This is a genomic window from Corynebacterium sp. HMSC074C11 (assembly GCF_001809455.1).
GTDB lineage: Bacteria > Actinomycetota > Actinomycetes > Mycobacteriales > Mycobacteriaceae > Corynebacterium > Corynebacterium amycolatum.
This window is the reverse complement of the sequence record NZ_KV797727.1, coordinates 140573-196028: the sequence shown is the minus strand read 5'-3', so window position 1 is coordinate 196028 and position 55456 is coordinate 140573. Positions and strand designations below refer to the sequence as shown.

Here is a 55456-nt window from a genome sequence, read left to right as displayed (position 1 = left end):
TGAGACCGAGGCGCTCCAACAAGTTGTCGGCGTTGGATTCCGCGCGCTTGGTGGGCACACCGTGTAGGCGAGCAAAGTAAATCAGCTGCTTGCGGACCTCATCCTTTGGGTAGAGGCCGCGTTCTTCTGGCATGTAGCCAATCGTGCGGCGCAGCGAGTCATTCATCGGGGTATCGCCGATGCGTACCTCGCCTTTATCGGTGGCCAGCACGCCCAGGGCAATGCGCATAGTGGTGGTCTTGCCGGCACCGTTAGAGCCGACGAAGCCGTAGATTTCTCCAGGGTGAACTTGGAAGCTCATGCCACGGAGAACCTGCAGGTCTCCGTAGGACTTCTCAAGCCCGTCAATAATGAGGCTGTTCATGGTGATCCTTAGATTGAGGAGTGAAGGGCAGAGGAGGGATATGAGTTTTTGAGCCCGTACTAGTCGTCGCGCAGATTCCAGGCGTAGACGACGGTGGGCAGCGTGGAAATGTAGAGGAAAGCGATAATTCCGAAGATTCCGAAGCTGTACGGAATGTAGTGTCCCCAGTCAGGTTGCGCGTTCAGGACATAGGTGCCCACCAGAACGAGAGCGAGGAAGGTCACCAAGCCGAAGTAGGTGAAGCAGCGATATGTCAGCCCCCGCAGGTTCAGAATCTGTTCCTGCTGGTATTCGTCCAGTAGCGAGGTCGGTGCGCTGTCAACCATGTCGACTGTGATGTTGAGGCTGGTCCAGACGACGACCATAATGAGGGAAATCACTGGCCAGAGCAGAGAAAGCCATCCCGGGAAAATATCGGTCAGGCTACCGAGAAGCGCGATGCCGCTCAGCAGCATCAGCACAAGGCACACCTCGAATGCGATGACCAGCTTCCGCCGCGCCGCCTGGTTGCGCCACTTGGGCAACCAGCTCGACATCTGCTCGACACGCTTTGTGTACTTCGCTTCGCGCCGGGCTTCTAGCTTTTCGAAAAAGTTCGGTGTTGCGTCTTCAGTCCGAATAGCTGGCATCGTTAGCTTTCCTTTCGGTATAGGGCAGAGGACATGGGCTTGAATTCCTCGCGAGAAAACACCGCCTCAACGGGGAGATCGAACACCGCGCAGATGCGAAATGCCAGATCCAAGCTGGGGTAGTGGTCACCTCGCTCCAACGCGCCAATCGTTTGAGGATTGACCTCTACTTGTTTGGCTAGTTCGGCTCGGCTGAGTCCGTGTTCTGCCCGCAGCACTGAAATTCTGTTGAATATCGGTTCTTTGGGTTTAATCTTTGGGGACACACTCCAAAGTGTTATATAAACACAACGCTACGTCAACTGTTTGCAACAAAATGAAGCGCACTCACCTTTCTAAACCGCAGGTCAGCGGGGTAGAAAAAATCTAAAAAATTTTCAGTCCGTACACTCGGTTGGCATGACCACACTCAATCTGAAGTACGATGCAGCGACAACCGGAATTGCCAACGTGGAAATGGTCGATGGCAACGCCATCCCGATTCTGGGGTTCGGTACCTACAAGCTTGACGATGAGCAGGCGCGCGAATCCGTGCGCTACGCCCTGGAAATCGGCTACCGCCACATCGACACCGCATCGCTCTATCGCAATGAGCGAGGGGTTGGGCAGGGTATTGCTGATGCGGTCGCTGCGAACGTCGTAAAGCGTGAAGATATCTTCGTGACCACGAAGGTCTGGAACGATGCGCAGGGGTCGGCGGCGACGCGCGAGTCCGTGCGGGCATCTTTAGAACGGCTCAGCCTTGACTACGTTGACCTGGTGCTTGTGCACTGGCCGGTGGAGAAGCAGGGGACGTTTGGGCAGTGTTTCGATACGCTGCTGGAGCTCAAGCGTGAGGGGCTGATTCACTCGGTTGGTGTGGCGAACTTTTACCCAGAGGTGCTCGACCAGCTCTCGGAGACTCCGGTGGTCAACCAGATTGAGCTGCATCCGCAGTTCCCGCAGAATGAGCAGGTTGAAGACGATCGTCGTCGCGGTATTGTCACGCAGGCGTGGTCGCCGTTGGGGCGCGCGAAGTACTTTGAGGGCTCGCCGATTGCTGAAATCGCAGATCGCCTGGGTAAAACTCCCGCCCAAGTTGCTATCCGCTGGCACCTTCAGCGTGGCATCGTGGCCATCCCGAAGTCGGGCACGCCGTCGCGCATCAAGGAGAACTTTCAGGTCACCGACTTTGAACTCACCGACGAGGACATGGAAACGATTGCGTCGATGGCGCGTGCCGACGGGCGCCTGAGTGGCGACCCGCGGGTATTCGGCAACGAATAAGCGAATTTAGATTTGCTTATAGCCCCATCACTATTGGTGTTTCGCGGGTAGCCTAAATGCTATGACGAACCCAGCATCTGAAATCCGCGTCGAAGCCGACGGCGCAATTGTCACTATCACCATCGACCGAGATCATAAGCGCAACTCCCTGACTGCCGACGTGTGTCGTGACATCGCCGATGCGGTGGAAGCTGCCGCTGAGGTTCCAGAGCAGCGCGTTATCCTGCTGCGCGGCGAAGGCCGCGCTTTCTGTGCGGGCGCCGACCTGAGTGGCCAGCACCATGAAGATTCCTTCCACGAACAGCTCCGTCGAATGCTGCGCACAATCGAGGCCAGCCGTCTGGTGGTTATAGCGGATGTGCAGGGGCCGGCTGTCGGCGCTGGGATGCAGCTGGCGATGGCGGCCGATTTGCGCGTCGTGGGTGAGCGCGGCTGGTTTATGATTCCGCCGGTCAAGCTCGGTATCGCTGTCGATGCCTGGACAATTCGCCGCGTACGCGTACTCGTCGGCGGTGCCCGCGCCCGCACTATTTTGTTGGCGGCCGAGCGCATGGATCAGGAAGCCGCCCGCGGTTGTGGTCTGGCTTCCTACCTCGGTGGTCCGGACACGGCGGAGGAGGTAGCGCTCCGTATCGCCACCTACGCGCCACTGTCACTGGCCTACCACAAGGCAGTGCTCAACGACGATGAGACACATAGCCCGTTGAAGGACTACCAGCAGGAGCTCTACGACACAGTTTGGGCTTCCGAGGATGCTGCGGAGGCATCGAAGGCGCGAGCTGAAAAGCGCGAACCGAATTTCATTGGCAAATAGGTCGAATAGGTTCAGCAACTAGGCGAATAGGGTAGGCAGTCATGGGCTCGTGGAAAACTCCCGACAGCGGTCTTACTCAACAGCAGGTCCAGCAACGCATCGAGTTGGGGCACGTCAACGAGCTGCCACCAACATCCGGGCGCAGTGTGTGGGACATCATCCGTGCCAATGTGTTTACCCGGATTAACGGTATTCTCGCTGTGTTATTTGCAGTCGTGCTCTATACCGGCTCAATCGTCAACGGTGCCTTTGGTCTGCTGATTATCGCCAATTCTATCGTCGGCATCATCCAAGAACTGCGTGCTAAGCGCACACTGGACAAGCTCTCCATTGTCGGACGTGCAAAGCCCATGGTCATTCGCGACGGAGAGCCGGCTCGCGAGATCGACCGCGAGTCCGTCGTCCTCGACGATCTCATCGAGGTCGGCCCCGGCGACCAAATCGTCGTTGACGGTATTCTCCGCTACGCCTCTGACGTGGCCGTCGATGAATCCTCTCTCACCGGTGAATCCGATGCCGTCGATAAGAGCGTTGGGGACATGGTCTACTCGGGTTCCTCGGTCGTGGTGGGGTCAGCGCGATATCAGGCCACCAAAGTGGGCAAGGAGGCTTACGCCGCCAAGCTCGCAGCTGAGGCCAACAAGTTCACGCTTGCTGATTCCCAGCTCTTCCGCGGCATCAACAAGATTCTGACCTACATTTCCTGGATTCTCATTCCCGTCGGCGCTCTGGCAATCTATACGCAGCTCTTTGTCGCCGGCGATGATCTCAATGATGCGCTACTGGGGATGGTCGCCACGCTGGTGCCCATGGTTCCTGAGGGGCTTGTTCTCATGACCACCATCGCATTTGCCCTCGGCGTGGTGCGCTTGGGGCGACATCGAGTGCTGGTTAATGAGTTGCCCGCCATCGAAGGTCTCGCGCGCGTTGACACCGTGTGCGTCGACAAAACCGGCACACTCACCGAAAACGCGATGCAGCTGGTGGAAGTCGATATCGTATCGGGTGACGGTACTTCCCGCGATGAGCTCGACTCTGTGCTCATCAATCTTTGCAAGCTCGACGATCGCCCCAACGCAACGGCTCGCGCACTGCTCAATGGGCTTGCGGACGCAGGGGACGTCGTAAAGCATGAGCAGACCGAAACCCGCCCCTTCACTTCAGCGAATAAGTGGTCGGCGCTGACGTATCACGGCGGTGCGACGTGGGTTTTCGGCGCGCCCGATGTGCTTGTCGACGACTCCGCGGTCGGCATGCAGAAAGCTCGGCAGCTTATGGAGGAAGGACTTCGTGTGCTCCTGCTCGCGCGGACCTCAGTTGGGGCAGATGGCCTGCCCGGCGGTGCGCTGCGGAAGAGTGGCGAGGTGGAGTTGGAGCCGGTCGCACTTGTCGTGCTAGGGCAGAAGGTGCGTTCAGATGCGGCGGACACGGTGGCCTACTTCTATGAAGAAGGTGTTGAGGTCAAGGTCATTTCTGGTGACAATGACCGCTCTGTGGGGGCTGTTGCACGTGAGCTGAAAATGGAGGGCGCTGACAATCCTGTCGATGCCTCTGAGCTTCCGGCGAGCCGCGATGAGAATAGCGAAGCCAAGCCCACCGAGATCCGCAACGAGTTCGCAGACATTGTGGAGTCGCGGCAGATCTTCGGCCGTGTCACGGCGGAGAATAAGCGCGATATGGTTCATGCGCTGCAGTCGCGGGGGCATCATGTGGCGATGACCGGTGATGGTGTCAATGATGTGCTGGCGCTGAAAGCGGCGAACCTGGGCGTGGCTATGGGGGATGGGGCGCCGGCGACACGTTCGGTTGCGCAGTTGGTGCTGTTGGATAATCGCTTCGCCATGATGCCGATGATTGTGGCGGAGGGGCGTCGCGTCATTGGCAATATCGAGCGTGTGGCCAACCTCTTTTTGACGAAGACCATCTACTCGGTGGTGCTGGCGCTGGCTGTGGGGCTGTGGGGGATGGATTATCCATTCGAGCCGATTCACGTGACGATTACGGGTTGGTTCACAATTGGAATCCCGGCGTTCGTGCTGTCGTTGGCTCCTAACTTGGAGCGTGCGCGCGATGGTTTCGTGCGGCGCGTGTTGCGCTTAGCGATACCGGCGGGCATCACGGTGGGGTTGTTGACCTTCATGTTTTGGTTGTGGGCAAACCCGGGAGTCGACGCCAGCGATGAGGCACGAGGGGAGGCGTCTACTGCGACCCTCATTGTGCTGATTGTTTCGGCATTTTGGGTTTTGGTGGTCGTGGCTAGGCCATACACCTGGTGGAAGGTTCTGTTGCTGGCGGTATCGGCAGGAGCCTACCTGTTCATCTTCTCGGTTCGTTCAGTGGCCACAGTGCTTAATCTGTACTGGGTAGGGCGGGAGCTGTTGATTCCCGCGCTGATCGTGGGGGCCATCGGCGCGGTCATTATCGAAGCGCTGTGGTGGTGGCGTCAGAGTAAGCCATTGCCGGAAGAAGCGGAGAACACGAGTACAACGGCGTAAATGGGGGTAGTAAAAACGGCGCCTAAGTATGCAGGTAATGGCGTTTTTGGGGGTGCCTTAAGGCTCGCTGAGAAGTAGTTAGCCGCATTTAACTTCTTTGCTAACTGTGTTCCAGGTAACTTTGTTTCCACACATAATGAAAAATGTGGTGCATGGCACACCCTCGGGGTGGCTGTGCTGGACCTCATTACGAACACCTGCATAACTTCCTGGAAAGGATTAGCCCGTGTCCGCAACTCCCTTGCCGGCAGACCGGCATAAGCCACAGGCGGCCGAGTACCGCTACGTGCAAAACTCAGCGCAGTTCCAAGAGCTCCGCTCTACATTCCGTTCTTTCGCCATCCCGATGACCGTCGCAGGTCTGGTGTGGTACATCGCATTCGTTCTGTTTGCGACGTTCGCGCCAGACCTCATGGCGACTCCCGTACTGGGCAATATCAACCTGGGCATCGTCCTTGGTCTGCTCCAGTTCGTGACCACCTTCGCCATCACCTGGGTGTACATCAACTTCGCCAACAAGAAGCTTGAGCCGATGCAGGCAGAGCTGCGCGAGGCACTGGAAAGCGGAGAAATCGCTGAAATCGTCGCAAAGAAGGAGGCATAGACATGCTGACCAGTTTCTTTGCTGCAGATGACACTGCAGCAGCAGGTAACCCGATTCTCAACATCGCGGTCTTCGTCGCCTTCATTGTTGCGACCATGTTCATCGTTACTCGAGTGGGCAAGGGCGGAAACAAGGGAGCATCGGACTTCTACACCGGTGGTGCACAGTTCTCCGGTACCCAAAACGGTCTTGCCATTGCAGGTGACTACCTCTCGGCGGCTTCCTTCCTCGGTATCGTCGGCGCCATCGCGCTGACTGGTTACGATGGATTCCTTTACTCCATCGGCTTCTTCGTAGCCTGGCTGGTCGCGCTGCTGTTGGTTGCAGAGCCGCTGCGTAACGTCGGTAAGTTCACCATGGCCGACGTGCTGTCCTTCCGTCTTAAGCAGCGCCCGGTACGTACTGCGGCTGCTATCTCGACCCTCGCGGTGACCCTGTTCTACCTCATCGCGCAGATGGCCGGTGCAGGTTCCCTGGTCGCCGTGCTGCTCAACATTCACGACTCCACTCAGCAGTCCATCGTTGTCGCGGTCGTCGGCATCATCATGGTTGCTTACGTTCTCATCGGTGGTATGAAGGGCACGACTTACGTGCAGATGATTAAGGCCGTCCTGCTGGTCGGTGCTGTCATCATCATGACCCTGATCATCCTGGTTGGCGTTAAGGGTAACTTCTCCCAGCTCCTGCAGGACGCAGTGGACATGCACGCGAGCTCGGATCACATCGCCGAGAAGGGCTACGAAGCCTCCGCCATTCTTGAGCCGGGTCTGAAGTACGGCGGCTCCTTCGTTCAGCAGCTGGACTTCGTCTCTCTGGGCCTGGCACTGGTCCTCGGTGTTGCTGGTCTGCCGCACGTGCTCATGCGCTTCTACACGGTGCCGACTGCAAAGGAAGCTCGTAAGTCCGTGACCTGGGCAATCATCCTCATCGGTGGTTTCTACCTGTTGACCCTGGTACTCGGTTACGGCGCCGCCGCACTTGTTGGTCCGGACCGAATCAACGCCGCCCCGGGCGGAGCCAACGCTGCAGCTCCGCTGCTGGCCTTCGAAATCGGTGGCTCCATCTTCATGGCAGTGATTTCCGCAGTGGCGTTCGCTACCGTGCTGGCCGTGGTCGCTGGTCTGGCAATTACCGCTTCCGCGTCTGTCGGCCAGGACCTCTACCAGGCCGTGATCCGCAAGGGACAGGCCACGGAAGCCGAGCAGGTTCGTGTCTCCCGCATTACCGTAATCGTGCTGGGCGTTGTCGCCATTATCCTCGGCATCCTGGCCATGGGGCAGAACGTCGCCTTCTTGGTGTCGCTGGCCTTCGCAGTGGCAGCATCCGCAAACGTACCAACCATCCTGATGTCCCTGTTCTGGAAGCGCTTCAACACCGCAGGCGCAGTTGCCTCCATGTACACCGGTGTCATCGCCTCGCTGGTTCTGATTATCTTCTCCCCGGCAGTTTCCGGCAGCGAGTCCTCGATGATTCCGTCGGTTGACTTCTCCTGGTTCCCGCTGACCTCGCCGGGCCTGCTCGCAATCCCGCTGGCGTTCCTGGCTGGCATCATCGCCACCTACATGGGCAAGCCGGATAACTTCGATGACCTGGCAGCTGAGATGGAAGTTCGCTCCCTGACCGGTGTTGGCACCGAGGCTGCGGTTGATCACTAATAACCACTGAGTCCTTGGCTGGCAACGCTGCCCGAACAGCTCAGCTAATCGCAATTAACTGAATAGACAAATGCAAGGGCTCCGTTATCGTCACTGGTAGCGGGGCCTTTGTGGTGGCCGCGGGGTCGTCGTCAAGCGTGTGCGAATCAGTGCATGATAGTTAATGGATGGGCCTGTTGCCCTGGCTCCGCAGGGGCTCGCGGAAGCGAGCACGGAGTCTTAGATATAAGGTGGGAAGGTAACAATCTGGTTTGCCCCACCGCAATAATTGGAGTGTGTATGACTGACAATTCTGGCGCTTCTGAGAACAACAATTCTTTCCGTAGCGCCCTGCATGATGAGCACGTAAGCCTTGGCGCAGAAATGCGCAATGTTGGTGGCTACGAAGTGCCGTTCCGCTACTCTTCGGAAATTGCAGAGCACAACGCAGTGCGTGAGGCCGTTGGTGTTTTCGACCTGTCGCTGATGGGTATCATCCGCGTCACTGGTGAGGATGCGGCGGCGTTCCTTGCACACTCCCTGATTTCGGCAATCAAGCCGCTGGCGTTGGGTCGTGCCAAGTACACCATGATTGTGCAGGAAGACGGCGGCATTATTGATGACCTCATCATTTACCGCCTCGGTAGTCACGAATTCATGCTGGTGCAGAATGCCGCAGCCGCTGAAGATGTGTACTCGACGCTGCGCGAGCGCGTTGGTGGCTACAACGTCGAGGTTGAGCGCATGAATGACAAGAATGTGCTCCTGGCCATTCAAGGGCCGAAGGCTGCGAAGCTTCTGCGCCGTCTGTTGCCACAGGATCTGCACGCGACTCTCGATGGCATGAACTACTACTCTTGCACTCTGCTCGAGGTCGCAGGTGTGGAAATGATTGTCGCCCGAACCGGCTACACCGGTGAGGACGGCTTCGAGATCTTCCCGCCGGCTGACCGCGCCGTCGAGGTCTGGCGTGCAATCATTGCAGCAGGTGGCAAGGTGGAAAACCCGGAGGATCCGGCTGACAACGGCGCTGACCTCGGCCTGCTGCCGTGTGGTCTGGCCTGCCGCGACACCCTGCGTCTTGAGGCCGGTATGCCGCTCTATGGATACGAGCTGACTCGAGACCGCACTCCGCTGGAGGCCGGCCTGAAGTCCATCATGGGGCCGACCAAGGGGCAGTTTATTGGTCGCAACGCACTGATTAATCGTCCGCAGTCGAAGGAGCTACTGGTTGGTCTGCGTTTCTCCGGTGATGAAGCTCCGAAGCGTGGCACCAAGCTCATTGATGCGGAAGGTAACGAGGTTGGCGTGCTGACTTCCGCCAAGGTGTCGCCGACTTTGGGTCACCCCATCGGTTTTGCATACGTTCAGCGTTGGCAGTCCTCCACTGGCACGGAGCTGACCGTTGAAGGCGCCGACATTACCGCCACCGTCGTTCCGACGCCGTTCTACAATCGCCGTCACCGCAAGTAGGGGAGCCCGGGTGCTCCGCCGCATTGTGGCGGGCTCAGATCTGTTCAGGCTCGTCTCTTCGTATCTGTTGGGTAAATAAAAAAATCCGCTGCAGAATTTTTGCAGCGGATTTTGGTGTTTTAGGGCGAGCTAGCGCACCTCACCTAACTAAGTCCCGAGCCGACGAACCTCGCCGTCCGAGACGAACCTAGCGGAACAGGCCGGTGAGCCCTTGATTATCTTCGCTTGGCTGCTCGTCTTGCTCCGATTCCGATTCCGTCGGCTCGCCGGAGGTAGTCGGAGTCGTTGAAGTATCGGGCGGCGTGGAAGAATCAGAGGTCGTCGAGCTCTCCGTCTCACTAGTCTCCGTTGTGCTCTCGCTCGGAGTCGTCGGCTCAGGTTCCTGAGGCTGTGGCTCAGAGGTCGTCGAAGTAGTGGAGATCCACATTTGCTGCGATGTCGGGTTCGCGGGGGTTTGCTGCAGCACCGTCCACACCTCCTGCTCGCCGACTTGTGCGCATTCAAGATTCTGGCCGTTGGCGCTCATTCGTATTTCGCCGGTCTGGTTCGGGCACAGCTGCCCGATGCGCGGCGTACCGCCTTCTCGAACCTTTGGTCCCGTCGTCGTCGGCGAGCTTGTCGACGACGCCGTGGTAAGCGAGCTTGACGACGAGGTTTGCGTAGCGGCAACCTCCTCGCCTTCGTTGTTGGCGCAGCTGGTGGCCGCGGCTGCGAAGGTGAGGAAGCAGCAGGCCAGCGCCAGGTGCCGGCGGTGATTGCGCCGGCTAGTAGTGAGTTGAGGGTGCTGTACGGCTGACAGCTGAGTTCGCGTATTCACATCCATCTCACTTTCTGGGCTTCTCGGGCCTGCGTTGCGTGGTTTAATTCTCGGCTTTCTGGGGCGGCGTCTCCTGAAAAACCACTGGGGGCGCCAGCTGTAGGTTTACTTGCCGAGTTACTGGCATGGAAGGAGCTGGCATCCAATAGATAGGTTGATTCAACCGGCAACTATACAGTCGACTTTTCGATTTGCATACTAGATGCTTCTAACCGTGGCAGATTGGGTGCGGCCAGAATCGAGAATTCGTCTGCGAAGCTATAAGTGATTTTTGATAGCATGTGCCCGATGAAACAGCGCATCTCGAATCGATTCTCCGTAAAGAGTAATGCGGATCTGTTCGCTCGGCGCAGTGGTGCGTGGATGCTGGATTCGTTCCTTGTAGGAATCTTTGTTGCCATCATTGTGGCACTTGGCAAACTTGCGTGGGAAGCAGCCACGGCGAGCTGGGCGCTGCCGAGCCCGCCAGAGTTCAGAATTTTGTATGGTGCCATTTTCCCAGTTGTCTTTTTCATTGTGCGCGTGGTTGCAGAGGCACGCGGTGAACAGACGTTTGGGAAAAGCTCATTTTTGCTACACGTTGAGCCAGCGTGGAAAGTAGACTCTGGGGCGACTCCGTTCGAAGCCGCTCAGCCAGAGGGAACATCGGAGCTCGAGTCAGGAGACGATTCTTGGCGCGGAGGTTGGCAGGCGGCGATACGTAATTGCTACCTATTGTTGATGATTTTCTTGCTTACGGATTTGGAGCCAATCGTTAGACTGTTTTTTGGTGTCCTGATGATTTGGGTTGCTGTTTGCCGCTGGCACCCATTCGACTGGTTGGCAGGAAAACGCGTCGTTGTTGAAAAAAGGGCGTAGCGAGCGCTAGCGTTCGAGCAAGCGTCAGGCCCTGGCTTGTTCCTCTTCGGCCTCAACCTCAGCGTTGAATTCTCGTTTAGAGGACTGCCACTGGTCTTCAGTCATGCCGATACGCCAATAGCCAGAGATTGAAACGTCCTTCTTCGGGACCTCAGATTCAACGAAGAGGAAGCGACGCAGTTCCTTAATCATCTCGGCGACACCGTGGATGAACCAGCTAGTTTTCTTACCCTCTGGAATACCCGCCTCGCGCACCGTGCGGGATAGCTCTGTGCCGTGGGTTGCGCCGTTGCGGAGAACCCAATGGATTTTCACGCCTTTTCGGCGCGAATTTGCGCAATATCGAACGGCCAGGAGTAATCAGCTTCCTTTGGCACAAACAGTAACTTGATGTAATGGTCGGTAAACTCCAGCTCCTTGCCCACAAATGCAGGCGAGTTCATGCTCAAACGAACAAGGTCTGGAGAGATCTGGCGACGTCCAATAACTGTTGCCTCGTGTGCCTTACGGGGCTTACGCTTCGGTGCTGCTTTAGCTAGGTCAGCCATAGTTGTCACTGTCCTTCAACAAGTTTTTGGGCTGTTATGTACTGCCGGAAGTCTACACGCCATACGATTAGGTAAGCCTAACACAAGTGTTGCTGGAAACTGTTGGGTGATGCGTTCTCAGGAGAGGGGGCGTAGTGGCCGGGCGTCAGAAAAACAAAGACCCCTCGCGCCCTATAAGTAAAAGGTCACGAGGGTATTTGTGCCCCAGAGAGGAATCGAACCTCCGACACCGGCTTTAGGAGAGCCGTGCTCTATCCACTGAGCTACTAGGGCAGTCATCTTCCGGGGAAGTAGCGACAAAATCCTATCAACAGCTCCCGGAAAAATTACCTCATAACCTTAACGCATCTGCGAGCTCTAGTGGCAATTGGGTCCTCGGCCAGACGCGCAAACATGCAGGAAGTTTGCCATTACCCCCAAGTGTTTTTGCGCCCGGCGGTGCCGTCGAAAATCCGGCTAACATGGTTTATAACGAGCGACTTTCTTGCGCTTGCGGTCGCAACAGCGCTACTTATTTTCCGGTCGCTGTTTTGGAGGAGGATGACAAAATGATTAAGCCAACTTTCACGGATGTCAACGGTGTCAAGATTAAGTGCTCCATGACCACGGACTCAGACAAGCCGCACCTTCTGGTTTCGCGCATGGAAGATGATGGCTCTTTGACTCCGATTCTGGAGATGAACGTGTACGACTCCAAGTACATGGCCAACGCTTGCGAGATCTACCTGAAGCAGGCCGCTTCGGCTAACCTTCAGGGTTCGATGGCTGGCCTGTCTCCGGATGAGATGGCTGAACAGTTCGGTTACGAGGGAGATCCGACCAATCACTAGTCGAAACGACGCCGCCCGCACTCAGGCTGAGAGCCCTGTATACAGCGGGTATGTCGATGTAGACGTCATCGGAATCGGCGCCGGTAGTCCGAGCCACATTACGCTCGAGGCTATCGGCGCTCTTGCCGATGTTGACGTAGTTTTTGCTCTCGACAAGGGCGATGCCAAAGCGGACTTGTTGGCCGCGCGACAGGCAATCGTCGATAAGCATGCGCCGCACGTCGAACTCGTCGCCGTTCCCGACCCGCCACGTGACCGCACGCCCGACAACTATGGCGCAGTCGTCCGTGACTGGCACCAACGCCGCGCAGAGCTGCTTGCCGACGCCTTCGTCGCTCACCTCGGACGAGAGGGCAAGCGCCGCGGTGCGTTCTTGGTCTGGGGGGACCCCTCCTTGTACGACTCAACGTTGCGGATTTTGCAGCGCGTCCGCGACCTTGGGGTGGACGTGCGCTCGCGAGTTATCCCCAGTGTGACAGCGATTTCCGCGCTGACCGCAGCGCATGGAGAGTGCCTGAACCAGATTGGTAAGCCGGTGTTGATTACCACTGGTCGGCGCCTGGGGGAGCGCGCGCCTGGTACGGATGCGGTGGTAATGCTCGATGGTGGGGCAGCCTGGCTCGAGCACGCGGACCCGGAGGAAGAGATTCTCTGGGGTGCATTCCTGGGAACGGAGCTGGAGACGCTCCGCCGTGGTCGTGTTGGCGATGTCGGCGAAGAGATTGCGGAGCTGAAAAAGGAGCTACGTGCGGAGCACGGTTGGATTATGGATATCTACCTGCTGCGCTCCGGCGCCTAGGACTGAGCAGTCGCAGCCGCGCTAGTTCGGCTAGCTGACTTTCTTACCCAAGAAGCCCTCTGCCCATCGGTGGAGGGCTTTTTCGGCGGCTTCGACGCCGTCGGCGACGGTTACCTTGGTGAGGACCTGATCGTCGTTAGGCAACACGCGTGTGGGGTCGCCTGCAGGGCGAACGGTGATGCTGACATGGTCGGCGTCGATGACCTCGACCGTCGCTAATGCGAGCATCTCGACGTTCGTCTGCTCGGCAACTGCAAAGCGGTAGGCGGTGTCGTTTTCCCACTCGGTGGTGGAGTTGCGAAGGAACTCGGCGACGGAGTCAGGGGCTAATTCTGTAAGTAATTGGGTTGCGACCGGGGCGTCATCGACGCGGGAATCGTGGCGCAGGGGGCGGCAGTAGAAGCGGCCGGCATTTACTTCCATGGGTTCCATACCGTCCACTCTAGACGTCCTGAACAGTGTTTAAGGGCGTCGGGGGAGGGGCTGAAAAGAATCGAGCGGGGCTGGCTGCGAATCCCATCGCAACCAGCCCCGCTTAGAGCTTTAGAACTACTTCAGTTCCATCAGGACATCGCCCTTGCCGACACCCGAGCCAGCCTCGGTAGCCAGACCAGTGACAACGCCGTCCTTGTGAGCCTTGACTGGGTTTTCCATCTTCATGGCCTCAAGGACAACCACGGTGTCACCCTCGGAGACTTCCTGGCCCTCTTCGACGTTGACCTTAATGACGGTGCCCTGCATCGGAGCAACCACAGCGTCACCGGAAGCAGCCTTCTTGGAACCGCCAGCGCGCTTCTTCTTGCTCTTCTTCTTGGCACCAGCGTTGCCGCCACCCAGGGCCAGGTCGCCTGGCAGGGCTACCTCGACGCGGCGGCCGTCAATCTCGACAACAACCTTCTGAGCCGGGACGGTGTCGGTGTCAGCGTCAGAGTCACCGTCGTACGGAGCGATTGGGTTGTCCCATTCCTCTTCAATCCACTTGGTGTAGACGTCGAACTTCTCGCCGTCGCCGACGAAGGCTGGGTTTTCAACAATGTGGCGGTGGAACGGAATGACCGTTGCCAGACCCTCAACCTGGTACTCGGACAGGGCGCGAGCGGAGCGGCGCAGAGCCTCTTCACGGTTCTCGCCCCAGACGATCAGCTTGGCCAGCATGGAGTCGAACTGGCCGCCGATGACATCGCCCTGCTTGATGCCGGTGTCCATGCGGACACCCGGGCCGGACGGTTCGATGTACTTGGTGATGGTGCCCGGAGCCGGCATGAAGTTGCTGCCGGCGTCCTCGCCATTGATGCGGAACTCGAAAGCGTGACCGTGCATCTCCGGGTCTTCCTTGATGGACAGTTCCTTGCCTTCGGCAATGCGGAACTGCTCACGGACCAGATCGAGGCCGGTAATTTCCTCGGTGACCGGGTGCTCCACCTGCAGGCGGGTGTTGACCTCGAGGAAGTTGATCAGGCCGTCAGCGCCGACCAGGTACTCAACGGTGCCAGCACCGTAGTAGCCAGCCTCGCGGCAGATGTCCTTAGCGGACTGGCGCAGGCGCTCATCCTGCTCCGGGGTCAGGAACGGAGCAGGTGCTTCCTCGACGAGCTTCTGGAAACGACGCTGTAGAGAGCAGTCACGGGTGGAGGCGACAACGACGTTGCCGTGCTTATCAGCGAGAACCTGGCACTCGACGTGGCGTGCCTTGTCCAGGTAGCGCTCTACGAAGCACTCACCGCGACCGAAGGCGGCAACGGCCTCGCGAGTAGCGGACTCGTAGAGGTCAGCGACCTCTTCCATCTCGTGTGCGACCTTCATGCCGCGGCCACCGCCACCGAAAGCAGCCTTAATGGCGATTGGCAGACCGTGCTCCTTAGCGAACGCGACGACCTCGTCTGCATCCTTAACCGGTTCCTTGGTGCCTGGAGCCATCGGAGCGTCAGCCTTCAGCGCAATGTGGCGAGCGGTGACCTTGTCGCCCAGGGCGCGGATGGACTCTGGCGACGGGCCGATCCAGATCAGGCCAGCGTTCTCAACGGCCTCTGCGAAGTCGCCGTTCTCCGACAGGAAGCCGTAGCCCGGGTGGATGGCATTAGCGCCGGACTTCTTTGCGGCATCCAGAATCTTATCGAAGACTAGGTAAGACTCAGCGGAAGTGGTGCCACCGAGAGCAAAAGCCTCATCCGCCATAGTCACGAATGGAGCGTCCGCATCCGGCTCAGCGTAAACGGCGACGGAAGGAATGCCTGCGTCTTTCGCAGCGCGAATAACGCGAACGGCAATCTCGCCACGGTTGGCGACGAGAACCTTCGTGATTTTTTCAGTGGTCTGCTCGGACACGAAATCCTCCATTTTTCGTGGGCACCCCGAGAATTGGCCCTCGGGGCAAGGTTGCGACAGTCATTTGTAGGAATCACAAGCAGCACTGCAATTAACTGAGCGGTGAACCGCAATGCGGTTAACCACGCGGTAGCTAACAGCGTGTGACCCAATGCCTCCATTGTGTCACAGGTGCGGTAAGCAACCTCTTTTTGCTCGCTACATAAGGGGGTAGGGATTGTGACCTTGAGCAGCGTTCAAGTGGGTGTGGGGGCAGCTGAAGTGGCTATTTTCCGCCCAAAAATCTAAGTTTGCGGCTAAAATTACCACCTAAGAGTGCAACTGCCGCCCCCTTGATTGGGGGCGGCAGGGGGAATTAATTCTCCGCTGTAGTGCCAGTCGCTGACGCCGGGAAAACGGTGGGGAGAAGTGCCCACCGGTTGCGTCAATCGTCTACAGGCTTCCCGGCTCCGAACCGTGGGCGATGGGCATGCCAATCATGTTTCCCCACTCAACCCACGAGCCGTCGTAGTTGCGAACATTCTCGTGGCCGAGCAGGTGGTGCAGTACAAACCAGGTGTGCGCGGAGCGCTCGCCGATGCGGCAGTAGACAATCGCCTCATCTTCGAATTGGACGTGCGCGTAAATCTGCTCAAGCTCTTCGCGGTCGAGGAAACGCGAGTTCGGGTGAACGGACTGATTCCATGGAATGTTTACCGCGGTTGGAATGTGGCCACCTCGCAGGACGCCTTCCTGTGGGTAATCGACCATATGGGTTCGCGCACCGGCATATTCCTCCGGAGTGCGTACGTCGATAATCGGAGCCTTTTCAATGAGCTCACGTGTATCGCTGAAGTAGGCGCGCAGTGTCCTGTCGTCGCGCTCGACGACAGGGTAGTCAGTGCGTGGGTAGTTAGGGACCTCGAAGCTGGTGTCTCGTTCTTCAGTCATCCAGGCGTCGCGGCCACCGTTGAGAAGGCGCACGTCGGGATGTCCAAAAAGCTCGAAGACCCAGAGTGTGTAGGCGGCCCACCAGTTGGACTTGTCACCGTAGATTACGACGGTGTCGTCGCGCGAGATACCCTTCTCGCGCATGAGCTCGGCAAAGCCTTCGGCGTCGATATAGTCGCGGCGCACGGGGTCGTTGAGGTCGTGATGCCAGTCAATGCGAACCGCGCCCGGAATGTGTCCAATGTCGTAGAGCAGTGAGTCCTCGTCGGATTCAACAACGCGCAGACCGGGAGAGCCCAGTCGGGCAGCAAGCCAGGAGCTAGAGACGAGGCGCTCAGGGTGGGCGTACTGCTGGAACTGGGGGTGCGGGTCGTGCGGAACAGCCATCGGATACTCCCTTGGCGCAAGTTGGGTGGGTGGGACTTTCTGACGTTTATCGTCAATTGCATATCTAGTTTACGGGTCGCGTGGCGAACGGCGGAATAGTCCCCGGTGTGAGCGCTTTCCAACGGCAACAATTGCGTCCGCGGCCACCCCCTGGGATACGCCTCACAGTTGGGGGTAAAAGGAGTGTTTTCAGCGCGCTTGGAGTCCAGGTAGTGCCCTAAAATTTAGCTGAGAGTTAGCGCAAAAACTGTGTTGATTCGTATCACTGGAAAATGGGCTGAAATGGGCTATCTGCCTGGGTATTCGCTGCGTTACGGAGACAATTGAGTGCCGGAAGTCCATGTCTTTTCTTAAAAGGAGTGCCTGTGCACAAGAACATTGTTGTATTCGAGATCGAGGGCGGCTCGGACAAGTACTTCGACGGACACCGCAAGGACACCATGCCAATCGTCAACGCTATCCGCGAAGCCGGTTGGTCCGCTGAGGTCGTCTACTACCGACCAGAGTGGAAGGACGACCTGTACGACTACGTCTCTCAGAACTTCGACGGCTACATCTCCCGCGTTAACCCGGGCAACATCCCGGGTGGTGAGAGGGGCTACTTCGAGCTTCTGACCAGCCTCTCGGTCGCTGGTTTGGTCGGTATGTCCACCCCGGGCGAGATGATGGCTTACGGCGCAAAGGACGCACTGGTCAAGCTCAAGGATACTGACCTGGTTCCGTCTGACACCGCTGCTTACTACGACGTCGAGGCATTCCACAGCACTTTCCCGACCTCCCTGTCCTACGGCGAGCGCGTCCTCAAGCAGAACCGTGGCTCCACCGGGTCCGGCATCTGGCGTGTGCGCATCGCTGACGAAGAGGTTGCTAAGAACGTTGAGCCGGGCACCCCGCTGCCGCTGGACACCAAGCTGAAGTGCACCGAGGCCGTGGACAACCACACCGAGACTCGCGAGCTTGGCGAGTTCATGGATTTCTGTGACCAGTACATCATCGGCGATAACGGCATGCTCGTGGACATGCGCTTCATGCCGCGCATCACCGAAGGCGAAATTCGCATTCTGCTGGTCGGTCCGCACCCGGTCTTCGTGGTTCACAAGAAGCCGGCCGAGGGCGGCGACGCTTTCTCCGCAACCTTGTTCTCTGGCGCGAAGTACACCTACAACAAGCCGGAAGAATGGCAGGACCTCATCGATATGTTTGCTGAGGCTCGCCCCGTCATTGCTGAGAACCTCGGTGGTGACAATATCCCGTTGATCTGGACAGCTGATTTCATGCTGGCAGACGGCGAGGACGGCGAGGACACTTACGTTCTCGGCGAGATCAACTGTTCCTGTGTTGGCTTCACCTCCGAGCTGGATATGGGTATCCAGGAGCTCGTTGCTCAGGAGGCCATCAAGCGCGTTGAGGCTGCTAACAAGTAGTCTCCACAGCTAAGAAAGCCGCACCAATTTGGTGCGGTTTTTGCTTTACGACGTCCTTGCGATGCCTACCTATTCCAGAACTGGGAGACCGAATAGCCGTAGCGATACAGAGCTCGGCGCACGACAGGTAGCGACAGTCCGATCACACTGGATGAGTCGCCATTGATGCCATCGACAAACCAGCCGCCTAGAGCCTCCAATGTAAACGCGCCAGCGCACTTCAGTGGCTCGCCCGTCGCAGCGTAGGCGTGGATGTCCTCTTCTGGGACTTCAGCGAAATCGAGGGAAGTAATCGCCACCTCAAGGTGCTCGCCCTTTGGTGTCACGACACAGTGACCAGTAATCAGCTCAGCCGTCCGGCCGCTCTGTTGGTGCCAGCGCTCAATGGTCTTTTCTTCCGTGTGGGGCTTGCCCTGCAACTTTCCGTCGAGAAGCAGCATTGAATCCCCGCCAATGACAATGTCATTGGGGTAGGCCGGAGAGACAGCGTGTGCCTTGGCCTGTGCGAGTTCCTCGACGATGCGTACCGGCGATGCGTCCGGAAGGGCTGTAATCACGGCATCCTCGTCGACGTTGGGCGCTACTGTGATGGGCTCGATGCCTGCAGAGCGCAGAATGTGCAGTCGCGAAGGGGAAGTGGAAGCCAAGACGATTCGGGGGCTGCTCATAGTTAGTGATTTTAGTGAGGGCGGAATCGTAAAGCCTAATTTTTGTGACAAACATGCGTGGCTGGTGGGGCGCTATCAGAATCGTGGGGATCCATTGCTGGAGCTGTGGTGGGGGCTGCCATCGGTCTGGCGTTTGTGTATTTCCTGTTCAAGGTGGTGTGGCCAGCAGCTCGTAACCGCGATCAGCGTCGTCTGGACCGGGAGCTCGATGATGAGTTTGATGGCGAGTCGCTGGGTGAGTAGCGCCAGTAACAGGCAGTAGCCAAGACCAAGGCAGTAACAAAAACCAAAGCGCCACCGTCGGAAAACCCGATGATGGCGCTTCGTGCTAGCGAATCGACGCAGTTAGCGTGCGGTAACGACTACGCGGTAAACGGTAGCTGTACTAGTAGAAATGGACGTTGCGGAACGTACCCGGTACGTGCTGGTGCGGCTGGTGGAACCCCTCTTCCAGCCGGCCCCAGTCGTTACGCGGGCCGCGGTCCTCTGGGGCACCGCCAGCTGCTGCCATACCCGCGAACAAAAGCGCGAGCGTGGCAGTTTCAGCGTCAGACGGGTTGCCCTTGAGGACGGACATGAACGGTGCAGCCGGGACCGCAGCGGTGTCCTTGTCTTCGGTTGCTGGGGTGTTTTTGGAATCGGTCACAGCGGAATGTTCCCATGCTTCTTGGCGGGTACGTTAACAACCTTGCGATTCAACAGACGCAGACCCTCAATGATCTGGCCGCGGGTCTCGCTCGGCGGGATAACGGCGTCGATGAAGCCACGCTCAGCAGCCATGTACGGGTTGACCAGGGTGGCCTCGTACTCTGCCTCGTACTCCTTCTGCAGTGCGACGACGTCCTTGCCTTCGGCCGCAGCAGCCTTGAGCTCCTTGCGGTAGATGAAGCCGACAGCGCCGGAAGCACCCATGACCGCAATCTGAGCGGTCGGCCATGCCAGGTTGATGTCAGCGCCCATGTCCTTGGAGCCCATCACACAGTAAGCTCCGCCGTAAGCCTTACGGGTGATGACGGTAATCTTCGGAACGGTGGCCTCAGCGTACGCGTACAGTAGCTTGGCGCCACGGCGGATGATGCCGTCGAACTCTTGGTTGGTGCCCGGCAGGAAGCCTGGAACGTCAACCAGCATGATGATCGGAATGTTGAAGGCATCACAGGTGCGGACGAAGCGAGCCGCCTTCTCGGATGCCTTGATGTCGAGGCAGCCAGCGAACTGAATCGGCTGGTTGGCAACGAAACCTACCGAGCGGCCCTCCACGCGACCGAAGCCGATGACCACGTTCTGTGCGTAGTCCTCCTGAATCTCCAGGAAGTCCTCGTCGTCGACCAGGCGGGTGATGACGTCCTTGATGTCGTACGGCTGGTTCGGGGAGTCCGGAATCAGCGTGTCGAGCTCGAGGTCAGTCTCAGTGATGTTGTCAGCGATGGAGCCCTCGAATGGCTCAGCCTCCATGCGAGGAGCCTCAGCGCGGTTGTTGGACGGCAGGTAGCTGACCAATTCCTGAACGAATGTCAGAGCGTCTTCGTCATCAGCAGCGGTGTAGTGCGAAGTACCGGAGGTGCTCATGTGAGTGCCAGCGCCACCCAGCTCGTCCTGTGTGACCTCTTCGCCAGTGACGGTCTTAATAACGTCCGGGCCGGTGATGAACATCTTGGAAGTGCCATCGACCATGACAATGAAGTCGGTCAGAGCCGGGGAGTAGACGTGGCCACCAGCGCAGGCACCCATGATCAGGGAAATCTGTGGGATAACGCCAGAAGCCTGGGTGTTCCGGAAGAAGATCTGGGAGTAGAGGCCGAGGGAAACAACGCCCTCCTGGATGCGGGCGCCAGCGCCTTCGTTGATGCCGATAATTGGGACACCGGTCTTGATGGCCAGATCCATGATTTTGACAATCTTTTCACCGTAGACCTCACCGAGTGCGCCACCGAAGATGGCGCCGTCCTGCGAGAAGACACAGACCTGGCGGCCATCGATGGTGCCGTAACCAGTTACAACACCGTCGGTGACAGGGCGCTTGGCGTCGAGGCCGAAGTTCTTGGAGCGGTGACGCGCGAGTGCGTCCACCTCCACGAATGAGCCCTCGTCCAAGAGAAACTCGATGCGCTCACGAGCGGTCATCTTGCCCTTGTCGTGGACGCGGTCAATACCGGCCTGGCCCATTGGGGCCTGGGTCTCTGCGAGACGGGCTCGCAGATCGGCCAGTTTTCCAGCAGTAGTGGTCAAATCCGGGGTTTCACCGGTTGATGTATTTGCGGCAGTCGTCATGCCAACTAGTTTACGTTTCGAAAACGGGGGGAGGTAGTTGGGGGCAATCGCTGTTAACAAAAGTAGGGGTAATGACTAGCTCGTTGTTCAGCAAAAAGCCTGCTCTTACAGTGGAATATTGCCGTGCTTGCGCGCAGGCCACGGTACTTTCTTTGAAGTTAGAAGGCGCAGATTTTTTATCACCCGAGTTCGTGTCTCGGAGGGGAGGATGACTTCATCAATTAACCCCCGTTCGGCGGCGCGATAAGGCGTGAGCATGTGTTGCTCGTATCCCATTTCCAGTTCAGCAATGAGTTCTTTCACACTCTCGGGAGTGCCAAATCTATCGGCCGCTGGGTCTTTTGCGAGAGCTGCTTCGGTGGCGGTTCGAATCTCGGCACGATGGAGGAAGCGTACTGCGCCAGAGGCGCCCATCACGGCGATCTGTGCCGTCGGCCAAGCCAGATTTACATCCGCGCCGAGCCCCTTTGATCCCATCACGCAATACGCGCCGCCGTAGGCTTTGCGCATGGTGACGGTGATTTTAGGAACGGTTGCTTCTGCATACGCATAGAGCAATTTAGCGCCACGGCGCAGAATTCCCTGGTGTTCTTGATTCGAGCCGGGGAGAAAGCCTGGTACATCCACGAGAAAGACGAGTGGAATGTTGAAACAATCGCAGGTTCGAACGAATCGCGCGGCTTTCTCCGCTGCATCGATATCTAGGCAGCCCGCAAATTCCATGGGCTGATTAGCGACAAACCCAACGGATTGACCGTTGAGACGGCCAAGGCCAATTACGACATTGGCTGCCCGGTTTTCCTGGATTTCCAGGAACTCCGCATCGTCGCAAAGCGCGTAGATGACTTCATGCACGTCGTACGGCGTGGAAGGGCTGTCGGGAATGAGACTGTCGAGGGTGCGATCGGTGTCGGTGATCTCGTCACTGGCATTGGAATCCCAACTGGGCGCGGGGGAGGTTGTGTTGTTGGGGAGGTAGTCGAGCAAATCGCAGACCCAGTCGAGTCCATCCTGCTCGCTAGTGGCGGTGTAATGGGAGTTTCCGGCGAGCTCCATATGGGTGTCGGCGCCGCCAAGCTCGTGCTGGCCGATCTTTTCGCCAGTGACCGTTTCAATTACGTCAGGGCCGGTGACAAACATGCGGGAGTTTTCCTCCACCATGACAACGAAGTCCGTCAGCGCTGGGGAGTAGGCATTTCCACCTGCGCAGGCACCAAAAATGACTGAAATCTGCGGAATGACGCCGCTGGCACGAACGTTGTGGTGGAACGTCTGGGCAATAAAGTCCAGTGAGACTGCGCCATCTTGGATGCGGGCGCCGGCACCTTCGTACATGCCAATAACGGGACGGCCGGTAGTGATGGCAAGGTCCTGAATCTTGACCATCTTTTCGCCGTAGACCTCTCCGAGTGCACCACCGAAGATTGTGCCGTCCTGAGAGAAGATGCAGACCTCACGGCCGTCTATGGTTCCCCAGCCGGTGATAATTCCGTCAGTCACGGGGCGTTTGGCTTCCATTCCAAATGCGGTAGTGCGGTGGCGGGCTAGCGCATCGAATTCGACAAAAGACCCTTCGTCCAGCAGGTAGTCAATGCGCTCGCGGGCATTCATACGCTCAGTCAGTTTGAGCTTGTCGTAGCCTCGCGACCCCATCGGAGTCAGTGCAGCAGTGCGTCGGCGTAGAAGGTCTTCATTGAGAAAAGCGGTGGTGTGTTGCTCCGCCGTCAAACGTGAGGAAATAGTCATGTTATGGAATGTAGTGTTTGAGAAGGAAAATAGTAAAGCGGGTGAGCTGTGATGATTCTCACGCTGTCGTCCCCTTGAGAAAGGCCTCGACGCGCTGAATCCGGCCATAGCGCTAGACTGCTGTGCATGACCGACCCCCGAATTGTTGCTTCCCGCAAGCCTCTTGATGCCGCGCGTGTGCGCGCAGCCGCGCCGGGCTGGAGTTCCATTGAGGTTGTCGAAACCACTGGTTCGACCAATGCCGATCTTCGGAAACAGGCGGCACTGGGGCAGGTGGCAGATCTCAGTGCGCTCATCGCCTCGGAGCAGACCGCAGGTCGCGGTCGGCTGAGCCGTAGTTGGACAGCTCCGGAAGGTGCATCCATTGCGCTCAGCACACTGCTGCGCCCGCAAGGGCTCGCACCGGAGCAGCTGGGGCTCTTGCCCTTAGTCGCAGGTCTCGCAGTCGTCGATGCTGTTGTAGAGGTCGTGGGTCTGGTGCCTGAGCGCGTATCCCTGAAGTGGCCGAACGATGTCCTCGTTGACGGTCGTAAGCTCTGCGGAATTCTGGTAGAGGCTGCTTCGCTGACCCCACCAGCTCTCATTCCAGGAATCGGCATCAATGTTTCTCTGCAGGAAGACGAGTTGCCTGTGCCACACGCCACTTCGCTATACCTGGCGGGCGCAGACAATCTCGACCGCGACGACATCTCCGCTGGTGTGCTGCGTGCGCTGGGACGTCGTCAAGCACAGTGGCGAAAGGGCGATGCTGAGTTGCTGCGGGACTACGAGGCGGTGTGCGCGACCATCGGCTCGAACGTGCGCGTGGAGTTGCCGGGGGATCGCGTGCTGGTCGGCAAGGCGGTTGGTGTGCGTGCCGACGGCGAATTGATTGTCACCGACGAAGCTGGCACAAGCCACTTTGTTGCGGCCGGTGACGTGTTCCATGTTCGTGCCACTGACGGCGGCTATGCATCCCCGCAGACTGACTCGGACCGGAGGTAGTGCTGTATGGCCTTTCCCGATGATGAGTTGGACACGCGCGAGGCAATTCTGCTGGACACCAATCCAACTTTTGGTCGGCTGGTGTGGCCGCTCTTGGAGCTCATGGTTATCACCGGCGTCTGCTGGTTGCTGATTGGCTTTATCGACGGCCCTGCGATTGCTCCGGGAGACTTACAGGGTGTGCGTCAGCTGCTGCTGTTTGCGTGGCTGGGGCTTATTCTCTGGCGTGTTGTTCGTCCGGTACTAAGTTGGCTGGGGGAGCGGTTTGTGCTGACTGATAGGCGGATTATTTTGCGCCGCGGCATTGTACGTCCGCAGGTGGTCTCGATTGATCTGCGTTCGGTGCGTGCGGTCAATCGCAAAGGCGGAGTGTTGTATCTGCAGACACGCAGTTTCGGCCCGCCGCTGGCTGTGGAAGATATTCCCAGCTCTCGTAAGGTGGCGAAGTTGGTCTCCCGGTTGACTTAGAATTTTGGGTCATAACCTACAATCAGGGGTGTGATTGCTTCGGATACCCCTGAAAACTCCACTAATTCCACTTCTGATTCCGCTGCAGCGCTAACTGTTGCGCAGCACCCCGCGCATGCTGATGGCGTGCCGGTTGTGGCGGTGATTGGTGATGGTCAGCTGGCTCGCATGATGCAGACTGAGGCCATTGAACTGGGACAGTCCATCCGTTTGCTTGCCGGTTCGCCGGATTCTTCCGCAGCGCAGGTGTGTGCGGACGTTATCATCGGCGACTACCACGTCTGGGAGGACGTTGAACGCACTGTCGCTGGTGCGCAGGCCGTGACTTTTGACCATGAGCACGTTCCCACCGATTTTCTCAACAAGCTGACCGAGATGGGCTACTCGGTTCAGCCTCAGCCTTCAGCGTTGCTGTACGCGCAGGATAAGCTGCTGATGCGCCAGCGCCTGGAGGAACTGGGTGCTCCGGTACCTGCGTACGCTGCTATCGAGTCCGTCCAGGATGCCGAGGCCTTCTTCGACCGCGTTGACGGCGCCGTCTGCCTGAAGGCCCGCCGTGGCGGTTACGACGGTCACGGCGTGTGGTTCCCGAAGGACCGCGAGGACCTGCGCACGCTTGTCGACGAACTGTTGGGCAAGGACGTGCCGCTGATGGCCGAACGGAAGGTCGCGCTGGTTCGCGAGCTGTCGGCCATGTGTGCCCGCACACCGTCGGGTGAGGTCAAGGCCTGGCCAGTCCTCGAGTCTGTGCAGCGTGACGGCATCTGTGTTGAGGCAATCTGCCCGGCGCCGGGGCTTTCCGACGAGCTTGCGAGCACGGCCGAAAGACTCAGTGTGACCATCGCTTCCGAGTTGGGAGTAACCGGTGCGCTGGCAGTTGAGCTGTTCGAGACCGTCGATGCCGATGGCAATCCGGAGATCTACGTCAACGAGTTGGCGATGCGCCCGCACAACACTGGCCACTGGTCGCAGGACGGCTGTGAGACCAGCCAGTTTGAGCAGCACCTGCGTGCAGTTGCTGATATGCCACTGGGTTCCACTCGCCCGACTGCGCCGGTGACGGTGATGGTCAATACGCTCGGTGGTGATGAGGCCTCGGATGTGCCGATTGCGCAGCGCTTTGCTGAGGTTTGGCGCCGCTTCCCATCGGTGAAGATTCACTGGTACGGCAAGGATTGGCGCCCAGGACGTAAGCTGGGTCACGTCAATCTGTGTGGTTATGACGCAAGCGCGGAGGGCATTGCCGAGACCCGTCGAATTGCCAACCTAGCTGCTGGTTACGTAGTCGATGGAGTATGGGCAGACGGCTACACGGCATGAAGCTAGCGCCGATTAAAGCTAGTGCCTTTAAAAATTAGATTGCTATCTCAAGGAGACAACATTGGCTGAAGCAAACCAGGTGGCAAGCCCGAAGCTGGCCAACGCAACCGGTCCGTTGGTTGGTCTGATTATGGGGTCGGACTCAGATTGGCCGACCATGGAGCCGGCAGCTGAGGTACTGGCTGAGTTCGGAATTCCGTTTGAGGTAGGCGTGGTCTCTGCGCACCGTACTCCGGAACGCATGATTGATTATGCAAAGTCGGCCGCTGATAAGGGCTTGCGCTGCATTATTGCAGGTGCCGGTGGTGCTGCGCACCTACCGGGCATGGTGGCGTCTGCCACTCCGCTGCCGGTTATCGGCGTGCCCCGTGCACTCGAGAACCTGGAGGGCGTCGACTCGCTGCTGTCGATTGTTCAGATGCCGGGCGGCGTTCCGGTGGCAACCGTCGGCGTGGGCGGCGCTAAGAATGCTGGCCTGCTGGCTGTGCGTATCCTCTCGGCTGGTTACCCGGAGCTCATTGTGGCGATGGAGAACTACCAGGCCAATATGCGCGATGAAGTCCTGGAAAAGGACGAGCGCCTGCGCAAGAAGCTGATGGGTGAGTAGGGCGTCCAGCCAGCCCCCACGCTACCCGCGCATATGAACTGCGGGGTAGTGGAACGTGTCCGGGTCGGCGGTCTCCCAGGCTTCGGCCCAGTTGTGGAAGCGAGTTCCGCTCAGCAGCTCGCCTGGCTGCAGCCAGTTGTAGAGCTCCGCGTAGGTCTCACCGACCTGCTCATTGGTGCGCCGCAGCAGATGGGATGGCCCCAGCTCAGAGAAGCTATTCAGGCCCATCGATGCCAATAGGCTAGCTGCTTCCGCGACCGTGGCATTGTGATAGTTGGCCACACGCTGACCCTTGTCGTCGACATCCAAAGCCTTCCACAGACTCGGATCCTGGGTAGCCACACCCACCGGGCAGGTGTTGGTGTGACATAGCTGAGATTGAATACAGCCGGTGGCCATCATCATGCCACGAGCTGAGTTCACAAAGTCAGCGCCAATACACATGCGCTTAACAATGTCGAAGCCAGTAATGACCTTGCCGGATGCACCGAGCTTGATGCGATCTCGCAGACCGGCACCTACGAGCGCGTTATGGACGAGAATCAGACCGTCGGTAAGCGGCAGGCCAACGCGGTCGGAGTATTCCAGCGGCGCAGCGCCGGTGCCGCCTTCAGCGCCGTCGACGATGATGAAGTCTGGCGTGATGTTCTCTTCCAGCATGGCCTTGCACACGGCGAGGAACTCGAGCTGCGAGCCGACGCATAGCTTGAAACCGACCGGCTTGCCACCGTTGAGCTCGCGCATTGTGCCCATAAAACGAACAAGTTCACGCGGGGTGGAGTAGACACGGTGGTACGGCGGACTCATTACGCCCTTGCCAACTGGCACGTGGCGAGTAGCGGCGATCTCCTCATTGACCTTGTGGCCTGGCAGCATGCCACCGAGTCCCGGCTTTGCCCCCTGGCTAACTTTCAGATAGGTAGCCTTGACCTGCGAAATCTTAGCCTTTTCGCGGAACAGCTCCGGATCGAAGTCGCCATCCTCCGTACGCGCCCCGAAGTAGCCGGAACCCAGCTGCCAGTAGATGTCCGCACCGTACTTCAAGTGGTAAGGGCTGATAGCGCCCTCGCCAGTGTCCTGCACGAAATTGCCCAGTTTCGCGCCCTTATTCATTGCCATGACAGCGTTCGGGGACAGGGAGCCAAAACTCATGGCTGAAATATTGAAGATCGACGCGGAGTACGGCTGGGTGCAGTCCGGACCGCCAATATCTACGCGGGGATCTTCGATGACGTGCTGGCTCGGTGCCATGGAGTGGCGGACGTATTCGTAGCCAGGGGCGTTAATTTTGCGTTCAGTACCGAAGGACTTCTTTGAGGACAGCCCCTTCGCACGCTCGTAGACCACGGTACGAGTATCGCGGTCGAACGGAGCGCCGTCGAAGTTGCGCTCGATAAAGTACTGCTGCATCTCGGGGCGAATGGTCTCGCCCATGTAGCGCAGATGGCCAATGACCGGGAAGTTCCGCAAGATGGAGTGCTTCTTTTGAAGCATGTCATAGATAGCCACAACATCCAGGAAGAGGATGAAAGCCATCAGAATCCACCACCACGGGCTCAGATCCCATACAGCCAGTGCGCCCAAAACATTGATGAGGGCAAGAATCGCGAGAATATATGGTCGGGTAATCACAATTTCCAGATTATCGCGCCTGCCGAGAGCGCCTCTCGTCGGAGGGGATGTGATTAAATCACACGGGCTTTTTCGGCCGTAGAAATAGCAGCGACACGCTCGGTATCGCCGCCGCGCACGACGACGGCAGCACCGCCCTGAACCCAAGCCGACAGCACATTACGCGCCCATCTATCTCCGCTGACCTGTGAAGAATCAGGCACCAGCCAGCCGTCGGAAACGACGCGGGAACCGGGCGTGAGCTGCATCTCGTCCGCGTAATCGCCAGCTGATGAAAGCAGTTCTGCAGCCGACTTCTCCCCAATAACGGGGGTTTGGTCGGAGTCCGGGCCTGCGCCTAGATATGCGTCTGGGTGGAAACGAACTTCCGGACCGAAGTCAATGACTCCCGGTGGAATATCATCACCACATTCCACGACACCGCGGCCAAAGGGATCGTCGGTAAGCACTGCGATATAGGCGTCTGGGAACTTCTCTTCCCACGTGCTGACGTTAGTGACGGTGGTGAAAACAACCAGCGGCTCCTCATCACTAACGGTGACGCCAGCGCGCTCGCAGCCAAGAATGATACAGGCGGACTGCCAGATTAGTGGTAGATCAATCCATGCCTGGTCCCCGGCGACGAGGTCGAACTCATCGTGCAACATGTTGGCAATCTTGCAGGCCCAATTGTCCAGGGTCTGCGCCGACAAATCGGTACGACCGCCAGTAGTTTCGTCATAACAGGTCAAACGAGGCACCGATGGGTCGGCCTCGAGAAGTGTCTTCAGAATCTCCACGTCCCCAAGGGTAACGAGAATTGCGCGATGCCGTCGGCGTGAAGACCTAGCCTCCTAACTCAGCAGCAGGGTGAACAGCAGAACCGTCGGCAAGCAGGCGATTGTCGTAATCACGCCACAATCGCGTGCCTGCTCAAGGTTCCGGCCGAAGCGGGACGCGAATGTGTAGACATTTTGAGCAGTCGGCAAACCGGCGATAATCACGGCTGCCAGCAGCGCATGCCCGCTGAGTCCAAAGACGAAATGGCCGAACAGCAGAGCGAACGCTGGGTGGAGGAAAAGCTTCAGAGTCGACGCCACTACGACGGCGCGACGAGGGGAGTGGCCTGCTTCCATAAACGGCATACCATGCAGGCTGATACCGAAGGCCAGAAGTGCCATAGGCACCGCCGCCTGCCCCAATAGCCCCACCGGATGTGCCACGAACTGAGGTACTTCGATAGCAAACGCATTAATCGCAAGCCCCACCATCGCAGCCAGAAAAATAGGATTTTTCAGCGGAGCCATGATGACATTGCGGGGTCGAAAGCGGCCGCGGTTAGTGAGGATCTCCAGCACCGTCATGGAAGCGGGCGCATAAAAAGCAATCTGAAAAATAAGGGCCGGGACGACGGCGGTAGCGTCGTGAAGCACCGCGACCGCGATGGGCACACCGAGATTAGCGACGTTGTTGTAACTCGACGACATCGCGCCGACCACAGCATCAGCGCTGCGCTGTTTGAACATGGGTGCCACAAAGATTCGGTAGCACGCCGCCGTGGTCAAGGCAGACAGTGCCGCGACACCAAACGCCGAACCGAAGATGTTCGCCGAATCCGCCGTCGCGAGCGTGTGCGCGAGCATGCACGGCATCGCGATCCAGAACACGATCATGTTCAGGGTAAAAGATGCCCGCTTATCGACGATCTCACTGCGCCCAAACAGCCAGCCAACAATGATCAGTACTGCGACGGAACCAAAGCCGGTGAATATTTCGGTGAGAGCGGGCATAAGTGCATATTTTAGACAATAAAAAACGGACCCAATCCAATCCCCTCGGTGGGGAAGGACTGAGTCCGTTTTACGCTGTTATCGCATGTATCGTCATGCGGCCAGCGCGTAAATAAGGCCTTTCGGCGGGTATTCGAATGATCGGCTCCCGCCGACCAGCCATCTTTAGCGGCTGGTGAACGGCAGGAGTGCCATCTCGCGGGCGTTCTTCACAGCGGTAGCGACCTGGCGCTGCTGCTGCGGAGTCAGACCGGTGACGCGGCGAGAACGAATCTTGCCACGGTCAGAGATGAACTGGCGGAGCAGGTTAATGTCCTTGTAATCAACCTTCTCAACGCCTGCGGCCTTGAGTGGGTTCTTCTTCGGGCGGCGGGACTGCTCCATCCGCGCCTTCTTGTTAGAGTGATTGCGCTTCATTGGTGCTCCTCGACTTACCAGCTGGACTTACGGACGCCCGGGAGTTCGCCACGGTGGGCCATCTCACGAACGCGGACACGGGACAGGCCGAACTTGCGGAGGTAGCCACGCGGGCGACCATCTGCAGCGTCACGGTTGCGAACGCGAATCGGGGACGCGTCACGCGGCTGACGGTTCAGCTCGTACTGTGCGTCCATGCGCTCTTCGTCAGTGGAGTGCGGGGACTTGATGATGCGCTTCAGTTCAGCGCGACGTTCTGCATAACGAGCGACGATTTCCTTGCGCTGCTCGTTCTTGGCAATCTTGGACTTCTTAGCCATGAGTTAGCGCTCCTCGCGGAATTCGACGTGCTTGCGGACAACCGGATCGTACTTCTTAATGGTGATACGGTCCGGGGTATTGCGCTTGTTCTTACGGGTCACGTAGGTGTAACCGGTGCCCGCAGTGGACTTCAGCTTGATGATTGGACGAATGTCATTACGTGCCATTTTTAGATCTTCTCCCCACGTGCACGAATCTGAGCAACAACAGCTTCGATACCGTACTTGTCGATGGTCTTCAGACCCTTCGGGGACACATTCAGAGTGATGTGACGCCCCTCAGAGGCGAGGTAGAACTTCTTACGCTGCACGTTGGGGTTCCAACGGCGCGACGTGCGCCGGTGGGAGTGGGACACGGTCTTGCCGAAAGACGGCTTGCGTCCCGTAACCTGGCAAATCGCCGACATAGGGATTCCTTTGCTTCCTTGCCGCCCAATGCCGACATCACTGGTGCGCCACGCCGGATTATTGAGTAACCGAGGATTCCACCTGGCCTTTTCCGGGGCGCTGCCCATTGACACTCGACGCTGAGCGCGTAAACGAATAACTAGACAACAGCGAGAGAACAGTTTACACACGAGTTGCGGGATAACCTAATCGCTGTTCCACTGTGGTTTTCTTGGTGCAAATCTCTAATGTCGTCATAGAGTTCGTGCTTGTTGACGGGCGCCCGCCTGTCGACGGGCGTTAGCGCAGAGTCCTTTTTTTAATTTTTGGGCTCGAGCCTGTAATATTCCATCGAGTGTCACATGCCGGTTTGTAGAAATATTGACCTGGTGCGTGTCATTGTAAGTCGTGTTCGTACCCAACTCAGGCACGATTCTCCCGCTGTTAGCTGGGTGAAAGCGACCTGAAGTTCAATCCTGAGGGAAACGAGAATTAATGAAGAAGGACATCCATCCTGATTACCACCCGGTGGTTTTCAAGGACGCAGGCACGGGTCACTCTTTCCTTACCCGTTCCACCGCCACCTCCGACCGCACTGTCGAGTGGGAAGACGGTAACGAGTACCCGCTGATCGTCGTTGACGTCACCAGCGAGTCGCACCCGTTCTGGACCGGTGCTCAGCGTGTCATGGACACCGCTGGTCGCGTCGAGAAGTTCCAGCGTCGTTACGGTAACCGCATTCGCCGCGCGAAGAAGAACTAAGAATAGGAGGGGAATAAGAAAATGGCAGTACCAAAGCGTCGCATGTCGCGAGCTAACACCCGCGCCCGCCGTTCCCAGTGGAAGAGCAACAACGTCGCTCTCCAGGAAGTCAAGGTAAACGGCCGCGTCTACAACGTTCCTCGTCGCATCGCCAAGGCTGTTCAGCTCGGCCTGGTTGACGTCGAGAAGTTCTAACGCGCATCTTTAAGGATGCTGACATCGTTCCTCGCTGAATCCCAGAGCGCTTTGAGCGTGCAGAGTGCGTTCAGTGCGTAAGGAACGGTTGATAAAGAGCTTTTAACCTCACCCCATCGCTTGTACTTGGCGATGGGGTGAGGTTTTTCAGTTGTATGGCCCAGTTTTTGCGAGCTCTCTCACGAAGAATCTGTGTCACATTTACACTCACCTTATATTTTCAAGGCACAATGGGCAGTATGAAGATTTTGGTAGTTGATGACGATCAAGCGGTACGCGAAGCGTTGCGGCGATCGTTGACTTTTAATGGCTACACGGTCGAGCTCGCTGAGGATGGCGCAGAGGCCTTGGAAAAGATCGCCAAGGATCGTCCGGATTTAGCCATTCTGGATGTCATGATGCCGAAGCTCGACGGCCTCGATGTTTGCCGTCGGCTTCGCAGCGAAGGCGATGATTTGCCGGTCATGATGTTGACTGCACGTGATTCGGTCTCCGAGCGCGTAGCTGGTCTTGATGCCGGCGCAGACGACTACCTGCCTAAGCCTTTCGCATTGGAAGAGCTACTCGCTCGTGTGCGTTCACTCCTTCGTCGTTCTGCTTTGGAAGTGCCTGCGATGGAAGATGCCGCAACTCTGCAGTTTGAGGATCTCTCCCTTGACCCGGAAACTCGTGAGGTCTTCCGCGGTGAACGCCGCATTAGTCTCACTCGTACAGAATTTGCGCTGCTGGAATTGCTGATGAGCAACCCTCGGCGTGTACTCTCCCGTACCGCCATTTTGGAGGACGTCTGGGGGTATGACTTCCCGACGTCCGGAAATGCGCTTGAGGTCTACATTGGCTACCTGCGTCGCAAGACTGAGGCAGAGGGAGAGCCGCGTCTGATTCACACTGTGCGTGGTGTCGGTTATGTGATGCGGGAGACCGCACCGTGATGTTGCGCCGTCGTCGTTTGACCGGCGGTGGCGTGCAATCAGATCAGCGTTCCGCCACCGAGGTCACCCCGGGACAAGGTGCCGGTGAAAAGCAAGAGAAGTCCGCGGATGCTGAGAGGACGGTAGGGGAGTCCCTCGTTGATCTGCCCCGGAGTTCGCGTATCCCTTCACTGCGTTGGCGGCTGACCATTTTGACGGCGCTCATTGTGGCGATGTCTGTGGGGCTGATGACGTTGGCTGCGTTTTTTACTGTGCAGGCAACGCTGTACCGCGAAGTGGATAGTAACCTCCGTAGCCAGGCGGAAAAACTGCTTATGTCCCCGTATGCGTCGGAGTTTGCCATTGGTCCCTCTTTTGAGGCGGACTCAAACAGGATTCTGAACCCCGATTTGGATGCGGTGTACTTTGCCCACGGCAGTGTGGCGGGTAAGGGCGGTGGCTCAATCTCTATTGGTGGTCCGGAACTCGCAGTGTTGCGAGGGAATCGCCAGGAATCGATTCGTACCGATGAGTACAACGGCCGTCGTGTATATGCCGTCCGCGCCGAAGATGGTGCGACGCTGATTCTCTCGCAGGACTTGAACTCGACGCAGTCGGTCTTGAAATCGCTCGGTGCAGTGCTGCTGAGTATTTCTGCAATCGGAATTCTCTTCGCCATCGGATCAGGTATTACGGTGGCAACAACGGGTCTGCGTCCGGTCACTCGGTTGCGCATTGCCGCGGAGCGAGTAACGGAGACCGATGAGCTGCGCCCAATCCCTGTGGAGGGCGACGATGAGCTTGCGCGCTTTACCCGCAGCTTCAATGAGATGTTGGCTGCACTTCAAGCGTCGCGCATTAAGCAGGCGGAGCTGGTTGCAGATGCTGGTCATGAGTTGAAGACCCCGCTGACGTCGTTACGCACAAATATTGAACTGCTGATGATGGCCTCCCGCTCGGGAGCGGCAATCTCGGATGCGGATCGCGCGGATCTGGAAGCTGACGTCATCGCACAGCTGGAAGAGTTGTCGACATTGGTTGGTGACCTCGTCGATTTGGCACGCGAAGATGGGCCGCAACAGGTTATTGAACATGTCGATGTCGATGAAATCATTTCCACGTCGTTAGCGCGTGTTGAACGTCGTCGGCCGGATATCACTTTCGACGTGCAGACCACTCCGTGGTATGTCTACGGGGATCCGGCGGGGCTTGGCCGGGCAGTTTTGAACTTGATGGACAACGCTGCAAAGTGGTCGCCAGAAAATGGCACCGTGCGGGTTCGTCTGACGCCACTCAGCGAGGTTGTCGCTGAATTCACGGTGGCGGACTCGGGGCCGGGTATCCCGAAGGAAGATCGTCACAAGGTCTTCGAGCGGTTCTACCGTTCCATTCAGTCACGGTCTATGCCTGGATCCGGCCTGGGGTTGGCCATTGTGAAGTCAGTCATCGTCCGCCACGGGGGCACGATTACTGCCGATGAATCCGACGATGGCGGTGCTTTGATGCGGGTGACGCTGCCGGGCAGCCCGTACAGCGGGAGAGATGAAGACTCCGATTCAGCTCAAGAGCCTAGCTAGAAACGCATATCCCCACGTCAAAGTCGATGTAATCCCCGCTGCGTGCGGCCTTTTAAGGAAGTGCGTGGCGGGGATTCGGTGTTTCATTCGGGGAATTTTCGGCGAGACTGCAGACTGCTCTCAGCCAATTGTTAGACAGACAGTGCAAGGTATTACGTATGAGCAACTCTTTCAACGATTCCTCGCGAGGAGATGAGCGGGGACACTACTCCTCGCAGTCTCACAACTTCAGCGAGAACCGTGCCATGGGGGATGCTGGTGAGACAAGCCAGTTTTCTGTCAATGAGCGCGGCTGGGAGAATTCCCACTACAACACCATCCCGTCTCAGCCGAACGGCGCTTACGGAGGCGGTTCAGAGTGGGACGTTCCGGCCAATCAGCAGAAGACCAAGGGTGCCCAGGGGGCTAAGGGCATGGGGGCGCTGGCAGTCGCTGCCCTGATGCTGTGCTCGGCCGGTATTGGTGGCGGTGTCGGCGCATGGGTAGTTCACAACTCGCAGTCGTCGGTCCCCGCGGACAACGCGCTGGATAAGCCTGCGGAAACCCGCCAGGTAGCAGCAGCTGAGGGGTCCGTGGAGAAGGTCGCGCAGAAGGTCCTTCCCAGTGTCGTCTCCATCACCACTGCCTCGGAGCGGGGCACGGCGTCGGGGTCAGGCTCCATTCTGTCGTCCGACGGTCTGGTCCTGACGAATAATCACGTCGTCGCAGGCGCGGGCCCGGACGCACAAATGGAAGTCTTGCTGGCCGACGGCACGACGCACCCGGCAACTCTGGTTGCAGGGGATGCAGCTACTGATATCGCCGTTATTCGAATTGAAGGTGTCAACGGGCTGCGCCCAATTTCACTGGGCAATTCCTCGCAGGTCCAGGTTGGCCAGGAAGTGGTGGCCGTTGGCTCGCCACTGGGACTGACCTCCACCGTTACGCAGGGCATTGTCTCCGCTAAGAATCGTCCGGTCACCGCCGCGGGTGAAGACGGTCAGTCCTCGGTCATTGATGCAATCCAGACCGACGCGGCGATTAATCCGGGTAACTCCGGTGGAGCGCTAGTGGATATGGAAGGCAACCTTATCGGTGTGCCCAGCGTGATTGCCTCTAACAGTGCGGGATCGGAGCAAGCGGGCAGCATTGGCCTTGGTTTCGCTATTCCGGTTAATCAGGCTCGTCGCATAGCGGAAGACCTGATTGATTCCGGTAAGGCCCGGATGCCTGTCATTGGTGCCCAGATTGATTCGCGTCCGATTGCACGTGGTGCACTGGTGCGGGAGGTAACGCCAGGCGGCCCAGCTGACAAAGCGGGACTGAAAGACGGTGACCTGATTACCAAGGTTGATGACCGCACACTTGACAACGGCGTTGCACTAATTGCGGCTATCCGCTCGCATCGGATCGGGGATTCTGTCACACTTACAGTTACAGATGAGCGAGGCGGCAACGAGCGAACAGTCGATGTCACCTTGGCAGAAGCCCAGGATTGATAAGCAGCGTGGTGGAGTAGTAGCTCACCATCTGTAAAAGATTTTCGAGTGAAACTTCGAGTGTAGAGCTGTGGGAGAAAGCGAGTTAGAGCAGATGAGTGAAACTGTGAGTACTGAGCCAAGTGACGTTAACCTCGCTGAGATGGAGCGTCTTATCAACGACGACGGCCAGGTCCGAAATGCGTTTGTAGTCCTCGTGGGCGATCATTTCGAGAACCCGGATGCTGCGGCTTCGCTCATGGTTGAGCTGTTGGAAGAAGACGGCTACTCGGTCGATGCTGTGGTCAGTACGGGTGCAGTGAAGCGTGAGATCCGGAAGGCGCTCGATACCGCTGTTGTTGGTGGCGCGGATTTGGTCGTCACGGTGGGAGGCGTTGGCGTTGGGCCTCGTGCGAAGACCCCGGATGCCACTCGCAAAGTTCTCGATGTACGACTGCAGGGCATTGAGCAGGCTATTCGTAACTCCGGTATGGGAGCCGGCGCCTTGGATGCGGGGCTGTCACGCGGGTTGGCTGGTGTGTCCGGTCAGACGGTGATTATCAATCTCGCGGAGTCGCGCGCTGCAGTGCGCGATGGCATGGCGACAATTCTCCCGCTGGTCTCTCATGTGCTTGATGATCTCTGCCGCTGGAGCGTCTAGGAATGGGCGACGCCAATCAGCCCAATCAGCCCGAGCAAGCTGCGCCGCGCAGTGGCAGTCGTAGGCAACGTCGTCGCGCAGGTGCACCGGCGAAAAACTTTGCCCAGTCGCGCAGTGCGAAAACCGCGCGCACAGTGCGCTATCACGATGAATCTCCGGAGGATGCTCGTGGTTTTGATGCGGACTACTGGACAAAACAGCGCCCACCCCATTGGGGATGAGCGCTGTGCAAAGGCGTTAGTTGGCTTCTTGTCGGAAGGTCTCAACTAACAGCTAGAGGCTAGTTCAGTTCCGACTTCGGCTTGCCGTTCTGTTCTGCCAGCAGGTCACGAATCTCGGTCAGCAGGTCAGCCTCGGTGACCTCCGGCTCAGCGGAGGTCTCCAGGCGAGCCTCACGCATCGAGTTGAACTTGTTCATCGGAGCAACGATGACGAAGTAGACAACCGCTGCGACCAGCAGGAAGTTGATTACTGCGGTGATGACAGCTGCAAAGTCAAGGTAGGTCGACGGGTTGCCGCTGATGATTTCGAAGCCAAGGCCAGTAACCTCAGCGCCACCGATGGTGTTCAGCAGCGGCTCGAGCAGGCTTTCGGTGAAAGCAGTGACGATTGCGGTGAACGCAGCACCGATGACAACACCGACCGCCAGGTCGATGACGTTGCCGCGCATGATGAACTCTTTAAAGCCCTTAAGCATAGGAAATTTCCTTCTGTAGAAACGGAACAAACCAAACGAGACCTGTGAGTCATCGCGTAGCTCAATGCAGGCCCATACGATTTCAGAAACAGGGAAGTGCGCTGTCCGGCAGTGTCACTCTTCTTAGTTCTAATCGTAATTTTGAATTGCCGAGCCATTGTATCCCGACACCAAGTTATGGGACAAGTCAACTTTCTACGGAAAACGCTGTTCAGGGCCATGAAATCTTGTAATCAGTGAGACTTTGGTCACTAACCCGAGAGTAACAGTGTGAGCGGGGACGTTAGCGATGTCGCTGCCACCACCTCCGCGGCACCAGTGGGCAGTGCAACCAAAACCACCTCTTCGTCGACGATGTTGACCACCTTTGCCCCGTGTGCAAGCGGCGCTGCCATCCCGCGCTCATCCGCGGTCGACACAATATCCACGCTGTCACCAGTGCGAAGAGCGGACACGATGCCCACATCAGTCAACGTGATGGCAATAATTTTGCTTTCCGACATCCCAGTCAACGACTTGGCTAGTGATGGGCCGACCATTCGCTGCTCTGTAAGTATCTCTCCTGGTGACATGCCGGTGGCCAGGGTGCGTCCCCGCACAGCAGCGATGTCCGTTACGGCCCCGCCAGGAACGAGATCCCGGGGAATGTCCTTGAAAGCCACATCTTGTTCTGCCACCGATGCGCCACCGGCAATGGATTTGGCGCTAATCATGACCCGGATATGGCCGCTGCGAGGTGTCAATGACTCCACCGCCGCCAGTCCGACGGCACATAGGAAAACTGTGACTGCAACTATTCGCCGAATAGTTGCGGGGCGGGGCTTTCGGAATGGACGCGGAAACCGGGACGAGTGTTTTGGGTTCATATTAAGTTAGGCGCGAAAAACCCGGAATCGGTTCCATTAAACCTGTGAAATCCCCGCTGGCGTGATCACATAATCGGCGGGAACGTCGTGCTCATCGTAGGCAAGCTCCGTGCGCAACTCGGTGTCGAAAACCGCAACAGCGATGACAGCAGCTCTCGCCCCATCCGTATCGCCGTCGCGTCGAGCGAAAACCAAGCTGCGATCGTAATAACCAGCGCCACGCCCTAACCGCATCCCAGTTTGGGGGTCGGCCGCAACTGCCGGCAGAATAATGGCGTCGGCAACACCTAGCTCCTTCGGGCCGGCGGCGCTTTCCATCGAAACAGGTTCCAAGAGTCCAAATCGCCCTTTGCTGAAGCCGTCGGTGTAGTAACCCCAGTGCAGCGGCTGTGGCGGACCGGGCGGGCAGACGGGAAGCAGAATTCGTGCTCCGGGAACCGCGTTGGCCAAAGCCTCCACAAAGCCCTGGCCGGGCTCACCATCAGTCGAACTAGAAACGCTTGCACCGGGCTCGTCGCCAGCGGGGACATAAGCGGCGATGACGGGTTTTGTGAGGTCACCGACGGTATTGGATAACCATTCTTGCAACCGCTGTACCAGTGCTTCGTCGTCAAGCATGCGCTCACGCTGCCCCTTGGCGGCGCGTGCGGCGAGTACCTCGTGCCGTGTGCGGGTTTTGAAATCGGACGTGGTTTCGGGAAGCGGAGCCATACCTGCAAACCTACTCTGTCAGGTAGGGGAGCGGCCTCGGTCGTCAGCGCAGGAGAAAATTTCTGATTGACGCGTTGAAAAAAGCGGGGTCAGCCTCCGAGCAAATGGAAGTTATATAGGTATCGTTGCCATTATGGTCTCATCGTCTAAAGAGTCTGGTTCGGACATGACTACTCCGGTTCGAACTGTCATCGTTCCTGCCGCGGGCATGGGTACGCGATTCTTGCCTGCCACCAAGACAGTGCCGAAAGAATTGCTGCCCGTGGTTGATACGCCGGGCATCGAGATGATTGCTGAAGAGGCCGCCGCCACTGGTGCGCAACGCCTGGCTATTGTCACGGCGCCGAGTAAGGATGGCGTGCTGGGGCACTTCGACCCACGCCCGGATCTTGAGCAGACTCTCGCCGAGCGTGGCAAGGACAAAATTGCAGCGAAGGTACGCCGCGCCACCGAGGTCATTCGCGTGGAATCCGTTGTCCAAGATCGACCGCTGGGCCTGGGGCATGCGGTGTTGGTCGCAGAGCCGCTGCTCGAAGACGATGAGGACAGCGTTGCTGTCATGCTTCCCGACGATCTCGTGCTCCCAGTGGGCGTGATGGATCGCATGACGGAAGTGCGCGAGCGCTTTGGCGGCTCGGTGCTATGTGCGCTGGAAATTCCTCACGAAGAGGTCTACAACTACGGTGTCTTCGATATTGAGGACGCCACCCCGGCGGAGTCGGGTGAGCTCGGTGAGAACGCGGCTGATGCTGATGCTTGGGACGATGTGAAGCGAGTCAAGGGCATGGTGGAAAAGCCGGACCCTGCGGATGCTCCATCCAACTTCGTGGCAGTCGGACGTTACTTGCTCGATCGTGCCATCTTCGATGCGCTGCGCCGCATCCCGCGCGGTAAGGGCGGCGAATACCAGCTCACCGATGCAATTGAGCTGCTGATTCAAGAGGGGCATCCGGTTCATGTGGTCGTCCACAAGGGGTTCCGCCATGACCTGGGAAATCCTGGTGGCTTCATTCGCGCTTGCGTAGACTTTGGACTCAGGCATCCGGACTACGGCGAGGGGCTGCGCGAGTATATGCAGCAGCGTCTGGCGCAGGATGAACAGGCTTAAAGCCTTTTTATAGAGGCTGTACTTATCTAGAGGCTTGTACTGAGAAGCTGAATAGCCATAAAGCGCACCGCGGGTTGGTGCCGAGGAAGGTAAAACATGCGTTCTGTGGAAGAACAGTTGGCGGCAATCACCGCGCACGCTGTGATGCCTGATCCTGTGCGCGTTGCTATTTCGGAATCCCTCGGCATGCTGTGCGCTGAAGATGTCATCGCAGAGCAGCCGTTGCCGGGATTCGTGCAGTCAGCAATCGATGGTTATGCAGTGCGCGCTGTCGATATCGTCGGCGAATCTGGTTCTTTACCTCCGGATGCGCGTCAGAGTGATGTTGATTTTCGCGAGGTCGAGCTGCCTGTTGTCGGTGAGGTGACAGCCGGCTCTCACCACCCGATGCGTCTCCAGCCGAAGCAGGCCGTGCGCGTACAAACTGGTGCGCCGCTGCCATCGCTTGCCGACGCTGTCGTGCCCCTAAACTGGACCGACCGCGGTGGCCGTCGAGTTAATGTTCTCCATCCGGTCTACTCCGGTGACTTTGTGCGGAAGGTCGGCGACGACGTGCAGCCGGGTGACGTGGCGGTGTCTTTGGACTCGGTAATTTCGCCGTCGCAGGTTGGATTGTTGGCAGCAGTGGGGCGTTCGAAGGTTTTGGTGCACCCCAAGCCGCGTATGTCCGTGATTTCCATTGGTAATGAGTTGGTCGATGTTGACCGCACGCCAGGCCTCGGTCAGGTCTACGACGTCAACTCCTACGCGTTGGCAGCAGCCGGCCGCGATGCTGGGGCCGAGGTGCACCGAGTGGGTATTGCCACCGGTGAGCCCCGTCGCATCCGGGAAATCATCGAGGGCCAGCTCATTCGCAGTGAGCTCTTGGTCATCACGGGGGCTGTCGGCGGTGCCGCGGGTGAGCAGATTCGCCGTGTGCTGGCTGAATTGGGCGAGGTTGATGTTTCCCGCATCGCTATGCATCCTGGTTCGGTCCAGGGCTTTGGTCTGCTGGGAGATGACAAGATTCCAACGTTCCTGCTGCCGTCGAACCCGGTCGGCGCATTGGTCGTTTTTGAGGTTATGGTTCGTCCCCTCATTCGACTGGCCCTGGGTAAGCGCAATCCTCGCCGCCGCGCTGTCACAGCTCGTGCTGTCGGCCCGATCGAGTCGGCGGAGAAGCGTCGCGGGTATATCCGTGGTCAGCTCATGCGTGACCGTGAGACCGGCGAATACATGGTGCAGCCGCTGGGAGGTTCCGGCGGTGCGCAAGCCCACCTTCTGGCCGGCATGTCGGAAGCCAACAGTCTCATCGTGATTCCGGAAGACGTGCTACACGTGCGTCCTGGAGATGTCGTTGACGTGCTGTTCATGGCGCGCCAAGCCTAACCACACCCCACTACCGCGAGTATCGTTGCTGTGCGTACTTCCCGTCTAATAACCAGTGGCGGCCGAGTCCGCCTGCGTGTGCCAGAGCGAACTGATGCCTCTACATGGCGGGCACTGCGGCTGCGTGATGAGCCCATTTTGCGGCCTGTGGAGCCAACCCTCGACGACGACTGGGATAACGCCCACAAGGTTTCCGTTTTCCGCCGTAACCTTCGCAGTTGGCGTCGTTCAGAGGCGGCGGGGGAAATGTTTGTTTCCACCATTGAGGTAGACGGCCAGTTCGCCGGCATGCTCACGCTCGGAGGCATTACGCCTTTCCCCGTCGCTCACGCCTGGATTGGCTATTGGGTCGGCAGCAGCTTTACATGTGGAGGAGTCGCCACTGCTGCAGTGGCGTTGGCGTCGGATTATGCCAAGAAAGTTGGCGTCCACCGAATTGAAGCGACTGTGTTGGACAGCAATGTCCCGTCGATACGCGTGCTGGAAAACTGTGGGTTCGAGTATGAGGGCGTGGCGCGGGAAGCCTTCCATATGGATGGTGCGTGGCGCGATCATCTGACCTATGCGCGGGTGGGGGAGGACAGTGCAGTGGACCTCATCGTGGCGAGTGGTCGTGCGCAATATGAAGAGGCGGAGAAATACCCACCGCAACGGCGCGCCTGAGTAGTCTGAGCAGCGCACGCCGATAGGGTGATGACAACTCTACTATTGGGCGAGTTCGCTCTAGATACGCTGGCTGCCTTCGTAAATGCCTCTGTGGAAGGGCATGTGGGCGGTGTATTTGGGCCGGGGAGAGACGGCGAAACCCCGGGCGAAGTCGCAAGGAGACGCAGAATATGTCAACTTCTCTGTTGCTGATACTCATCGTTGTACTGTGGCTGTTTGTGCTGGCCCCGCTGGTGGTCAATACGCGCAAGCCGATTCGTCGTACATCCGATGCGCTAGGTAAGACCCGCGTGCTGCATCGTGGTGGCGAGGAGCTGGCCACGACGCGCCGCCGTCCGTCTTTTAAGGAGTCGGACGTGCGCGTGGCCGAAGAAGTCGACGATTCTCTCGAAACCGTTGACGCGCAGGTCGACGATGACTTCGATGTCAGCGACGTGCTTATCGACGACACCGTGGACGAGGCGGCCGACCCGGCCGTCGTCGACGGCGATATCGTCTACGAGCTGGAAGCAGCAGATGCAGAGGAGGAGGCCCCGCAGGCGGATGATTCCGCTACCGAGGAAGCCACTGCTGAGTCTTCTGACCGCTCTGACATGGACGTATCCGATGATGAATCTGCAGACCAGTCGCTACAGGCTGTCGTTGATGACGAGGATGCTGAATCTGACTCCGCCGTCGCCTCCGCCGAAGGTGACGTGGTTCGTGCAGATGAGTCTTCTTCCGATGTGAGCGTTGACGTTCGCCGTCAATTCGTCGACGCCGATGACTTGATGTTCGAAGATGCTGTTGAATCTGACGCTGATTCCGGTGCCGCGGCTGACGCTGAGCACGTTGACGCTGAGGCTCTCTCTGAGACTGAAGAGGAAGCAGACACCGTAGACGAGCAGGCAGAACTCGATGCGACCGTCGAGAACGACAGTGACCACGCTGTCGAGTCCAACGATGACGCAGTCGCTGTCGATGACACCTTGACCGAAGATGATTACGCGTTCGCTGAGAAGCGCCGTGGTCGCGGTGGGTTCGATCCGATTTCGGATGCCCAGTACGCTGAGACTCGCTTTGCTCGCCGCCGCCGTTCTGTTGCTGGGCTGGCAGCGTTTATCGCAGTCACGGTCATCATCGCTGCTTTCGCCGGTGGTTGGACCTGGTGGATTCCACTGGTCGGCGTCGGCTTGATGACCCTGTACCTGGTCAACCTGCGCCGCACCGTGCGTGCAGAGCAGGAACTGCGGGCTCGCCGAATTCGCCGTATGAAGATGGCCCGCCTCGGTGTGCGTAACCGCGAGGATGATGAGCTGGGAATTCCACAGCGACTGCGCCGTCCCGGCGCGGTAGTAGTCGAGCTTGATGATGAGGACCCGGATTTCGCAGATCTGGCCTACACTGACTACCGCTTTGATGACGACGATTACGACGAAATGCCGCAGGCTCGCGTGAGCTAGTCCTGTGAGCTGAGCCGTAGAACAACCTTAAAGTTGTCTGAGCACGTCAGCGCGATTTTTTGTTAGAAACTCGGCCTGTTACGATGTCACTACCTAAGACATGACACACCGGGTGTGTTTGGCGGAAGGCTTCTCCCGAGGGGTTGGGAGAAGCCTTTTTGCATGTTAAAGTCGCTGGCCTTTCGCTGCCGCAGTGCTACCGTGCTTTGACCGTGCCGTCGGGTAGCATGTCCCTCATGGATCGACCGGTAATGCGCGATATCGCGCTCGTGATTCTCCGCCTAATACTCGGAATTATCTTCATCTGCCATGGCTGGGACAAGATTTTTATCACCGGTATTGACAAGACGACCGGTTACTTTGTCGCTGCGAATATCCCGCAGGCGCACTTGACGGTCTGGGTTGTCGCTCTAGTCGAACTGGTCGGAGGCGCGTTGCTGATTCTGGGACTCTTGGCCCCGACGGTGGCGATGGTCTTCATCATTGAAATGATTGGTGCCTGGTGGTCGATGCACCTGGGCAATGGTCTGTTTATCCGTGACAACGGTGCGGAGCTCGTGATGTCACTCATCGGTGGGCTGGTGATGATTTTCGTTTTCGGAGCCGGCCGTTTCAGCTTGGACAGGCAATTCATCAGATAAGACCTCATTAGGTACAACCCCCTTAAGAGTTAAAAGCGGAGGAGATTCCCCGTGGAGTGCGAGGAAATTCGCGCAGCATTGTCAGCTCGCCTCGATGGCGAGCAGGCAAGTATTGCCGATGAAGTCATCGATGCCCATCTTGGGGCCTGCGAGGAGTGCCGAGCTTGGTACGAGCGAGCGGTGCGGCTGAACCGCGCCCTTACGGTTGGGCCTGCCGATGGTATGCCGGAGGTTTCCACGGATGATCTCTCGGAGCGCATTTTGGTCTCCATCGAACCGGAGCGCCGCCGGCGTGAGCGCGCATGGCTGCTCATAGCCGGCACCGCCCGCGGGGTGCTCATTGCGTTGGGACTTTGCTGGGCGGTCTGGGGGATTGCGACGCTGGTAGACGCCTCCGACATGATGACGCTTGGACTTTCCTCGACACAGCCGCAGGACGGTGCAGGAATCGCAACAAGCACGGGAGCGCCTATCGACGGTTCCACTGCCACCGTTGACCCAATGGAGCTCGGAGCACGCCTTGCCATTCAACTCGCGGCAATTCGGCTTGCATTGGCAGTGGGATTGTTCTGGGCTGCTTGGCGGCCGCGCGCTGCCATGGGCATGGCGCCGGTCTACGGTGCCGTCGCCACGTTCAGCATCGGTTTTGGTATTCGTGACATTCTCATCGGTGCCCAGGGAGCATCAGAGATCGCTGGCCTGGCATTGATGTTTGTCTCCGCTTTGACGCTGGCCGTTGTGTGGCTGGGCGGCTATACGCCGACGGCAATCGCACAGGCATGGCGGGCCGCCTCGGGGTTGCCGGTCACAGGCGTGCCACCACAGCGGGACTAGCTCCAAGATGGCAACCAGAACCGCCATTCAAAGTGGTTGAGAGGCAGCGGGTAGCCGGTCAAAATTGGCAGCCAGAACACAAACGCGGTCACCACTAGTGCGGCGTGCGTGCCAACGATTACCAACCCCACCGGCTTACCGCCGGGCCGCCAGTGTGAGAGATCGTCGGCAAGCAGAGCAAAGGCGATGAGTACGAATGGAATCAGCGCGGTGGCGTAGAAAAAGTACATCTGCCGGTCGTAGCCGATGACCCACGGCAGCCACGAGGCGAGGAAACCGATGACGGGCAGCGCGTAGCGGCCGTCGCGGCGGCCGAGCCAACGCCATGTGGCCCACAGGACCACGGGGACCAGCAACCACCAGATGGGCGGGGTGCCAAAGAGCATCATCCAGCCCTTGCACTCCTGGCCGCCACTGCAGGTGGTTTCGGTGGAGTAGTAGAGCATTGGCCGCCAACTGACCAGCCACTCCCAAGGCTTGGACTCCCAAGGGTGTTTGTGGCCATTAGAGGTGGTCAGCTCGGCGTGGAACTTCAGCACGCTGTTTTGGTAGTGCAGGTAGTTCTGCAGGGCCTCGGGAAGCCAGTCGGTGCCGGGGAGTCCCGTATCGCGGTCTTCGGGTGAGACATGGCGATAGACCGACGTTTCTTCGGCGAACCAGGAACGCCAACTTAAGAAGTAAACGCCCAGCGGGACTACCACCAGATCACGCAACGCCGGGGCGGTATCACGGGAGAGTGCGCCGAGCACGGGTTTGTGCGCACCGGCATTCTTGCGGGAGACCAGATCCGTGAAGACGGACCACAGACCGAATGCGGCCATGTAATACAGGCCAGACCACTTCACCCCGGTGGCAAGCCCCAGCATGATGCCGGCGAGCAGTCGCCACCAGCGATAACTGAGATAGGGGCCGAAACTACCTAGCTCCGTGGCGGATTCCAGGCGCTTGCGGGCATCGGCCTGGTCGATGAGAAGTGCCCACGCGGCCGCAGTGATGAAGAAGGTCTGAATCATGTCCAGCATGCCGACCCGGGAGGAGACAAACAGCACTCCGTCGGCAAGCGCATAGAGACCAGCGATACCCACTGCCAACCGCGAGCCGCGAGAGATGCGTCGGACGATGTCCATGAGCAGCAGTATGACCAGCGTGCCACACACCGCCGACATAAACCGCCAGCCCATTGGTGAGTAACCGAAGATCCATTCGCCCAAGGCGATGACCTGCTTGGCCACTGGCGGATGCACAATCAGACCGTAGCCGGGATTGTCCTCAATGCCAGACGAGATGGGGTCGCGGGTGGACTCCAGAATCTGCCATGCTTGCGGCACATAGTGCTTTTCATCGAAGAGCGGGGTGCCATTGTCGGTCTTGGCAGCAAGCCCGATGAAACGGGTTAGCGCTGCGACGATTCCGAGAACCACAAAAGTGGCGGTATCCCATTTGTCCCACCGCCGCAGTGGCGGCAGCGAGGGCACCGGGGGAATCGGGCGCAGGAAACGCTTTTTCGCGCGGCGCTCGGTTTCCGGTGGTGGGGTTAAAGCGGCATCGGTCACGAATGTCAGTTTAAGCTATGGAATCATGACGCATTCGGCATCGAACTTCCAACCGCACGAGAACGCGCCTCTTAGCGAGGCAATGACGCTGGCTCCTGGCATCACTCTGGTGGCAACGCCGCTGGGCAATATCGCCGATGCCTCCGACCGCTTGCGCGGTGCGCTTATCGACGCCGATATCATCGCCGCGGAAGACACCAGGCGGGCACGCAACCTGGCCACAGCGCTGGGCATTTCCCCCAAGGGGAAGTTTGTTTCGAACTTCGATCACAACGAAGAGAGCCGCACTGAGTCGCTGATTCAGGCGGCGAAGGCGGGACAGAAAGTCATTGTGGTGACCGATGCGGGGATGCCGGTGGTGTCGGATCCTGGCCTGGCTGTGGTGGCGGCTGCACATGATGCGGGCGTGCCGGTGTCCTGTGTACCAGGACCGAGCGCGGTGACTACCGCATTGGCTCTCAGTGGTTTGGGTGTCGGCCACTTTTGCTTCGATGGTTTTGCACCTCGTAAACAGGGGGCGCGCCGGGCATGGTTGGAATCACTGAAGACAGAGAAGCGGGCCTGTTGTTTCTTTGAGTCGCCGCATCGGTTGGCTGTTACGTTGGCCGATGCTGCGGAGATTTTGGGTGAGGAGCGGCGCGCGTCGGTAAGCCGTGAGTTGACCAAGCGTTTTGAAGAGACTCGCCGTGCGACGCTGGGGGAGTTGGCGGCGTGGGCGGAGGAAGGTGTCCGCGGCGAAATTACGGTGGTGATTGAAGGCGCGGGGCAGCAGGCAACGGAGGTATCCACGGAGGGCTTGGTTGACCGCGTGGAGGAGCTCGTGGCTGATGGCATGCGACTGAAGGATGCCGCGAAGCAGGTTGCAGCAGAGGCGGGAATGACGAAGCATCGAGATCTCTACCAGGCCGTTTTAGCAGCTCGGGACGAAAATCGTTAACTGATTGTTACTTTGTGGCGGAAAATGTTCAAGCGCACGCCAGTGAACAGGGTAAACTCCGTTATTGGAAGTTTTTTGCAACCCATAAAAAATGAGGAAAACCTGAGAGAATCCACATCCTGAGTTGAAATCCCAGGTCAATGGTGGACATGGTGGAGGAATGACGAATCCACCAGAGCATGAAATACAACAAGAAGTAGGGGAGTCAGTCGTCGGCGAAGTCAGGGCCGACGATTCTCACGCTCCCGTGAACCTCGGGGTTACCATCCCCGCCGTTGTCGCAATTCTGGCAATCATCGTCTGGGGCCTGGCGTGGCCGGATAGTTTCTCTACGTTCGCATCTAGCTCTCTGAACTGGGTCGTGGAGAACATCGGCTGGCTGTTTATCTTGGCCAGTACCGTCTTTGTCTTCTTCATTGTGTCCATCGCGATTTCCAAGTTCGGTCACATCCGCTTGGGCAAGGACAACGAGAAACCCGAGTTTTCCACGCCTAGCTGGATTGCCATGATGTTCGCCGCCGGTATGGGCATCGGTCTGATGTTCTACGGTGTCGCTGAGCCGCTGACCTTCTATCGCGATGGCGTGCCGGGCCACGAGCCGAAGGAAGTCGGTACCGCCATGGCTTCGACGATGTTCCACTGGACTCTGCACCCGTGGTCGCTCTACGCCATCGTCGGTCTCGCAATTGCTTACTCGACCTACCGCCTCGGCCGAAAGCAGCTGATTTCGGCGGCGTTCATCCCGCTCATCGGCGCACGTCGCGCTGAGGGATGGTTGGGCAAGCTTATCGACGCGCTTGCGATTTTTGCCACCGTCTTCGGTACGGCAGCTTCTCTCGGTGTTGGCGTACTTCAGATTTCCGCCGGTTTGGAAATCAACGGGTTCAACGCCATCAAGGGCGCACCTTTGTGGATTGGTCTTATTCTCGTTCTGGGCTGTGCCTTCTTGGCCTCTGCACTGTCGGGCGTGGGCAAGGGCATCCAGTACATCTCGAACTTCAACATGGTTGCCGCAGGTCTGCTGGCTCTGCTGGTGTTGGTCCTCGGCCCTACCGTGGTGATTCTGAACCTGATTCCGACCTCCATTGGCAGCTACCTGGATTCCTTCTTTGAGATGGCCTCCCGCTCCAGTGCTTCCGCTGACGGCACCGCCGGTGAATGGCTCTCTTCCTGGACAATCTTCTACTGGGCCTGGTGGATTTCCTGGTCGCCGTTTGTCGGTATGTTCATCGCACGTATTTCTCGCGGCCGTACTATCCGTGAGTTCGTCTTCACCGTCGTCGCAGTTCCGTCGATTGTCTCTGCAGTGTGGTTCTCCATCTTTGGTGGCACCGCCATTACCCACGAGCAGCAGGGTGCGTCCATCTACGGTGACGGTTCGGCCGAGAGTCAGCTGTTCAATCTGCTGGAATCCTTGCCGGGTGGCGCGATTACCTCGGCTATTGCAATGATTCTGCTGGCTACCTTCTTCATTACCTCGGCGGACTCCGCCTCCACCGTGATGGGCACCATGAGCCAGTTCGGTCGACTCACAGCGTCGCGCACGGTCACTGCTATGTGGGGTATCTTCACCGCTCTGATTGCCATCGTCCTATTGGTCACCGGTGGCAGCGATGCCCTGTCGAACCTGCAGAACATCACTATTTTGGCGGCAAGCCCGTTCGTCATTGTTATCTTGGCGCTGATGGTTGCGCTGGTTAAGGGGCTTTCCGACGATCCGATGTACCTCGATGACAAGGAACAGCGTCAGTTTGCCCTGCGCATGGCTCGTGAGCGCCGCTTGGCGGAAGCGGCCGAACAGCGCGAGCGCCGCCGTGCTCGTAAATTGCGCAATTAGCTTTCCAACAGCAGCGGTGCGGCCTTGGCCTCAATCTCGGCCCATTCGCCCTCGGGTGTAGACCCGATGGTGATGCCACCGCCGATGCCAGCTTCGACCCGAACTCTCCCCGAGTTCGGGTCTTTTGTGTACTCAGCGGTACGAATACCGACATTGAGCTCAAGTGCATCCCCATGGGCCGCACCAATCGCGCCGCAGTGAGCGCCACGGGGTTCGGGTTCCCATTCGCGCAGAAGCTCAATCGCTCGCAGCTTCGGTGTACCGGTGACTGAGGCCGGTGGGAAGCAGGCTTCGATGAGCTCAGCGTGGCTGAGCTGATCGGGAAGTTCCGCGGAAACTGTGGAAAAGAGGTGCCACACGCCCGGTGCCGGACGCACACTGAGCAGGTCTGTGACCTTCACGGTGCCGGTCTTGGCAACTTGACCGAGGTCATGGCGCACCAGGTCGACAATCATGATGTTCTCGGCGACATCCTTGTCGCTGCGCAATAACTCGTTCGGGGACCGGTCAGCGGGAATCGTGCCTTTGATGGGAGTTTCAGTCACGCTTGTGCCTGCGCGGATGAGGAACTCCTCAGGGCTCAGCGAGGCCAGGATTGGAATTCCAACGTCGAGATTGCCGGGCAAGAATGCTGCTCGAGCCGGTTGATACCGCGCCACGCGGGAGGAAAACCACGCGCCGGCGTGGGCTAGTGCAGAGTCGCTCGCTGCCAGCTCCGCGTGAAAGCGTGTGGAAATGCAGGTTTGATACACCTCGCCTGCGGCAATTGCCTCCTTACAGTTTGTCACCGCAAGCTGGTGGTGTTCTCGGTCGCCTTGATCCCACTCCAGTGGTGTGGCCGCGGGGAGCGCGTCGGCACGCGTGTCTTCGTGCGAGTAGTTGATGGCCTCCTGAAGGGCTTGGAAATCCGGATTGAAGGGGTCACCGGTGCCGGGGCCGTCGAAATGCCACGTGCCGTCGTCGGCAAGCAACGCGACGCAGGTAGCGACCCCGTGCGCGCTGGTGCCGGAGTAGGGGCGGAACCCAAAGATCCACGCATCGGGGTCGGGGCTGGTGAAAAGCGCTGCCGACTCGCAGGCAGTGAGCTCGACGTTGGCGGCGAGAACCGCGCGATAACCGAACCAGGAGCCGATGAGTGCGGCGGGACGATGACCGGCAGCGATAAGACGCGCCAGCGCAGTGGTCGCACGCGAAGTGAAGTCAGCAGCCGAGCCGGAGGAGGTAGACCGAGTGGACATAGAACATAATCGTAGTGACTGCGCATGCGTGCGATGATGGTAGGGGACAGTTCATGTGGACTTCATGAGGACTCCGTAAGGGACACAGTTCATCGCGATGGCAGGTCATCTATTACCCTGTTAGATATGTCTCGCATTTTCACAGCAGTTGCGTGGCCGTACGCTAACGGTCCGCGACATATCGGCCATGTTGCAGGTTTCGGAGTCCCCTCGGACGTTTTCGCTCGCTACCAGCGAATGATTGGCAATGACGTGCTGATGGTCTCCGGTACTGATGAGCATGGCACGCCGCTGCTTGTGCAAGCAGAGAAGGAAGGCGTTTCTGTCCAGGAATTGGCCGACCGTTACAACCGCCAGATTGTGCAGGACCTCGCGGGTCTGGGGCTTTCCTACGACCTGTTTACGCGCACTACCACGCGCAACCACTACGCGATTGTCCAGGAGCTCTTCCGCGGGCTCTACGAAAACGGCTACATGGTCAAGCAGACCACGATGGGGGCGATTTCCCCGTCGACCGGGCGCACGCTGCCGGACCGTTACATCGAAGGTACCTGCCCAATTTGTGGCGCTTCCGGTGCCCGTGGCGACCAGTGTGACAACTGCGGTAACCAGCTTGACCCGGCCGATCTGATTGATCCGGTGTCGAAAATCAACGGCGAGACCCCGAAGTTCGTTGAAACTGAGCACTTCTTGCTCGACCTGCCAGCGCTGGCAGAGGCCTTGACCGAATGGCTTCAAGAGCGCAAGGACTGGCGCCCAAATGTGCTGAAATTCTCCCTGAACATCCTGAAGGACATCCGTCCGCGCGCAATGAGCCGCGACATTGACTGGGGTGTTCCGATTCCGCTGGAGGGCTGGTCGGAAAACGGAACCAAGAAACTCTACGTTTGGTTCGACGCTGTCGTCGGTTACCTATCCGCTTCCATCGAGTGGGCCTGGCGCATCGGTGACCCGGAAGCGTGGCGCAAGTGGTGGAATGACCCGGAGGCGCTGTCCTACTACTTCATGGGCAAGGACAACATCACCTTCCACTCCCAGATTTGGCCGGCTGAGCTGCTGGGCTACCGTGGCGAAGGTTCCCGCGGAGGCAAAGTCGGGGAGCTCGGTGAGTTGAACCTGCCGACGGAGGTCGTCTCCTCGGAGTACCTGACCATGTCGGGCTCGAAGTTCTCCTCTTCCAAGGGCGTTGTCATCTATGTGAAGGATTTCCTGGCGGAGTTCGGTCCGGATCCGCTGCGCTACTTCATCGCCATGGCTGGTCCGGAAAACCAGGACACCGACTTCACCTGGGATGAGTTTGTCCGCCGCGTGAATAACGAGCTGGCCAACTCCTGGGGAAACCTGGTCAACCGCACCGTGTCCATGGCTTTCAAGAGCTTCGGTGAGGTGCCAACTCCGGGCGAGCTCACCGACGCTGACCGTGAACTGCTCGACCTGGCTGAGCGCTCCTTCGCCGAGGTGGGTGACGCACTTGCGCTATCCCGTTTCCGCGCTGGTATCACTGCCGCAATGCACCTGGTCGGGGAGGCGAACGCCTACATTGCTGCGCAGGAGCCGTGGAAGCTGGCGAAGGACGAGTCCCAGCGTGAGCGTCTCGCCACTGTGTTGTGGACAGCGCTGCAGGTAGTCAGCGACGCCAATGTCCTGCTGACCCCGTACCTGCCGGAAAGCGCGCAGAAGGTCTTCGAGACCCTGGGTGGCGAGGGCATCTGGGCCGCAATGCCAGAAGTCCAGGAAGTCCAGGACGACATGCCGGTCGAACCGGTCGGCGCAGACTTGCCGGCAGAGGGCAGGAGCTACCCAATCATCACTGGTGATTACGTCAATCAGAAGGCCGCCTGGCATCGCTTCGACATTGAGCCGGGTACGCAGCTTGCAAAGCCGAAGCCGATTTTCTCCAAGCTCGACTCGGAGTTGGCTGAGCACGGCCCTGAGTGGGCACAGGTGAAGTAGGGGCGCAGTAGAGGAATGGGAAAGCGCAAACGCAAAATTGCAGAACCCGCGGAGTATCTCACTCCGCTGTTTGACGCCCACACGCATCTCGCGTCCTGCGGGGCGCAAACTCCGGAGGAGATTGCGGCTCTCATGGACCGTGCCGCCGCAGCGGGCGTCGTCGGAGTTTGCACGGTCGGCGATGGCATGCCGGAAACCGAACTGGCCTTTACCGCCGCACACGCGCACCCCAACGTCTGGGCCGCCGCTGCCATCCATCCGACGCGCGCACACGAGCTTGACGACGACGCCAAGGCCCGTCTGACCGAAATGGCTGCCGACCCCAGGGTTGTGGCCGTGGGCGAGACGGGATTGGATTGGTACTGGTTGGATTCTCTCGACGGCTGCGCGTCGAAGAGCGAACAGCTGGCTGCGTTGCAGTGGCATATGGAGCTCGCAGCAACCGTCGGCAAGCCGTTGATGATTCATAACCGCGACGCCGATGAAGATCTGATGGCGGCGTTGGACGGCTATGAGAACACGGTCATCTTGCACTGCTTCTCCTCGCCCATTGAGGTTGCCCGCGAGGCCATTGCGCGCGGTTACCTGCTGAGTTTTACCGGAAACGTGACCTTCAAACGCAATGATTACCTGCGGCAGGCTGTGGCTGAGGCGCCGGCGGAGCAGCTGCTGGTGGAAACCGATGCCCCCTACATGACCGCGGAGCCGTTCCGAGGTGCGCGCAATGAGTCAACTTTTATCGGTCATCAGGCGCGTGCGATGGCTGCGGCCCGAGAAATCGGGGCGGAGGAGATGGCGCAGATTTTGACGGATAACGCACGTCGGGTGTACGGCATTTAAGCACGTGTCGGCGTATTGTCGCCCTGAGCTGTGGAAATGCAGCCGGGGCGGTTTGTTGTATTTCCCGTCACTTTTATCGATATATTTTAGACAACACTGAATCTTTACCGTACTGTTACAAACTGTATTTCTTTCATCTGATAGCTGCCCATCCTCCGAAAGGCTGTGACGAACCCCGTGAGTGCTGCGAAGAAGCGTCATCTCAATCGTGCTAACGACGGAGTCTCCACTTCGTCCAAGATCGCTGCTGGCGGTCTGGTCGCTGCTGTTGCTCTGGGTGGCACTGTCGCAGCATCCAACTACGACACCATCACCGTCGAAATTGACGGCAAGGTCGAGCAAATTGCAACCTGGTCCAAGGATGACAAGGCCATTTTGGAGAAGGCTGGTGTCGAAACCACCGGCGGAGACCTGGTTCAGCGTCAGGGCGACCTCACGGACGGCGGCAAGCTGGTCTACCGCTCTGCCAAGCCGGTCACGATGATTGTCGATGGCAAGCCGCAGGAGCACAAGACCAATGCCATCACTACCGATGAGCTGATTGAAGGTCTGAAGAAGCAGGGGCTCATCTCCGATAAGGACAAGGTCGAGGTCGAAAAGGGCGAGATTTCCGCTAAGGGGGTCGAACTCGACGTCGTTCGTGCCAAGAATATTGTGCTTCACGACGATGCCAAGGACATCGACCTGACCGTCCCGGCTATGACCGTCGGTGATGTACTGGCACAGCGTGGCATTGAGCTGCGTGAAGACGACACCGTTGAGCCGGGTCTGGATGCGCCGGTCACTGAAGGCATGCGCATCGCGCTGTCTCGTCTGATTGATAAGACCATCACCGAGACTGAGGAAATTCCAGCTCACGAGAACATCATTGAAGATGATTCGATGTTCGAAGACGAGCGCATCGTTGAGCAGGAGGGTGAGCCGGGCCAGGTAGAACGTCAGGTCAAGGTCACCTCTCGCGACGGCGAAGAGCTCGGACGCGAGGTCCTGGAAGAAAAGGAGCTAAAGGCTCCGGGTATCTCCACTATCCGCCAGGGCACTAAGTCTCGCATCGCAGCTCCGGCCGCTGGCTACGGTGTGTGGGATCAGCTGGCCCAGTGTGAGTCCGGCGGTGACTGGGCTATCGATACCGGTAACGGTTTCTCCGGTGGTCTACAGTTCACCGATTCCACCTGGGCAGCTTACGGCGGTACTGAGTACGCACCGCGCGCATCGCAGGCTTCCCGCGAGCAGCAGATTGCTGTCGCTGAGCGCGTCCAGGCTGGTCAGGGTTGGGGTGCATGGCCCGCTTGTACCGCTTCCATGGGGCTTCGTTAAAGCTAGTTCAGACTAGCCAAACGAGCTAAACCTATTTTTTCTTTTGACCCCGTAGTATCTAACTGTGACTAAAGCAGAAGTTTCTTTCCTGGGGCCGGTCGAAGTACGTGACCTGGCGGCGCAGTTGGATATTGTCCCGACGAAGAAATTGGGGCAGAACTTCGTCCACGACGCCAACACCGTGCGTCGAATTGTCGCTGCGGCGGACTTGCCGGAGGATTCCTACCCTGTTGAGGTCGGTCCCGGCTTGGGCTCGCTGACCCTGGGATTGCTCGAACACTGCGGCCGTGCCGCGGCTGTCGAAATCGATCCGCGGTTGGCGGAGCGTTTGCCCCAGACAGTCGCCGAGCGCGCCGAGGGCTGTGAACTCGAGCTCATTGAGAAAGATGCGCTGAAGGTCAGCCGCGAGGACTTTCAGACCTCGCCGGATGCACTGGTGGCTAACCTTCCGTACAACGTTTCGGTACCGGTACTGCTGCACATGCTTGCCGAGCTCCCCACCATCCGCCGCGTGCTCGTGATGGTGCAGTCTGAGGTCGCTGACCGGCTGGCGGCTCAGCCGGGCTCCAAGATTTACGGCGTCCCCAGCGTCAAGGCCGCCTACTACGGCACAGTGCGTCGCGCCGGTGCCATTGGTCCGCACGTCTTTTGGCCGGTCCCGAAGGTTGATTCCGGGCTCGTTCGCATTGACTGCTACGCCCGCTCCGACGCTCCTGAGAACTCCAATGCCGCCGATGCCCCCGAGGCTCCGTGGGAGATTTCGCCGCAGTTCCGCGCGCGACTTTTCCCGCTTATCGACGCTGCTTTTGCGCAACGCCGCAAGACCCTCCGTGCGGCCCTATCAGGGATTTACGGATCTGGTGCCGCAGCCGAAGAGGCGCTTATGGCAGCGGGGATTGACCCCAAGCAGCGAGGAGAGAAGCTCGAAATTGCTGATTTCGTTCGCCTCGCTGAGGTCTCACGAGACCAGCGCTTTTAACAAAGGACAGGCGATCGTTCCTCATGCACCGTGACGACAACCCCAACAGGGCCGAAATCGGCCGGCGCGAACCGCGCGGCCTGGCTTGGACTAAGTTCTGGCCTGACGACGACGGCTGGG

General features: G+C 58.5%; 58 protein-coding genes, 1 tRNA gene and 1 pseudogene (2 of these 60 cut by a window edge). 35 read left to right on the top strand and 25 right to left on the bottom strand.

The window, feature by feature from the left end:
* The 3 genes in view from HMPREF2614_RS03700 to HMPREF2614_RS03690 are tightly spaced (at most 59 nt apart) and all read right to left on the bottom strand, a layout consistent with a single transcriptional unit that may run on beyond the window.
* A protein-coding gene (locus tag HMPREF2614_RS03700; RefSeq protein ID WP_070560169.1) for an ABC transporter ATP-binding protein crosses the window boundary here: on the bottom strand, positions 1-364 show its beginning. The gene continues 542 nt to the left of window position 1, outside the view; only the first 364 of its 906 coding nucleotides appear in the window; its start codon is at positions 362-364; the stop codon falls past the left edge of the window.
* Positions 365-423: 59 nt separating this feature from the next.
* A complete protein-coding gene (locus tag HMPREF2614_RS03695) occupies positions 424-993 on the bottom strand; it encodes a hypothetical protein (RefSeq protein ID WP_016423302.1) in 570 nt (189 codons plus the stop codon).
* A 2-nt stretch (positions 994-995) separates the two neighbouring features.
* A complete protein-coding gene (locus HMPREF2614_RS03690; protein ID WP_042388879.1) occupies positions 996-1259 on the bottom strand; it encodes a helix-turn-helix transcriptional regulator in 264 nt (87 codons plus the stop codon).
* Between the two features lie 133 nt (positions 1260-1392).
* Between HMPREF2614_RS03690 and HMPREF2614_RS03685 the strand changes: the two genes are divergently transcribed.
* From HMPREF2614_RS03685 to gcvT, 6 genes are all read left to right on the top strand, one after another.
* On the top strand, positions 1393-2259 hold the full coding sequence (locus HMPREF2614_RS03685; RefSeq protein ID WP_016423301.1) for an aldo/keto reductase: 867 nt from the start codon (positions 1393-1395) through the stop codon (positions 2257-2259).
* Positions 2260-2320: 61 nt separating this feature from the next.
* Positions 2321-3073: an enoyl-CoA hydratase gene (locus HMPREF2614_RS03680; protein WP_070560167.1), complete on the top strand. Its 753-nt coding sequence runs from the start codon at positions 2321-2323 to the stop codon at positions 3071-3073.
* Between the two features lie 41 nt (positions 3074-3114).
* Complete coding sequence (locus HMPREF2614_RS03675; protein ID WP_070560164.1) at positions 3115-5568, top strand: HAD-IC family P-type ATPase; 2454 nt, start codon at positions 3115-3117, stop codon at positions 5566-5568.
* Positions 5569-5794: 226 nt separating this feature from the next.
* On the top strand, positions 5795-6172 hold the full coding sequence (locus HMPREF2614_RS03670; protein WP_016423298.1) for a DUF485 domain-containing protein: 378 nt from the start codon (positions 5795-5797) through the stop codon (positions 6170-6172).
* Positions 6173-6174: 2 nt separating this feature from the next.
* Entirely contained in the window at positions 6175-7827 is a 1653-nt protein-coding gene (locus tag HMPREF2614_RS03665; RefSeq protein WP_016423297.1) for a solute symporter family protein, read from the top strand.
* Positions 7828-8106: 279 nt separating this feature from the next.
* The gene (gcvT, locus tag HMPREF2614_RS03660) at positions 8107-9279 is read left to right on the top strand and encodes a glycine cleavage system aminomethyltransferase GcvT (protein ID WP_016423296.1); all 1173 of its coding nucleotides are present in this window, start codon (positions 8107-8109) and stop codon (positions 9277-9279) included.
* A 187-nt stretch (positions 9280-9466) separates the two neighbouring features.
* Here the strand turns inward: gcvT and HMPREF2614_RS03655 are convergent, their stop codons facing one another.
* Positions 9467-10102 carry a hypothetical protein gene (locus tag HMPREF2614_RS03655; protein ID WP_070560163.1) on the bottom strand — a complete coding sequence of 212 codons (636 nt, stop codon included), beginning with the start codon at positions 10100-10102 and terminating at the stop codon, positions 9467-9469.
* Between the two features lie 282 nt (positions 10103-10384).
* Between HMPREF2614_RS03655 and HMPREF2614_RS03650 the strand changes: the two genes are divergently transcribed.
* Positions 10385-10954, top strand: coding sequence for an RDD family protein (locus HMPREF2614_RS03650; RefSeq protein ID WP_070851979.1), 570 nt, complete (start codon positions 10385-10387; stop codon positions 10952-10954).
* Between the two features lie 24 nt (positions 10955-10978).
* Here the strand turns inward: HMPREF2614_RS03650 and HMPREF2614_RS03645 are convergent.
* A pseudogene (locus tag HMPREF2614_RS03645) lies at positions 10979-11502 on the bottom strand (SIP domain-containing protein).
* Positions 11503-11702: 200 nt separating this feature from the next.
* Positions 11703-11775 (bottom strand) — tRNA-Arg (locus HMPREF2614_RS03640).
* A gap of 275 nt (positions 11776-12050) precedes the next feature.
* Between HMPREF2614_RS03640 and HMPREF2614_RS03635 the strand changes: the two genes are divergently transcribed.
* Positions 12051-12332 (top strand): cg0963 family protein, encoded by a 282-nt coding sequence (locus HMPREF2614_RS03635; RefSeq protein WP_016423292.1) that lies wholly within the window; start codon positions 12051-12053, stop codon positions 12330-12332.
* Positions 12283-13131: a precorrin-6A synthase (deacetylating) gene (cobF, locus tag HMPREF2614_RS03630; protein WP_070560159.1), complete on the top strand. Its 849-nt coding sequence runs from the start codon at positions 12283-12285 to the stop codon at positions 13129-13131. Before HMPREF2614_RS03635 ends, cobF begins: the two co-directional genes overlap by 50 nt.
* A 30-nt stretch (positions 13132-13161) precedes the next feature.
* On the opposite strand, the gene HMPREF2614_RS03625 is transcribed toward cobF, so the two are convergent.
* The 3 genes from HMPREF2614_RS03625 to HMPREF2614_RS03615 all read right to left on the bottom strand — a co-directional run bounded on the left by HMPREF2614_RS03625 (position 13162) and on the right by HMPREF2614_RS03615 (position 16773).
* Positions 13162-13563, bottom strand: coding sequence for a hypothetical protein (locus tag HMPREF2614_RS03625; protein WP_038626372.1), 402 nt, complete (start codon positions 13561-13563; stop codon positions 13162-13164).
* 117 nt (positions 13564-13680) lie between these two features.
* Positions 13681-15468 carry an acetyl/propionyl/methylcrotonyl-CoA carboxylase subunit alpha gene (locus HMPREF2614_RS03620; RefSeq protein ID WP_070560157.1) on the bottom strand — a complete coding sequence of 596 codons (1788 nt, stop codon included), beginning with the start codon at positions 15466-15468 and terminating at the stop codon, positions 13681-13683.
* Between the two features lie 420 nt (positions 15469-15888).
* Positions 15889-16773 carry a sulfurtransferase gene (locus HMPREF2614_RS03615; RefSeq protein ID WP_070560154.1) on the bottom strand — a complete coding sequence of 295 codons (885 nt, stop codon included), beginning with the start codon at positions 16771-16773 and terminating at the stop codon, positions 15889-15891.
* A gap of 365 nt (positions 16774-17138) precedes the next feature.
* Here HMPREF2614_RS03615 and HMPREF2614_RS03610 point away from each other — a divergent pair, with 365 nt between their 5' ends.
* A complete protein-coding gene (locus HMPREF2614_RS03610) occupies positions 17139-18197 on the top strand; it encodes a Cj0069 family protein (RefSeq protein ID WP_049171326.1) in 1059 nt (352 codons plus the stop codon).
* A 65-nt stretch (positions 18198-18262) separates the two neighbouring features.
* On the opposite strand, the gene HMPREF2614_RS03605 is transcribed toward HMPREF2614_RS03610, so the two are convergent.
* On the bottom strand, positions 18263-18865 hold the full coding sequence (locus tag HMPREF2614_RS03605; RefSeq protein ID WP_070560152.1) for a Maf family protein: 603 nt from the start codon (positions 18863-18865) through the stop codon (positions 18263-18265).
* Between the two features lie 105 nt (positions 18866-18970).
* On the opposite strand from HMPREF2614_RS03605, the gene HMPREF2614_RS11180 reads away from it, so the two are divergent.
* Positions 18971-19108, top strand: a complete 138-nt coding sequence (locus HMPREF2614_RS11180) for a hypothetical protein (protein ID WP_210384467.1) — start codon at positions 18971-18973, stop codon at positions 19106-19108.
* A 142-nt stretch (positions 19109-19250) separates the two neighbouring features.
* Here the strand turns inward: HMPREF2614_RS11180 and HMPREF2614_RS03600 are convergent, their stop codons facing one another.
* The 3 genes from HMPREF2614_RS03600 to HMPREF2614_RS03590 form a co-directional block, all read right to left on the bottom strand.
* Positions 19251-19511 (bottom strand): acyl-CoA carboxylase epsilon subunit, encoded by a 261-nt coding sequence (locus HMPREF2614_RS03600; protein WP_038626359.1) that lies wholly within the window; start codon positions 19509-19511, stop codon positions 19251-19253.
* Positions 19508-21136, bottom strand: a complete 1629-nt coding sequence (locus HMPREF2614_RS03595) for an acyl-CoA carboxylase subunit beta (protein ID WP_038626357.1) — start codon at positions 21134-21136, stop codon at positions 19508-19510. Before HMPREF2614_RS03595 ends, HMPREF2614_RS03600 begins: the two co-directional genes overlap by 4 nt.
* 105 nt (positions 21137-21241) lie before the next feature.
* Positions 21242-22882 carry an acyl-CoA carboxylase subunit beta gene (locus tag HMPREF2614_RS03590; RefSeq protein ID WP_038626355.1) on the bottom strand — a complete coding sequence of 547 codons (1641 nt, stop codon included), beginning with the start codon at positions 22880-22882 and terminating at the stop codon, positions 21242-21244.
* A 126-nt stretch (positions 22883-23008) separates the two neighbouring features.
* On the opposite strand from HMPREF2614_RS03590, the gene HMPREF2614_RS03585 reads away from it, so the two are divergent.
* From HMPREF2614_RS03585 to purE, 4 genes are all read left to right on the top strand, one after another.
* On the top strand, positions 23009-23866 hold the full coding sequence (locus HMPREF2614_RS03585) for a biotin--[acetyl-CoA-carboxylase] ligase (RefSeq protein WP_080972820.1): 858 nt from the start codon (positions 23009-23011) through the stop codon (positions 23864-23866).
* Positions 23867-23872: 6 nt separating this feature from the next.
* Positions 23873-24334 carry a YdbT family protein gene (locus tag HMPREF2614_RS03580; protein ID WP_070560150.1) on the top strand — a complete coding sequence of 154 codons (462 nt, stop codon included), beginning with the start codon at positions 23873-23875 and terminating at the stop codon, positions 24332-24334.
* Positions 24335-24364: 30 nt separating this feature from the next.
* Complete coding sequence (locus tag HMPREF2614_RS03575) at positions 24365-25654, top strand: 5-(carboxyamino)imidazole ribonucleotide synthase (protein WP_083300193.1); 1290 nt, start codon at positions 24365-24367, stop codon at positions 25652-25654.
* Between the two features lie 130 nt (positions 25655-25784).
* Positions 25785-26261 (top strand): 5-(carboxyamino)imidazole ribonucleotide mutase, encoded by a 477-nt coding sequence (gene purE / locus HMPREF2614_RS03570; RefSeq protein WP_038629135.1) that lies wholly within the window; start codon positions 25785-25787, stop codon positions 26259-26261.
* A 21-nt stretch (positions 26262-26282) separates the two neighbouring features.
* On the opposite strand, the gene HMPREF2614_RS03565 is transcribed toward purE, so the two are convergent.
* The 7 genes from HMPREF2614_RS03565 to rpmB form a co-directional block, all read right to left on the bottom strand.
* Positions 26283-27893, bottom strand: coding sequence for an FMN-binding glutamate synthase family protein (locus HMPREF2614_RS03565; protein ID WP_038626348.1), 1611 nt, complete (start codon positions 27891-27893; stop codon positions 26283-26285).
* A 53-nt stretch (positions 27894-27946) separates the two neighbouring features.
* Positions 27947-28672 carry a TIGR03089 family protein gene (locus HMPREF2614_RS03560; protein WP_038626346.1) on the bottom strand — a complete coding sequence of 242 codons (726 nt, stop codon included), beginning with the start codon at positions 28670-28672 and terminating at the stop codon, positions 27947-27949.
* A gap of 54 nt (positions 28673-28726) precedes the next feature.
* Positions 28727-29662, bottom strand: coding sequence for an AEC family transporter (locus tag HMPREF2614_RS03555; protein WP_038626344.1), 936 nt, complete (start codon positions 29660-29662; stop codon positions 28727-28729).
* Positions 29663-29827: 165 nt separating this feature from the next.
* On the bottom strand, positions 29828-30079 hold the full coding sequence (gene rpsR / locus HMPREF2614_RS03550) for a 30S ribosomal protein S18 (RefSeq protein ID WP_005511410.1): 252 nt from the start codon (positions 30077-30079) through the stop codon (positions 29828-29830).
* Between the two features lie 14 nt (positions 30080-30093).
* Positions 30094-30399 (bottom strand): 30S ribosomal protein S14, encoded by a 306-nt coding sequence (rpsN, locus tag HMPREF2614_RS03545; RefSeq protein WP_005511414.1) that lies wholly within the window; start codon positions 30397-30399, stop codon positions 30094-30096.
* Between the two features lie 3 nt (positions 30400-30402).
* On the bottom strand, positions 30403-30567 hold the full coding sequence (gene rpmG / locus HMPREF2614_RS03540) for a 50S ribosomal protein L33 (RefSeq protein ID WP_005511413.1): 165 nt from the start codon (positions 30565-30567) through the stop codon (positions 30403-30405).
* Between the two features lie 2 nt (positions 30568-30569).
* The gene (gene rpmB, locus HMPREF2614_RS03535; protein WP_016423274.1) at positions 30570-30806 is read right to left on the bottom strand and encodes a 50S ribosomal protein L28; all 237 of its coding nucleotides are present in this window, start codon (positions 30804-30806) and stop codon (positions 30570-30572) included.
* A 475-nt stretch (positions 30807-31281) separates the two neighbouring features.
* Here rpmB and HMPREF2614_RS03530 point away from each other — a divergent pair, with 475 nt between their 5' ends.
* The 7 genes from HMPREF2614_RS03530 to HMPREF2614_RS10865 all read left to right on the top strand — a co-directional run bounded on the left by HMPREF2614_RS03530 (position 31282) and on the right by HMPREF2614_RS10865 (position 36570).
* Positions 31282-31548, top strand: a complete 267-nt coding sequence (locus HMPREF2614_RS03530; protein ID WP_005511390.1) for a type B 50S ribosomal protein L31 — start codon at positions 31282-31284, stop codon at positions 31546-31548.
* Positions 31549-31569: 21 nt separating this feature from the next.
* Positions 31570-31743, top strand: a complete 174-nt coding sequence (gene rpmF / locus HMPREF2614_RS03525; RefSeq protein ID WP_005511439.1) for a 50S ribosomal protein L32 — start codon at positions 31570-31572, stop codon at positions 31741-31743.
* Between the two features lie 239 nt (positions 31744-31982).
* Positions 31983-32675 carry a response regulator transcription factor gene (locus HMPREF2614_RS03520; protein WP_005511429.1) on the top strand — a complete coding sequence of 231 codons (693 nt, stop codon included), beginning with the start codon at positions 31983-31985 and terminating at the stop codon, positions 32673-32675.
* Positions 32675-34231, top strand: a complete 1557-nt coding sequence (locus tag HMPREF2614_RS03515) for a HAMP domain-containing sensor histidine kinase (protein ID WP_038626342.1) — start codon at positions 32675-32677, stop codon at positions 34229-34231. Before HMPREF2614_RS03520 ends, HMPREF2614_RS03515 begins: the two co-directional genes overlap by 1 nt.
* A 158-nt stretch (positions 34232-34389) precedes the next feature.
* Positions 34390-35709, top strand: a complete 1320-nt coding sequence (locus HMPREF2614_RS03510) for a S1C family serine protease (RefSeq protein ID WP_038626339.1) — start codon at positions 34390-34392, stop codon at positions 35707-35709.
* Positions 35710-35851: 142 nt separating this feature from the next.
* The gene (locus HMPREF2614_RS03505) at positions 35852-36349 is read left to right on the top strand and encodes a MogA/MoaB family molybdenum cofactor biosynthesis protein (RefSeq protein ID WP_224786613.1); all 498 of its coding nucleotides are present in this window, start codon (positions 35852-35854) and stop codon (positions 36347-36349) included.
* A gap of 2 nt (positions 36350-36351) precedes the next feature.
* A complete protein-coding gene (locus HMPREF2614_RS10865) occupies positions 36352-36570 on the top strand; it encodes a hypothetical protein (RefSeq protein WP_080972822.1) in 219 nt (72 codons plus the stop codon).
* A gap of 59 nt (positions 36571-36629) precedes the next feature.
* Here HMPREF2614_RS10865 and mscL read toward each other — a convergent pair whose 3' ends face one another.
* The 3 genes from mscL to HMPREF2614_RS03490 form a co-directional block, all read right to left on the bottom strand.
* On the bottom strand, positions 36630-37046 hold the full coding sequence (gene mscL, locus HMPREF2614_RS03500) for a large-conductance mechanosensitive channel protein MscL (RefSeq protein WP_038626335.1): 417 nt from the start codon (positions 37044-37046) through the stop codon (positions 36630-36632).
* Positions 37047-37297: 251 nt separating this feature from the next.
* A complete protein-coding gene (locus HMPREF2614_RS03495; protein WP_224786612.1) occupies positions 37298-37759 on the bottom strand; it encodes an SAF domain-containing protein in 462 nt (153 codons plus the stop codon).
* Positions 37760-37948: 189 nt separating this feature from the next.
* Positions 37949-38623, bottom strand: coding sequence for a 5-formyltetrahydrofolate cyclo-ligase (locus HMPREF2614_RS03490; protein ID WP_038626331.1), 675 nt, complete (start codon positions 38621-38623; stop codon positions 37949-37951).
* Positions 38624-38756: 133 nt separating this feature from the next.
* Between HMPREF2614_RS03490 and HMPREF2614_RS03485 the strand changes: the two genes are divergently transcribed.
* The 6 genes from HMPREF2614_RS03485 to HMPREF2614_RS03460 all read left to right on the top strand — a co-directional run bounded on the left by HMPREF2614_RS03485 (position 38757) and on the right by HMPREF2614_RS03460 (position 44682).
* On the top strand, positions 38757-39731 hold the full coding sequence (locus HMPREF2614_RS03485) for a UTP--glucose-1-phosphate uridylyltransferase (protein ID WP_038626329.1): 975 nt from the start codon (positions 38757-38759) through the stop codon (positions 39729-39731).
* A gap of 96 nt (positions 39732-39827) precedes the next feature.
* A complete protein-coding gene (gene glp / locus HMPREF2614_RS03480) occupies positions 39828-41099 on the top strand; it encodes a molybdotransferase-like divisome protein Glp (RefSeq protein ID WP_005511382.1) in 1272 nt (423 codons plus the stop codon).
* A gap of 30 nt (positions 41100-41129) precedes the next feature.
* Positions 41130-41762: a GNAT family N-acetyltransferase gene (locus HMPREF2614_RS03475; RefSeq protein ID WP_038626327.1), complete on the top strand. Its 633-nt coding sequence runs from the start codon at positions 41130-41132 to the stop codon at positions 41760-41762.
* Between the two features lie 173 nt (positions 41763-41935).
* Positions 41936-43207 (top strand): divisome protein SepX/GlpR, encoded by a 1272-nt coding sequence (glpR, locus tag HMPREF2614_RS03470; RefSeq protein WP_070560148.1) that lies wholly within the window; start codon positions 41936-41938, stop codon positions 43205-43207.
* A 236-nt stretch (positions 43208-43443) separates the two neighbouring features.
* On the top strand, positions 43444-43848 hold the full coding sequence (locus tag HMPREF2614_RS03465; RefSeq protein ID WP_038629133.1) for a DoxX family protein: 405 nt from the start codon (positions 43444-43446) through the stop codon (positions 43846-43848).
* A 51-nt stretch (positions 43849-43899) separates the two neighbouring features.
* Positions 43900-44682: a zf-HC2 domain-containing protein gene (locus HMPREF2614_RS03460; RefSeq protein ID WP_038626324.1), complete on the top strand. Its 783-nt coding sequence runs from the start codon at positions 43900-43902 to the stop codon at positions 44680-44682.
* On the opposite strand, the gene HMPREF2614_RS03455 is transcribed toward HMPREF2614_RS03460, so the two are convergent.
* Positions 44679-46235 (bottom strand): dolichyl-phosphate-mannose--protein mannosyltransferase, encoded by a 1557-nt coding sequence (locus HMPREF2614_RS03455; RefSeq protein WP_038626322.1) that lies wholly within the window; start codon positions 46233-46235, stop codon positions 44679-44681. The two genes, HMPREF2614_RS03460 and HMPREF2614_RS03455, sit on opposite strands and share 4 nt — an antisense overlap.
* 82 nt (positions 46236-46317) lie before the next feature.
* On the opposite strand from HMPREF2614_RS03455, the gene rsmI reads away from it, so the two are divergent.
* Positions 46318-47172, top strand: a complete 855-nt coding sequence (gene rsmI, locus HMPREF2614_RS03450) for a 16S rRNA (cytidine(1402)-2'-O)-methyltransferase (RefSeq protein ID WP_187401012.1) — start codon at positions 46318-46320, stop codon at positions 47170-47172.
* Positions 47173-47332: 160 nt separating this feature from the next.
* Complete coding sequence (locus HMPREF2614_RS03445; RefSeq protein WP_038626318.1) at positions 47333-49009, top strand: BCCT family transporter; 1677 nt, start codon at positions 47333-47335, stop codon at positions 49007-49009.
* Here the strand turns inward: HMPREF2614_RS03445 and HMPREF2614_RS03440 are convergent.
* Positions 49006-50247, bottom strand: a complete 1242-nt coding sequence (locus HMPREF2614_RS03440; protein WP_038626316.1) for an aminodeoxychorismate synthase component I — start codon at positions 50245-50247, stop codon at positions 49006-49008. The two genes, HMPREF2614_RS03445 and HMPREF2614_RS03440, sit on opposite strands and share 4 nt — an antisense overlap.
* Before the next feature lie 126 nt (positions 50248-50373).
* On the opposite strand from HMPREF2614_RS03440, the gene metG reads away from it, so the two are divergent.
* From metG to HMPREF2614_RS03415, 5 genes are all read left to right on the top strand, one after another.
* Entirely contained in the window at positions 50374-52200 is a 1827-nt protein-coding gene (gene metG, locus HMPREF2614_RS03435) for a methionine--tRNA ligase (protein WP_070560146.1), read from the top strand.
* Positions 52201-52215: 15 nt separating this feature from the next.
* A complete protein-coding gene (locus HMPREF2614_RS03430; protein ID WP_038626313.1) occupies positions 52216-53040 on the top strand; it encodes a TatD family hydrolase in 825 nt (274 codons plus the stop codon).
* A gap of 177 nt (positions 53041-53217) precedes the next feature.
* Positions 53218-54357 (top strand): resuscitation-promoting factor, encoded by a 1140-nt coding sequence (locus HMPREF2614_RS11360; protein ID WP_038626312.1) that lies wholly within the window; start codon positions 53218-53220, stop codon positions 54355-54357.
* 64 nt (positions 54358-54421) lie between these two features.
* Positions 54422-55336, top strand: coding sequence for a 16S rRNA (adenine(1518)-N(6)/adenine(1519)-N(6))-dimethyltransferase RsmA (rsmA, locus tag HMPREF2614_RS03420; protein WP_070560143.1), 915 nt, complete (start codon positions 54422-54424; stop codon positions 55334-55336).
* A gap of 23 nt (positions 55337-55359) precedes the next feature.
* Positions 55360-55456, top strand: the 5' portion of a protein-coding gene (locus HMPREF2614_RS03415; RefSeq protein ID WP_070560141.1) for an NUDIX hydrolase. Its footprint extends 419 nt past the window's final position; only the first 97 of its 516 coding nucleotides appear in the window; it begins with the start codon at positions 55360-55362; its stop codon lies beyond the right edge, outside the window.

Excerpts from the sequence above, each read along its gene's own strand:
- rpsN (WP_005511414.1), bottom strand. The coding sequence starts at position 30,399 with ATGGCTAAGAAGTCCAAGATTGCCAAGAACGAGCAGCGCAAGGAAATC.
- HMPREF2614_RS03615 (WP_070560154.1), bottom strand. The coding sequence starts at position 16,773 with ATGGCTGTTCCGCACGACCCGCACCCCCAGTTCCAGCAGTACGCCCAC.
- HMPREF2614_RS03695 (WP_016423302.1), bottom strand. The coding sequence starts at position 993 with ATGCCAGCTATTCGGACTGAAGACGCAACACCGAACTTTTTCGAAAAG.
- metG (WP_070560146.1), top strand. The coding sequence starts at position 50,374 with ATGTCTCGCATTTTCACAGCAGTTGCGTGGCCGTACGCTAACGGTCCG.
- HMPREF2614_RS03680 (WP_070560167.1), top strand. The coding sequence starts at position 2,321 with ATGACGAACCCAGCATCTGAAATCCGCGTCGAAGCCGACGGCGCAATT.
- rpmF (WP_005511439.1), top strand. The coding sequence starts at position 31,570 with ATGGCAGTACCAAAGCGTCGCATGTCGCGAGCTAACACCCGCGCCCGC.
- HMPREF2614_RS03665 (WP_016423297.1), top strand. The coding sequence starts at position 6,175 with ATGCTGACCAGTTTCTTTGCTGCAGATGACACTGCAGCAGCAGGTAAC.
- HMPREF2614_RS03510 (WP_038626339.1), top strand. The coding sequence starts at position 34,390 with ATGAGCAACTCTTTCAACGATTCCTCGCGAGGAGATGAGCGGGGACAC.
- HMPREF2614_RS03650 (WP_070851979.1), top strand. The coding sequence starts at position 10,385 with ATGAAACAGCGCATCTCGAATCGATTCTCCGTAAAGAGTAATGCGGAT.
- HMPREF2614_RS03555 (WP_038626344.1), bottom strand. The coding sequence starts at position 29,662 with ATGCCCGCTCTCACCGAAATATTCACCGGCTTTGGTTCCGTCGCAGTA.
- HMPREF2614_RS03495 (WP_224786612.1), bottom strand. The coding sequence starts at position 37,759 with ATGATTAGCGCCAAATCCATTGCCGGTGGCGCATCGGTGGCAGAACAA.
- HMPREF2614_RS03605 (WP_070560152.1), bottom strand. The coding sequence starts at position 18,865 with ATGAGCAGCCCCCGAATCGTCTTGGCTTCCACTTCCCCTTCGCGACTG.
- mscL (WP_038626335.1), bottom strand. The coding sequence starts at position 37,046 with ATGCTTAAGGGCTTTAAAGAGTTCATCATGCGCGGCAACGTCATCGAC.
- HMPREF2614_RS03490 (WP_038626331.1), bottom strand. The coding sequence starts at position 38,623 with ATGGCTCCGCTTCCCGAAACCACGTCCGATTTCAAAACCCGCACACGG.
- glp (WP_005511382.1), top strand. The coding sequence starts at position 39,828 with ATGCGTTCTGTGGAAGAACAGTTGGCGGCAATCACCGCGCACGCTGTG.
- rsmI (WP_187401012.1), top strand. The coding sequence starts at position 46,318 with ATGACGCTGGCTCCTGGCATCACTCTGGTGGCAACGCCGCTGGGCAAT.
- glpR (WP_070560148.1), top strand. The coding sequence starts at position 41,936 with ATGTCAACTTCTCTGTTGCTGATACTCATCGTTGTACTGTGGCTGTTT.
- HMPREF2614_RS03465 (WP_038629133.1), top strand. The coding sequence starts at position 43,444 with ATGGATCGACCGGTAATGCGCGATATCGCGCTCGTGATTCTCCGCCTA.
- rpmG (WP_005511413.1), bottom strand. The coding sequence starts at position 30,567 with ATGGCACGTAATGACATTCGTCCAATCATCAAGCTGAAGTCCACTGCG.
- HMPREF2614_RS03445 (WP_038626318.1), top strand. The coding sequence starts at position 47,333 with ATGACGAATCCACCAGAGCATGAAATACAACAAGAAGTAGGGGAGTCA.
- purE (WP_038629135.1), top strand. The coding sequence starts at position 25,785 with ATGGGGTCGGACTCAGATTGGCCGACCATGGAGCCGGCAGCTGAGGTA.
- HMPREF2614_RS03485 (WP_038626329.1), top strand. The coding sequence starts at position 38,757 with ATGGTCTCATCGTCTAAAGAGTCTGGTTCGGACATGACTACTCCGGTT.
- HMPREF2614_RS03430 (WP_038626313.1), top strand. The coding sequence starts at position 52,216 with ATGGGAAAGCGCAAACGCAAAATTGCAGAACCCGCGGAGTATCTCACT.
- HMPREF2614_RS03590 (WP_038626355.1), bottom strand. The coding sequence starts at position 22,882 with ATGACTATTTCCTCACGTTTGACGGCGGAGCAACACACCACCGCTTTT.
- rpsR (WP_005511410.1), bottom strand. The coding sequence starts at position 30,079 with ATGAAGCGCAATCACTCTAACAAGAAGGCGCGGATGGAGCAGTCCCGC.
- cobF (WP_070560159.1), top strand. The coding sequence starts at position 12,283 with ATGAGATGGCTGAACAGTTCGGTTACGAGGGAGATCCGACCAATCACT.
- HMPREF2614_RS03635 (WP_016423292.1), top strand. The coding sequence starts at position 12,051 with ATGATTAAGCCAACTTTCACGGATGTCAACGGTGTCAAGATTAAGTGC.
- HMPREF2614_RS03505 (WP_224786613.1), top strand. The coding sequence starts at position 35,852 with ATGGAGCGTCTTATCAACGACGACGGCCAGGTCCGAAATGCGTTTGTA.
- HMPREF2614_RS03440 (WP_038626316.1), bottom strand. The coding sequence starts at position 50,247 with ATGTCCACTCGGTCTACCTCCTCCGGCTCGGCTGCTGACTTCACTTCG.
- HMPREF2614_RS03625 (WP_038626372.1), bottom strand. The coding sequence starts at position 13,563 with ATGGAACCCATGGAAGTAAATGCCGGCCGCTTCTACTGCCGCCCCCTG.
- HMPREF2614_RS03655 (WP_070560163.1), bottom strand. The coding sequence starts at position 10,102 with ATGGATGTGAATACGCGAACTCAGCTGTCAGCCGTACAGCACCCTCAA.
- rpmB (WP_016423274.1), bottom strand. The coding sequence starts at position 30,806 with ATGTCGGCGATTTGCCAGGTTACGGGACGCAAGCCGTCTTTCGGCAAG.
- gcvT (WP_016423296.1), top strand. The coding sequence starts at position 8,107 with ATGACTGACAATTCTGGCGCTTCTGAGAACAACAATTCTTTCCGTAGC.
- HMPREF2614_RS10865 (WP_080972822.1), top strand. The coding sequence starts at position 36,352 with ATGGGCGACGCCAATCAGCCCAATCAGCCCGAGCAAGCTGCGCCGCGC.
- HMPREF2614_RS03595 (WP_038626357.1), bottom strand. The coding sequence starts at position 21,136 with ATGACGACTGCCGCAAATACATCAACCGGTGAAACCCCGGATTTGACC.
- HMPREF2614_RS03580 (WP_070560150.1), top strand. The coding sequence starts at position 23,873 with ATGGCCTTTCCCGATGATGAGTTGGACACGCGCGAGGCAATTCTGCTG.
- HMPREF2614_RS03585 (WP_080972820.1), top strand. The coding sequence starts at position 23,009 with ATGACCGACCCCCGAATTGTTGCTTCCCGCAAGCCTCTTGATGCCGCG.
- HMPREF2614_RS03620 (WP_070560157.1), bottom strand. The coding sequence starts at position 15,468 with ATGGAGGATTTCGTGTCCGAGCAGACCACTGAAAAAATCACGAAGGTT.
- HMPREF2614_RS03520 (WP_005511429.1), top strand. The coding sequence starts at position 31,983 with ATGAAGATTTTGGTAGTTGATGACGATCAAGCGGTACGCGAAGCGTTG.
- HMPREF2614_RS03685 (WP_016423301.1), top strand. The coding sequence starts at position 1,393 with ATGACCACACTCAATCTGAAGTACGATGCAGCGACAACCGGAATTGCC.
- HMPREF2614_RS03515 (WP_038626342.1), top strand. The coding sequence starts at position 32,675 with ATGTTGCGCCGTCGTCGTTTGACCGGCGGTGGCGTGCAATCAGATCAG.
- HMPREF2614_RS03675 (WP_070560164.1), top strand. The coding sequence starts at position 3,115 with ATGGGCTCGTGGAAAACTCCCGACAGCGGTCTTACTCAACAGCAGGTC.
- HMPREF2614_RS03530 (WP_005511390.1), top strand. The coding sequence starts at position 31,282 with ATGAAGAAGGACATCCATCCTGATTACCACCCGGTGGTTTTCAAGGAC.